Below are 56,493 nucleotides of genomic sequence, written 5' to 3' on the forward strand. Positions count from 1 at the left end.
CCTTGTTGGCCACCAGCAGGCACGGCTTGCCGATGCGGCGCAGTTCGTTGGCGATGTCGTGGTCCTGCGCGGAGAGTCCTTCCCGCGCGTCAACCACGAAGATCACGACGTCGGCCTCGGCAACGGCCTGGCGCGTCTGCTTGGCCATCTCCTTGTAGATGCCGCTTCCCGCATCGGGCTCGAAGCCGCCGGTGTCGATGACGATGAACTCGCGCTTGCCCAGCCGGCCGTTGCCGTAGTGGCGGTCCCGCGTGAGCCCGGCGAAGTCGGCGACGATGGCGTCGCGCGTCTGGGTCAGCCGGTTGAAGAGGGTCGACTTGCCGACATTCGGCCGCCCGACCAGGGCCACGACCGGCTTCATGGCCGGCCTTTCGAGGACGCGGTTTTCATGGTCGGGCCTTGGAAAGAGAGAAAGGAAAAGGAAGGAAAGTTACTCTGGGCGATAGCCAAACACGCCACCCTTGGCTGTCACCACGACCACCGTATTGCCGGCCAACACCGGAGCGACAGTGATGGCCGAACCATCCGGCGTGACGCGGTTGAGCAGCGCACCGTCTTCGCGCGACACGAAATGCAGGGTTCCGGTGTTCTCGCCGATGATGAGCGAGCGCCCCACGGCCAGCGGCGAGGTCAACACCCGGTTCTTGAGGCGGGACATCTGCCAGGCGCGCTCGCCATCGGCACGCCGCCACGCCACAACGCTGCCGTCGGACTCCGTGCCGTAGACGAAGCTCTCGTTGCCGCTGACGCCGTCGGCGCCTGAGGCAGGCTTGCTCCAGACCAGCGAACCGCGCAAGGTATCGACGCAGCCGACACTGGCGTAGTAGGCACGCGCGCAGACCGTGTCGCCGAAGCGGCTTACGCTACCGGTCAGATCGACCAGGCGCTCAACGTCATTGGTGCCGCGCGGGGCAGCAATCGGTGATTCCCAGCGCGAAGTGCCGTTGGCGGGATTGATGCCCACCAACCGGCCGCCGACGCCAGCCACCAGCGTGTCGCCGACGGCAATGAGCACGCCCGACTTGCGCAGCACGAGGTTTTCGCCCGCGCGCTGCTGGATCCACAGGCGGCGGCCACTCTGGCCATCCCAGGCACTGATGCTGCGGTCGGCGGTCTGCACGAACACGCGGCGCCCCGCCACCAGCGGTGCGGTGAAGGCCTGGGCCGAGAGCCTCTGCTTCCACAGCACCTTGCCGTTTTCGAGGGCGACCAGCTCGTTGCCGGTGGTGACGACCGCCGCCACCGATCCGTCGCTGCCCACGCCGGCCGCCAGCGGGGCGCCGGCATTCGCACGCCAGACTTCGCGGCCTGCGCGCGCATCGATGGCGACCACCGTGCCGTCGCTGGCGGCCACGGTGATCGTGTCGCCGCTGATGTCGGTGGTCAGTGGGAACTGCACTTCAGGGATGCGCACCGTCCAAGCCTGGCGCACTCCCATCAGGGCCGGGTTGGCGGGGAGTTCATCGGGCTTCGGCTTGGCAGAGCCGGAGCAGGCGGCAAGAAACGCTACCAAAACGAGAGCTGATCCCGCACGCAGGGCGGACGATTCAGGCATGAGGCGCTTGAAATTCATGATGCGGTCAGGGAGTCTTGGGGGCTGCGGGAGTGACGGTGATCACGGGAGCCAGGCTCTTGGGGTCGACACCGACCGCGTTGAGCTTGATCTCCACCAGGCGGCGGTAGTCGGAAGTGGGGCCGAGGCCGGTCCAGGCCTTGCGGTATTCGGCCTGCGCCTCGGCGCGCTTGCCCTGGGCCAGGTAGATGTCGCCCTTGCGGTCGGCCACCAGCGGTTCGAATTCCTTGGGCACGCTGCCGTCGAGCTGCTTGAGGGCGTCGTCGTACGACTTGCCGTCGAGCAGTTCAGCCGCCAGCCTCAGGCGGGCAACGGCCTTGTAGCCAGGGTCGATGGCGTTCTGGGCCACCCATTCGAGCTCGGCGCGCGAACCCGCGGCGTTGCCCTTCTCGTACAGCGTCTTGGCGGCCAGCAGGCCCGCCTGCTGCGCGTAGGTCGTGCCCGAGAAGCGCTTCTTCATGTCGTCAAGCACGAGCGCGATGCGCGCCGGGTCGCCCGCCTGCGCCGTCTTCTCGATCTCGTCGTAAAGAGACGAAGCCTGCGCGGCCTTGTTGCGGCCATACCATTGCCAGCCGTTCCAGGCCACGAAGGCGCCGGCAACGAGCAGCACGACCGAGGTGATCAGGGTGCCGTAGGTATTCCAGAAATGCTTGAGCTGGTCGAGCTGTTCCTGTTCTTCGAGGTCGAGATGGGTTGCCATGCGTGTCAGGTATTGGAAGCCGGCGATTGTAGGGTGGCGGCCCAGGTGGCCACTTCCGAAAGAGACCGGGCAGTCTGCGCTCCGCCTGCGTCGCGCAGCGACTTGACGGTGACCTCGCCGCGCGACAGCTCGTCTTCGCCGAAGATCAGCGCGTAGCGCGCGCCGCTCGCATCGGCCTTCTTGAACTGCGCCTTCATGTTGCCACCGCCGGCGTGCTGCAGCACGCTGACGCCTGCGGCCCGCAGTTGCTCGAGCACGCCCATGACCTGCGGCAGCATCGTGGCCGAAGGCACGATGGCATAGGCCGCGGGCGCCGCGGCCGGCACAGGCAGGCCCAGTTCCTGGATCAGCAGCAGCAACCGCTCGATCCCGAGGCCGAAGCCGACGGCGGGCGCCGGCTTGCCACCCATCTGCCCGATGAGGCCGTCGTAGCGCCCGCCTCCGCAGACGGTGCCTTGCGAGCCGAGCTGGTCCGTGACCCACTCGAAAACGGTGAGGTTGTAGTAGTCCATGCCGCGCACCAGGCGCGGATTCACGCGGTAGGCCAGGCCCGCGGCGTCGAGCACGGCACGCACCGCATCGAAGTGTGCGCGCGATTCCTCGCCGAGAAAATCCATCAACTGAGGCGCAGCCTCGACGACGGACTGCATCGCCGGGTTCTTCGTGTCGAGGATGCGCAGCGGGTTACTGTGCAGGCGCCGCTTCGCGTCGGCGTCGAGCGCGTCGGCATGCGCCTCGAAGTGGCGGATCAGTGCCTCGCGGTGCGCCTGCCGTTCTGCCGGCTGGCCCAGGCTGTTGATCTCCAGGCGCACATGCTCGCCCTCGATCAGCCCGAGCTCGCGCCAGAGCGCCCGCACCATGAGGATGAGTTCGGCATCCACGTCCGGCCCCGGGAAGCCGAGCGCCTCGACGTCGAGCTGGTGGAACTGCCGGTAGCGCCCCTTCTGCGGCCGCTCGTGGCGGAACATCGCTCCCATGGTCCACAGGCGCAGCGGGCCGTTGTAGAGCGCGTTGTGCTCGACCATCGCGCGCACGATGCCGGCCGTGGCCTCGGGACGCAGCGTGAGCTTGTCGCCGTTCATCGAGTCAGTGAAGGAGTACATCTCCTTCTCGACGATGTCGGTGACCTCGCCGAGGCCGCGCACGAAAAGCGCGGTCGGCTCGACGACGGGCGTCACGATGTAGTGATAGCCGTAGCGGGCCAGCAGCTGCCGCACCTTCTGCTCGAACCACGACCACAGCGCCGAATCGGGCAGGCGGTCGGTGCGCGGCACGCTCGCCGGCAATATGTCGTTCATGCCTTTGACGGCACTTATCTTGTCAGCCATAGGAGGAAGGGGTCAGGCGGCGTCGGCAGCCAGGTGCTGTCCGAAGCGCTTTTCAATGTAGTTTTCGACGAGCTGATGGAACTCGTTGGCGATATTGTCGCCGCGCAGCGTGAGGGCCTTTTCGCCGTCGATGAAGACGGGCGCCGCGGGCGCCTCGCCGGTGCCGGGCAGGCTGATGCCGATGTCGGCATGCTTGCTCTCGCCGGGGCCGTTGACGATGCAGCCCATGACGGCCACCTTCAGCGTCTCCACACCCGGATATTTCTTGCGCCAGACGGGCATCTGCATGCGCAGGTAGTCGTCGATCTGCTTGGCCAGCTCCTGGAAGGTGGTGCTGGTGGTGCGGCCGCAGCCCGGGCAGGCGGTGACGCTCGGCACGAATACGCGAAGGCCCAGCGCCTGCAGGATCTCGGAGGCGATCACCACTTCCTGCGTGCGCGACTCGCCCGGCTGCGGCGTGAGCGACACGCGGATCGTGTCGCCGATGCCCTCCTGCAGCAAGATCGACAGCGCAGCAGCCGAAGCCACGGTGCCCTTCGTACCCATGCCGGCCTCGGTGAGGCCCAGGTGCAGCGGATAGTCGCAGCGGCGAGCCAGTTCGCGGTAGACCGAGATCAGGTCCTGCACGCCGCTCACCTTGCAAGACAGGATGATCTGGTTGCCGGCCATACCCATCGACTCGGCCAGCCTGGCGGACTCGATGGCCGAGGTGATGAGCGCCTCGTACATCACCTGCTTGGCATCCCAGGGCTCGGCGCGCTGGCTGTTGACGTCCATCAGGCTGGCAAGCAGCTCCTGGTCGAGGCTGCCCCAGTTGACGCCGATGCGCACGGGCTTGTTCCAGCGCATGGCGGCGTCGATCATCTGGCCGAACTGCTTGTCCTTCTTGTCGCCCTTGCCCACGTTGCCGGGGTTGATGCGGTACTTGCTCAGCGCCTCGGCGCAGGCCGGATATTCGGTCAGAAGGCGATGGCCGTTGTAGTGGAAGTCGCCCACCAGCGGCACGTCGATACCCATGCGGTCGAGCTGTTCGCGGATGTAGGGCACCTGCGCGGCCGCCTCGGGCGTGTTGACCGTGATGCGGACCATCTCGGAGCCGGCCTGGGCCAGCTCCTTCACCTGGATCGCCGTGCCGATGGCATCAACGGTGTCGGTGTTGGTCATGGACTGCACGCGCACCGGAGCATCGCCGCCCACGGTGACCACCCGAGGCCCCCAGACCACGCTGGCCTGGCGCGAACGACGGGCCTTGGGAGCCGCGGCCTCGATCGGAACGGGAAGGCAATTGCCAGAGGAGGTCACGACTTCACCTCGAAACGCGCCACCCCGCCACCCTTGGTGAAGGGCTTCAGGTCAAAAGGCTGCCCATGGACCTGTACATCGACGCTCGAAGCACGGCCGACCACGACCGACAACGGCAGCGTGCCCGACAGGCCCACAGTTTCGCCGGCCTGCAGGCTGCGGCGCAGCAGTTGCTTGCCACCGGCTTCGGTCACGGTGATCCAGCATTCCTCGCGAGCGACGAAGACCAGCTGCTGGCTGCTTGAAGCTGSTGCCGCAGCCGCAGCCGCAGCCGCAGCTGCGGCGGGTGCCGCGGCAGCCGGTGCAGCGGCGGTTACCGCAGGCGCACCTGGAGCAGGTGCCGCGGCGGGAGCCTCGCCAACCACCGGGCCGCCGGTAGCCACGGCTTGCGTAGGCACGGTCTCGGCAACGGCACCGCTGGCGACCGAAGCCGGGCCGCTGGCCGGCGCCGATTCCGCGCCGGCGTCGCCGCGCACCGCAAGGCGGGACACGGAAGCACTGAGCTGGTCGAACACCGACTGCGGTAGCCAGAACAGCGCACCCGCGCCGATCAGCAGCAGCAGTACGACGATCAGGAGCGGCCTTGAAGGCAGCCCGCTCGAGCGGGCGTTGCCGTTCCAGCGCGGCGTGCCCGAGTTGATATTCGAGCGGAGGGTGCGGTCGGTCTCGGCCAGCGACACCTTCTGGGTGCTGGGCAGCTTCGCGAGCACGGGAGCCGGGTCGATGCGCAGGGCACGGCAGACGCTGCTGGCCAGCGCGCGCGCGAAGACCGGGTCGGGCAGCGAAGCGATGTCGTCCGCCTCGAGCGCCATGAGCTTCTGCGGCGGCACCTTCAGCGCGGCGGCCACCATCTCGATGTGCAGGCCATGGGCTTCACGCGCCTCGCGCAGCAACTCACCGGCCGTCTTGTTCGCGATATCGCCAGCTTCCAGTGGCAATGCTGCTGAAGTGCCGAACTCCGAAACCCGATCAGTCATTGAAATTCCCGCGCTCGTACGCTGTTGCCTCCCGCGACTGGGGGAAGCGTCGTTGCAGTTGGCCTCCCAACTGCGCGACTGCCTCGCGGTTGTTCAGCTTTCGTTCGATCTTGATGCCGAGCCAGAGCGTCTCGGCACTGGCTGCGGCACTGTTGTTGACACGGCGGATGTAGAACTGCGCGCGCGACCACTCCTCGCGCTGTGCCAGCACCGACGCAAGGTTGAAGCCGACGATCGGATTGCCGGCGTCGATTTCGTAGGCCTGCATGAGGGTGCGTTCGGCCTTGTCGCGCTGGCCTGCCTTGAGTTCGCACACGCCCTGCGTCATGAGCGTCTTGGCACGGTCGGCATAGGTCGGCACGGCCAGGGCTTCGTTGAACTGCGCGGCGGCGTCGCCATAGCGGTTCTGCTGGCACAGCAGCCAGCCGTAGTTGTGGCGCGTGTTCGGATCGCGCGGATTGATCGCGATGGCGCGGCGGAAGCTGTCTTCGGCCAGGCCGGCATCGTCCAGACGCATGTAGACGAGGCCACGCAGGTTGTAGGCATCCGCGTTGTTCGGGTCGGCGGCCAGCGCCTGCTTGATCTCGTCGAGCGCCACGGTGGTCTGGCCGTGCTCGAAGTAGCCGGCGGCCAGTTCCATGCGCAGCCGCGCGCGGCGCTGGCGGCTGGACTCGTCGGACTCGGTGATGATCTCGGTCCCCTTGGTCGCATTGCTGTTGTCGGCCAGGCTGGTGGTGGTGGTGCGCGTGCTCACGCAGCCTCCGAGCAGCAATGACATGGCGACGCCCGCGAAACCCACTGCCAGCATCCGCCGCGCGTTCGCGATCGTCATCGAAATGGCCATGCTCATCGGTTCAATGCTCCTGGGAGATGGTCTTGCGGACCGGATGCAAAACAACAACCGGGCGCTGCCCGGCTGCGCGGCGCTGGGCCATGCGCTCGGCCGCGCGGGTGCGGTCCTTCACGTCACCGGCGAGCTGCCCGCAGGCGGCATCGATGTCATCGCCGCGCGTCTTGCGCACGGTGGTCACGAGGCCGGCTTCGCTCAGCGTCCTGGCGAACGCCAGCACGCGCGGCTGAGGCGAGCGCAGCAGGCCCGAGGCCGGAAACGGGTTGAACGGGATCAGGTTGAACTTGCACGAGATGCCGTGCTTGCGAACCAGCTCGACGAGCTGCCGCGCATGCTCGGGCTGGTCGTTCACACCGTCGAGCATGCAGTACTCGAAGGTGATGAAGTCGCGCGGCGCATGCGCCAGGTAGCGCTTGCAGGCCTCGATGAGTTCGTCGATCGGGTACTTGCGATTGAGCGGCACGAGGTCGTCGCGCAGCGGATCGTTGGGCGCATGCAGCGAAACCGCGAGGGCCACGGCGCAATCGGCGCCCAGGCGGTCGATCATAGGCACCACGCCGGAGGTCGACACCGTCACGCGGCGGCGCGACAGCCCGTAGGCGTTGTCGTCGAGCATGGTGCGCAGCGCGGGCACCAGCGCCGAGTAGTTCTGCAGGGGCTCGCCCATGCCCATCATCACCACGTTGGAGATGATGCGTTCGTCGCGCTTGAGGTGCTTGCGAAGGAAGTGTTCGGCAAACCAGAGCTGGGCGACGATCTCGCCCGTGCCCAGGTTGCGGCTGAAGCCCTGATGCCCCGTCGAGCAAAAGCGGCAACCGACCGCGCAGCCGGCCTGGGACGACACGCAAAGAGTGCCGCGGTCGTCCTCGGGAATGAATACGGCTTCGACGGCATTGCCGTCACCGACGTCGAACAGCCACTTGATCGTGCCGTCCCTGGATTCGTGCTGCGTGATGACCGGCAGGGCCTCCACGCGAGCGGTGGTCGCGAGTTTCTCGCGCAGCGACTTCGCCAGATCGGTCATCTGGGTGAAGTCGCTGGCGCCACGCTGGTGGATCCAGCGGAACAGCTGCGTGGCGCGGAATTTCTTCTCGCCGAGTTTTTCGCAGAACGCAGCCAACCCCTCGAGATCGAAATCGAGCAGGTTGGCCGTGGTCATGGAATCGGGGCGAGATCCGGTTTCAGCGTGCGTAGACGTTGAGGCCGGCGAAGAAGAAGGCGACTTCGTTCGCGGCGGTTTCGGGAGCGTCCGAACCGTGAACGGCGTTGGCGTCGATGCTGTCGGCGAAGTCGGCGCGGATGGTGCCGGCGGCTGCCTTCTTGGGGTCCGTGGCGCCCATCAGGTCACGGTTCTTGGCGATGGCGTTCTCGCCTTCGAGCACTTGCACGAACACGGGGCCCGAGATCATGAACTCGACGAGGTCCTTGAAGAAGGGACGCTCCTTGTGCACGGCGTAGAACTGCTCGGCTTCGTTGCGCGACAGGTGCACCAGCTTGGCGGCGACGATCTTCAGGCCGGCGGCCTCGAAGCGGGAAACGATCTTGCCGATGACGTTCTTGGCAACTGCGTCGGGCTTGATGATGGAAAGGGTACGTTCGATAGCCATTGAAATGCTTCCTGGAGCTTTGATTTTGAAGTGTTTTGTCACAACTGCAACGAGTTTGTTGCGTCACATGTCGACAAAGCCTCTGATTTTAACCGGCGCGGCCTTGCGGATTGGTGAAAACCCCGCGAAAGGCCGCGCTGCGACGGCAGACTTTCAGCGCCCGCGGCGACGTCCGCCGCCCTGGCCGCCGAAGCCGCCACCACCGCCTCCGCCACCACCACGGCGTTGGCCTCCGCGCTGCTCCTTGCGTTGGCGCGAGAAGCTGTCGGCGCCGATGTAGCCCAGGGAGGTCTTCATCGGATCGGGCTGACTGGCTCCGCCCGGCTGGCGGTCGTCACCCTGGCGATTGCCACCGCCTTGGCGGTTGCCATTGCCACGACGCCCCTGGCCCTGGGGCTGACCACCATTGCCGCCACCACGGTTGGGACGCCCTCCCCGCTCGCCACGCGGCGGACGGCCGTCGCCCAACGGGTTGGGGATCGGCGCATCTCGGCCGCCGTCGTCGCGCGCCTCGCGCATGTCGCGCGGCTGCTGCCCCCCGCCGCCATTGCGGTTGCCCCGGCGCTTCTTGTTGCGGCCGCCACGACCATTGCCACCGCCTTCCTGCCCCGGGCCACGCTGCTGCGGGCCCGGCCGTGCAACCGCGCCACCGGAAGCCTGGAACAGGGCACGGATGTCGCGCTCGTCGAGCTCCATCCAGGCGCCGCGCTTCAGGCCGCGCGGCAGCACCATCGCGCCGTAGCGGATGCGGATCAGCCGGCTGACCGCATGCCCCACCGACTCGAACAGTCGGCGCACCTCGCGATTGCGGCCTTCGGAGATGGTCACCCGATACCAGCAGTTGGAGCCTTCGCCGCCACCATCCTCGATGGCACCGAATTGCGCCATGCCGTCGTCGAGACGCACGCCGTCCAGCAGCTTCTGCTTCTCTTCGCCGGCAAGCGCGCCCAGCACCCGCACCGCATACTCGCGCTCCAGACCGAAGCGCGGGTGCATGAGCTGGTTGGCCAGATCGCCGGAGCTGCTGAACAGCAGCAACCCCTCGGTGTTCAGGTCGAGGCGCCCCACAGACTGCCACTTGCCCTGCTGCAGGCGCGGCAGCTTGCGGAACACGGTGGGACGGTTCTGCGGATCGTCGTGCGTGACCACCTCGCCCACGGGCTTGTGGTACGCGATGACGCGCGGCGGCGGCGGCGCGATGCGGTAGCGGATCGGCTTGCCGTTGATCTTGACCTGGTCGCCGTACTGGATGCGTTGGCCGATATGGGCCGGCTCGTTGTTGACGGAAATGCGGCCCTGGAGAATCAGCTGCTCCATCTCGAGCCGCGAGCCGAGGCCGGCCTGCGCCAGCACCTTGTGCAGTTTGGGCGAATCGGCTTCCGGCAGCAGCACGCGCTTGAGCGGCGGGACTTCGGGGCTTTCCTCGTCGGCGTCGAACTGGCCGGAGATGACGTCCGCGAAGCGGATCGGCTCGGGCGGCGGCGCGTTGCGCTGTTCGCGCTCGGCGGCGCGGCGGGCGCGGTCGAGGTCGTCCTCCTCTTCGTCGGGCTCGTCCTCGTCCTCGTCCTCGTCCTGACTTTCGTCGTTGCGGTCTTCGAAGCGCTCGGCCTGTCCGGGCTGGGGCGCCTCGACGGGCGCGGGGTCATGGGCCACCTCCGCGGCAGCGACAGGAGCCTGCGCGCTGGCGGCGGCCTGCGGCTCGACCATCTCCTGAGGCGCGTCTTCAGCGGGCGCAGCCACCGCCTCGGCGTCCGGGACTGCCTGCTCGACCACCTTCTTCTTGCGAGGCGCGCGCGGTTTCTTCGGCGCCTCGGGCTCCGGCGGCGCTACCGCTTCGATGGCATCAACCACGGCCTTGCTGGCAGCGGTCGCCCTCTTCTTCTTCTTGACTTCGGGCTCGACCGGCAGCATTGCTGCGTCTTCGGTGTCGGTTGTGCTCATGAGGTTTTTCCGGGAGAGGGAGCGTGAAGATCGGCCTCGTCCTCGGACGGGGCATCGGATTTCGACGCGGGTTCTTGTTCTGGTTCGGCGGGAACGGATTCGGCGCCCGCTTCGTTCTCGGCGAACTGCGCCTGGGCGGCTTCGATCGCTTCGGCCGCTTCAGCGGGCTCGGCGACTTCGGGCTCGATGTCGGCGACGGCGGATTCCTGGGCCTGCACTTCCGGCTCTTCAGCCGGTTCTGCCTCAGCCGCTTCGCCTTGCTGCGAAGCAGCAATCTCGGCATCGGTCCCCGATGCGTCGGCTGCGGAGAACTCCAGCTCCGCCATTCCGGACGCGTCGGCATCGCCCTCGACGAGCGCTTCGGTCTCTGGAGCCGCGTCGATGGGCAGCCCTTGCTGCTCGCCCGAGGCCTGCTCGAGCGCATCGACCAGGGCCGCCTGCTGCGCAGGCGTCTCGATCAGCGGCAACTGGTCGAGCGAGGCCAGGCCCAGGTCGTCGAGGAACTGGCGGGTGGTCGCATAGAGCGCAGGGCGGCCGACCGTTTCGCGGTGGCCGATGACCTCGACCCAGCCGCGATCTTCCAACTGCTTGAGGATCAGCGAGTTGATCGTCACGCCGCGGATGTCTTCCATGTCACCGCGCGTCGCCGGCTGGCGGTAGGCGATGATGGCCAGCGTCTCGAGCGCGGCGCGCGTGTAGCGCGGGGGCTTCTCGGGGTGCAGGCGATCGAGGTGGTCGCGCATTTCCGGCCGGCTCTGGAAGCGCCAGCCGCTGCCGACGCTCACCAGTTCCAGGCCGCGTTGCGCCCAGTCTTCCTGCAGTTCGAGCAGCAGCGCCTTGATGGTGTCCGCACCCAACTCGTCGTCGAACAGCACGCGCATATCGCGCACCGGCAACGGCTGGCTCGAACAGATCAAGGCGGTTTCGAGAATGCGCTTGGCATCCGCCGTATTCATGGTTCGCGTTATCCGGGAAAAGGCGCCTGGGGGCGCTTGTTCAGAAGGATGGAAGGAGTAGGCGCTGCAGGCACGCGGCAAATGCAACGCAAGGCCGGTCTCGGGGGCCGGCGCGGCTCTCGGGCCGTCAGGCGCGATTGTAATCCAGCCCCCAGGCCTGCAAAGCCTGCGCGAGGTCTGCCGGCAACGGCGAGTGGAACTCCAGTGGCGCCTGCGTGACGGGATGCACGAAGGCCAGCCTGAATGCATGCAGCGCCTGGCGGGACAGCCCCACGGCCGGCGCGCCGCCGTAGAGCGCGTCGCCCACCAACGGGTGGCCGATGGACGCCATGTGCACGCGAATCTGGTGGGTGCGCCCGGTTTCGAGGGTGCATCGCACGACGCAGCCTTCGGCGTTGCTGTCGAGCCGCTCGATCAGCGTGCGCGCCGTCTTGCCTGCGCTGCGCTCGAGATCGACCACCGCCATGCGCAGCCGGTTGCGCGGGTCCCGGCCGATGGGAGCATCGACATGGCGCGCCGACGCGCCCTCCCACTGCCTGTGGCCGATGGCCAGATACTGCCGCTTGACGTCGCGCGCGGCGATCAGCGCCACCATCGCGTCCATGGCGGCACGGGTACGCGCCACCACCATCAGGCCGCTGGTGTCGCGGTCGAGCCGGTGCACGATGCCGGCGCGCGGCAGCAGCACGGCCTTGGGATCCAGCGCCAGCAGGCCATTCAAGAGCGTGCCGCTCCAGTGCCCCGGCGCCGGGTGCACGACCAGCCCCGCGGGCTTGTCGACGATGCGCAAATGCTCATCCTCGTACACGGTGACGATGTCGATCGCCTCCGGCCGGAAGGCCTGGCTCTGGGGCGTGGGGCGCAGCTCGATGCGGCCGGCCTGCCCCGCCTTGACGGGGGCCGAGGCCTTGGTGACAGTGCGGCCCTGCAGCTCGACGACGCCAGCTTCGATCAGCTGCTGCAGGTAGCTGCGGGAAAACTCGGGCACCAGCGCGGCGAGCGCGCGATCGAGCCGCTGGCCATGCTGCGCAGGGTCGATGACGAAAGGACGCTGCTCGCTGGCCTCGGCCGGGTCCGCCCCCTCTTCGTGCTCGGCCACCTCGGGGCTGTCGGGGATATTGCCCAGAGGGTCGGTCGATATAATTGAGGGCAACTGTTTCACGAAAGCCGTATGTGATGATTCGCGCCAAATTATCGGTCCCCGCCTGGATCGCGCTCAGCGCGGCGGCTCTGCTGGCAGCAGGCTGCTCGTCGACCTCTACCGCCGACAAGACCGCCACCTGGAGTCCCAACCGAATCTACTCCGAAGCCAAGGACGAGGCCGGATCGGGTGCCTACGACAAGGCCATTCCGCTCTACGAGAAGCTCGAAGGCCGCGCAGCCGGTACCCCGCTGGCACAGCAGGCACAGCTGGAAAAGGCCTACGCCCAGTACAAGTCGGGCGAAAAGGCGGCCGCCATCGCCACCGTCGACCGCTTCATGAAGCTGCACCCCGCGAGCCCGGCCATGGATTACGCGCTCTACCTCAAGGGCGTGATCAACTTCAACGACGACCTCGGCATGTTCGCCTTCCTGACGCGCCAGGACCTGTCGGAGCGCGACCAGAAGGCCGCCAAGGAGTCTTTCGAGGCGTTCAAGGACCTGGCCACGCGATTCCCCGATTCGCGCTATGCCCCCGACGCGCGCCAGCGCATGAACTACATCGTGAACTCGCTCGCGCAGTATGAAGTTCACGTGGCGCGCTACTACTACTCGCGCGGCGCCTACCTGGCGGCCATCAACCGAGCCCAGGTCGCGCTCGCCGATTACCGCGAAGTGCCGGCCCTGGAAGAAGCCCTGTACATCATGGTCAAGTCCTACGACGCCCTGGGCATGAAGGACCTGCGCGATGATGCACAACGCGTGCTGACCACCAACTACCCGCAGAGCACCTACCTAGCGAACGGCTTCAAGAGCAAGGAAGATCCCTGGTGGAAGGTCTGGTAAGCCAGGCAACCGCATCCGACCGGTAGAGCCGCAAGCGCTCTGCCGGAGCTTCCAGCTCAGTTCCTGAGCGCCTCCAGCGCGGCTTCGAAGTCAGCTTCGTTTTCGAGCCGCCGCATCGGCGGCAGGGCCGCCAGCAAACGGCGGCCGTAGCCCATCGCCACCAGCCGCGTATCGCAGATCGCCAGCACGCCGCTGTCGGTTTCCCGCCTGATCAACCGCCCCGCTCCCTGCTTGAGCGCCACCGCCGCCTCGGGCAGCGAATAGTCGGCGAACGAGCTCCGCCCCTGCGACTCCAGCCGCTGCGAGCGCGCCTCGACCAGCGGATCGTTGGGCGGCGGAAACGGCAGCTTGTCGATCACCACCAGCTGCAGCACGTCTCCCGGCGCATCGAAACCCTCCCAGAACGAGGCCGATGCCACCAGCACGCATCCTGCTCGCCCGGCGCTCGAGCCTTCGCGGAATCGGTCCATCAGCACGCGCTTGGGCAGTTCGCCCTGCACGAGCACTTCGGGCCGATGCTGCCCATCGAGCAGCTCGAACCGTTGCCTCATCTCGTCGCCGATGGTGCGCAGTGCGCGCAGCGTGGTCGTCAGCACCAGCGTGCGGCCACCGAGCTCCGCCGCCCCGCGCGCCGCCAATTGCGCGACGCGCTGGCTGTGCGACGGATCGTTGGGCTTGGGAAAGGCGCGCGGTACGTAGATCGCGGCCTGCGAGGCGTAGTCGAAGGGGCTCTGCACGCGCAGCACTTCGGCGTCCTGCAGGCCGCAGGGCTCCGTGAACCAGCGCAGCGTAGGCTCGTCGCCCAGCGTGGCCGAGGTGAAGACCCAGGCGCGGCGGCCCTCTTCCCGCGCCGCGCCCGAACGCCCTGGCTGCTCGCCGTAGGCATCGAGGTCGTCCTCCTCATCGGCCCCAGCTTCATCCGGCTCGTCGGCGATCTTGAGCACCCGCTTGCGCATCGCATCCGCAATGTCCAGCGGCGATTCGATGAGCCGCAGCTGCGTGCCCACATCCACCCAGCGCACGGAATCGAGCTCGCACGGCAGGGCGAAGCGTGCGGTGCGTTTTGCAAGCTGACGGGCCCGCTCGTGCAGCCGCACGAAGTCGGGAGAGATTTCGCTGACCGTGTCCAACCCGTCCGCAGCCGCCCGGAATGCATCCAGCAACTCGTCGAGCGCGCCCTGCCATGCGGCAGGGTCGATGCCCTCGGGCGATGCGCCCAGCCAGCGCAGCTTGGCGCCCGGCCATTGCTTGCCGACCACCAGCCGCAGCTCGCGCGCGGCGCGCTCGGTCGCGGACACCAACTGCTGCCAGTCGACCAGGCCGCGCGCATGCTGCAGGCCGGCGGCCAGCATGTCATGCGCGAAGTCGAGCGCCTGTCCGGTTCCGAGTTGCGCGCCCAGGAACTGCACGCCGGTCTCGTTGAGCTGATGGGCCTCGTCGAACACCACCACGCTCACCGTCGGCAGCAGCTCCGCCATGCCGGTCTCGCGCACCGCGAGGTCGGCAAAGAAAAGATGGTGGTTGATGACGACGATGTCGGCCGCCAGCGCCTCGCGCCGCGCCAGGTTGACGTGGCAGGGCTTGAACTGCGGGCACTGCGCGCCCAGGCAGTTCTCGCGCGTGGAGGTGATCAGCGGGATGAGCGGCGAACGCTCGTCGAGCCCCGGCAGCTCGGCCAGGTCACCGGTGCGCGTGGCCTTCGACCATTGTTCGATCTTGGCGAGCGTGCGCAGGCTGCCGCGCTCTGGCAGGGAAGCATCGTGGCGCGCCATGTCGAGCCGGTGCAGGCACAGATAGCTGGCGCGTCCCTTGAGCAGTGCCGTGCGCACGGGCAGGCCGAAAGCTTCGACGAGGCGCGGCAGGTCGCGGCCGAAGAGTTGGTCCTGAAGTGTCTTGGTGGCGGTGGAGAGCAGAACGCGCTCCCCGCTCAGCAGCGCCGGTACGAGATACGAGAAGGTCTTGCCCACGCCGGTGCCAGCCTCGACCACCAGCACACCGCCCTGGTCGATGGTGCGGGCCACGGCCATGGCCATCTCGGTCTGGCCCGGGCGCTCGCGGAACTGCTCCGCGGCATGCGACAGCGCCCCATCGCGCGCGAAGGCGTCGCGCACCTTGTCTTCGAGCGAACCCGTCACGCCGGCTCTTTCGGATCGAGGATGTTTTCCAGTCGGGCGATCTGGTCGCGCAACCCAAGGCGGCGCTTCTTCAGGCGCCGCAGCAGCAGTTCATCCTGCGGCGAGCCTTCGGCCAGCCGGTCTATGGTGGCGTCGAGGTCAGCGTGCTCGATGCGCAGTTCGATCAGCTGACGGGAAAGAGAGTGGAGATTGGAGTCCAACGGTGGAGGAGCGCACGCGTGGTTTTCGTGTCGCATGTTCATTCGATAATACGTCCTGACACGAATCTCCGAGAAGACAGGAACCGGCGCCTCAGGCGCATATTGCTTCATGACCCAAGGCTTTCGACTCGCAGCGGCCACCGGACTTCACAAGGGAGACCGCCCGTACCAGCAAGACCAGGTCCTGCTGATGAGCCATCCGCGCGTGACCGGCTGCGTGCTGGGCGTGGTGGCGGACGGCATGGGCGGGCGCAGCGGCGGGCGCAAGGCTTCCGACCAGGTGCTCATGACGGCGCGCCAGCTTTTCACACGCTACCAGCCTGGCAAGGAAGACTCCGAAGCCCTGCTCAAGCAGATCCTGGAAGACGCGCACACGGTCATCAAGCTCACCGCCGCTTCCGCCGAACAGGAGCCGCACAGCACGATCGCGGCTTTCCTCATGAACCCGAAGGGCGACTGCGCCTGGATCCATGCCGGCGACTCGCGCATCTATCACTTCCACGACGGCGAGTTGCTCAAGCGAACGCGCGACCATTCGTACGTGCAGGTGCTGATCGACCGCGGCCAGATCACCGAAGCCGAGGCCAACATCCATCCGCAGGGCAACATCCTGCTGGGCTGCCTGGGCATGACGACCACGCCGCCACCCATCGACCCCTACTACATCCCGAAATTGGCGCCGGGCGACCTGCTGATGGCCTGCAGCGACGGACTCTGGCACTACTTCAGCCCCGAGGAGCTGGCGAGCGTGCTCTATGCACAACCCCCGCGCGATGCGGTGGAGATCCTGGTGGGCGAAGCGCGCCGCCGGGCCAGGGGCACGGGCGACAACATCTCGATCGCCGTTCTGAAGCTCGACCCGCTCCCGGCCGCTGCCGCAGCCTGAGCGACAGCCACCCTTCTTTTTCTCAGGGCTTGGCCGGTTCTGCGGGCGGCGGAGGCAAGGGCGCCCCGCGCGGCTTGTCACGGTTGGCGTTCTGGCGCTCAAGGTTGGCCTTGTGCTCTGCAGCGCGCCTTTGCTTCTCCTGGAAACGCCTGACGGCTTCGGGCGCCTCGGCGCGGCGCTGGGCAGCCTTGGCCTGCTCGTCAGCATGCGCCTGCTGCTTGGACTGGAACTGGCGCTCGCGCTCGGCTGCCTCGGCCGCCGTGGAAGCCCGACTGGCCGCGTGATCGGCGGCACGCTGCTCGCGGTCCTTCTGGTCCTGGATCGACTGCTGCTGCTTCTCGGGCGTGTCCACCGGGCGCTGCGCGGCGGCCTTCTGGTCCAGCTTCTGCAACTCGGCCGCACCGCTGCGCTGGCGCTGGATGTCGTTGATGGCGGTTTCCTGCCGCTTGATGTTGTCGGTTTCCTTGCGGCGGCGGCTGCGGCTTTCCTGCAGGCAGCCTTCCACCGCGAACTTCTTGTAGCAGGCGGCCCGCTCTTCGACAAAACGTTTCTCGATGACCTCCCGCTCCGAGGAAAGCCGGCGCTTCTCGGCCTCGAGGTCGGTGTTGCCCGCCGCGGCGTTGGACTGCGCCCACAGCGGAAGGCTGGCCAGCGCCATGGACAGGGCAAGAACGATTTTTTTCATGTGAGTCGGGTATCGACGACGCGGCGTTCCAGGGCAAGGAACTCGCTCGATTGCATTTCGGTGAGCCGGGAGACCGTGCGCGGAAATTCGTGCGACAGCGGACCTTCGGTGTACAACGCCTCGGGCGGAACCTCAGCCGACATGATGAGCTTGCATCGCCGGTCGTACAAGACGTCGACCAGCCATGTGAAACGGCGTGCCTCGGAGGCCATGCGCACCGGCATGTGCGGTACGTCGGACAGCAGCACGGTGTGGAACTGGCTTGCGATCTCGAGGTAGTCGTTCTGGGAGCGAGGACCGCCGCACAGCGTCTTGAAATCGAACCAGACCACGCCGCCGGCCTTGCGCCGCGCGCGGATCTCGCGCTGCTCGATGTGCAGGACCGGGTTTTCGTCGGCCACCTCGGCCAGCTTGTCGAAAGCCTTGCGCATCTCCTTCTCGGCCGCCGCGTCGTTGGGCGTGAGATACATGCGCAGCTGCTCCAGCGTGCGGCGGCGGTAGTCGGTGCCGTTGTCCACGCTCAGGACTTCGAGCTTCTCGTTCAGCAGCTCGATCGCGGGCAGGATGCGGTCGCGGTGGAGTCCGCCCGGATACAGGTCATCGGGCTTGAAATTCGAGGTAGTGACGAAGCCCACGCCGTTCTCGAAGAGCGACACCAGCAGCCGATGAAGAATCATCGCGTCGGTGATGTCGGCCACGTGGAACTCGTCGAAGCAGATCAGCTTGTAGCGCTTCGAGATCCGCAGTCCCAGTTCGTCGAGCGGGTTGACCGTGCCTTGCAGCTCGCGCAGTTCGCGGTGCACCTCGCGCATGAACTCATGGAAGTGCAGGCGCGTCTTGCGCCGCAGCGGCACGGCGTTGAAGAACAGGTCCATCAGGAAGCTCTTGCCCCGCCCGACGCCACCATACATGTAGACGCCGCGCGGAAGCTCCGGCCGGTTGATGAACTTCTTCAGCGCATTCGAGCGCTGGGCCTTGTACTCGGCCCATTCGTTGGCGCAGCGATCCAGCGCCTCCACGGCGCGCAGTTGCGCGGGATCGCTTTTGAACCCGCGCGCCGCGAGTTCCGCCTCGTAGGCCTGTTTGACGCTGGTCAAGAGATCGGCGAGATCAGAAGTTCAGCGTGCGCTTGTCCACGGCGAGCGCCGCTTCCTTCGTGGCTTCCGACAGCGACGGGTGCGCGTGGCAGATGCGTGCGATGTCCTCGGCGCTGGCCTTGAACTCCATCGCCACCACGGCTTCGGAGATCAACTCGCTGGCCTGCGGGCCCACGATGTGCACGCCCAGGATCTCGTCCGTCGTCGCGTCGGCCAGGAACTTGACCATGCCGGTCGTGTCGCCCAGCGCGCGTGCGCGGCCGTTCGCGAGGAACGGGAAGGTGCCGGCCTTGTAGGCGCGGCCCGAGGCCTTGAGCTGCTGCTCGGTCTGGCCGACCCACGCGATCTCGGGGCTGGTGTAGATCACCCACGGGATCGTGTTGAAGTTGACGTGACCGTGCTGACCCGCAATGCGCTCCGCCACGGCAACGCCCTCTTCCTCGGCCTTGTGCGCCAGCATCGGGCCGCGCACCACGTCGCCGATGGCCCAGACGTTGGGCAGGCTGGTCTTGCACTCGTCGTCCACGGCAATGGCGCCGCGCTCGTCGAGCTTCAGGCCCACGGCTTCGGCGTTCAGGCCGATGGTGTTGGGCACGCGGCCGATCGACACGATCAGCTTGTCGACTTCCAGCGTCTGGGCTTCGCCCTTGGCATTGGTCCAGGCAACGCTCACGCCCTTCTTCGACGACTTGATCTCGCCGACCTTCACACCGAGTTCGATCTTGAGCTTCTGCTTGTCGAAGGCCTTCTTGGCTTCCTTGGCGATCTGCTCGTCCACCGCGCCGAGGAAGGTCGGCAGTGCTTCGAGCACCGTGACTTCAGCGCCGAGGCGACGCCACACCGAGCCCATTTCGAGGCCGATGACGCCCGAGCCGATCAGGCCCAGCTTCTTCGGCACCGCGCCAATGCGCAGCGCACCGTCGTTCGAGAGGATGTTCTCCTCGTCGAACGGCGTACCCGGCAGCGCGCGGGCGTTGGAGCCCGTGGCCACGATGATGTGCTTGCCGACGATCGACTCTTCAGCGGCGCCAGCCACCTTGATCTCGTAGCCGCCTGCGTCCGCCTTCACGAACGAACCGCGGCCGTGGAAGAACGAAATCTTGTTCTTCTTGAACAGGTACAGGATGCCGTCGTTGTTCTGCTTCACGACCTGGTCCTTGCGGGCCAGCATCTTGTCGATGTCGAGGCCCAGGCCTTCGACCTTGATGCCGTGGTCGGCGAAGTGGTGGCCGGCCTGCTCGAAGTGCTCCGACGACTGCAGCAGCGCCTTCGAGGGAATGCAGCCCACGTTGGTGCAGGTGCCGCCCGGTGCCGGGCCGCCCTTGCCGTTCTTCCACTCGTCGATGCAGGCGACGTTGAAGCCGAGTTGCGCGGCACGAATAGCTGCGATGTAGCCGCCGGGGCCGCCGCCGATGACGACGACGTCGAATTGTTTGCTCATTGGGTTTCCGTTTCAGTTGTCCATCGCGCTGCGTGAATCAGGGCTCCTTCGCGAACACCGCGGAACCGGCTTTGCCGGGCCGCAGGTGTTGCCCCCGTGTGGGGGTTGGCGAAGCGACACGAAGTGCGCGAAGACTGGGGGTGGATCAGATGTCGAACAGCAGGCGCGACGGGTCTTCCAGCGCCTCCTTCATGGCGACCAGGCCCAGCACGGCTTCACGGCCGTCGATGATGCGGTGGTCATAGCTCATGGCAAGGTAGTTCATCGGGCGGATGACGATCTGGCCGTTTTCCACCACGGCGCGGTCCTTGGTGGCGTGCACGCCCAGGATCGCCGACTGGGGCGGGTTGATGATCGGGGTCGAGAGCATCGAGCCGAAGGTGCCGCCGTTCGAGATGGAGAACGTGCCGCCGGTCATGTCTTCGATGCCCAGCTTGCCGTCTTGCGCCTTCTTGCCGAACTCGGCGATCTTCTTCTCGATGTCGGCGAAGCTCATCTGGTCGGCATTGCGCAGGATCGGCACCACCAGGCCGCGCGGCGAACCCACGGCGATGCCGATGTCGAAGTAGCCGTGGTACAGGATGTCGTTGCCGTCGACCGAGGCGTTGATCACCGGGTACTTCTTGAGCGCGTGCACAGCGGCCTTCACGAAGAAGGACATGAAGCCGAGCTTCACGCCGTGTTCCTTGGTGAAGCTGTCCTGGAAGCGCTTGCGCAGTTCCATGACGGGCGCCATGTTGACTTCGTTGAAGGTCGTCAGGATGGCGTTGGTCGACTGCGACTGGATCAGGCGCTCGGCGATGCGGGCGCGCAGGCGGCTCATCGGCACGCGCTGCTCGGGGCGCTCGCCCAGGTCGGGAGCGCTGGTCGGTGCGGCGACCTGCGGCAGCGCGGGCTTGCCGGCCGGCACCGCCACGGTGGCTGCAACGGCTGGCGCGGGCCTGGCGCCCGAGGCAACGGCGGCGAGCACGTCGCCCTTGGTCACTCGGCCGTCCTTGCCGGAGCCGGCCACGTCGCCGGTCTTCAGGTTGTTGTCGGCCAGCAGCTTGGCTGCGGCGGGCATTGCCACGTCGGCCTTCGAGCCGCCGGTCGCGGCGGCAGCTGCTGCCGGTGCGGCTGCGGGCGCCGGGGCTGCCGCAGCGGGTGCCGCGGCAGGAGCGGCCGCGCCGGCCTTGCCTTCGGTGTCGATCTTGGCGATCAGTTGGTCGGCCACCACGGTGGCGCCATCGGGCTGCACGATTTCGGCCAGCACGCCAGCCGAGGGCGCGGGCACTTCGAGCACGACCTTGTCGGTCTCGATCTCGATCAGGATTTCATCGACGGCGACGGCTTCGCCGGCCTTCTTCTTCCACGTGAGCATGGTGGCTTCGGCCACGGATTCGGAAAGCTGGGGGACTTTGACTTCAACGATAGACATTTGGAGTGGGCTCCGATTTGTTCTTCAGGGTATTCGTGTGAAAGAGGACTGGTTTTACTTGGTCAGCACGAAGCCCTTGAGCTTGCCGAATGCGCCATCGACGAGCGCCTTCTGCTGTTCCTGGTGCAGGTGCGAGTAGCCCACCGCCGGCGATGCCGAGGCGGCACGGCCGGAGTAGCCGAGCTTCTGGCCTTCCTGCATGTTTTCGTGGATGTAGTGCTGCACGAAGAACCAGGCGCCCTGGTTCTGCGGCTCGTCCTGGCACCAGACCACGTCGACGAGATTGGGGTACTTCTTGATCTCGGCGGCGAATGCCTTGTGCGGGAACGGATAGAGCTGTTCGACGCGGATGATCGCCACGTCTTCGTCGCCGCGCTCCTCGCGCTTCTTGGCCAGGTCGTAGTAGACCTTGCCCGAGCAGGCGATCAGCCGCTTGACCTTCTCGGCCTTCAGCGACTTGCTTTCCGGAATCACGGTCTGGAAGCTGCCCTTGGTGAACTCGGCCAGCGGCGACGTGGCATCCTTGTTGCGCAGCAGCGACTTGGGCGTGAGGATGATCAGCGGCTTGCGCAGGTTGCGCACCATCTGGCGGCGCAGCACGTGGAAGATCTGGCTGGCCGTGGTCGGCTGCACCACCTGCATGTTGGTGTCCGCGCTCAGCTGCATGAAGCGCTCCAGGCGAGCCGAGCTGTGCTCGGGGCCCTGGCCTTCGTAGCCGTGCGGCAGCATCATGGTCAGGCCGTTGACGCGGCCCCACTTCACTTCGCCCGAGGCGATGAACTGGTCGATCACCACTTGCGCGCCGTTCACGAAGTCGCCGAACTGGGCTTCCCAGATGACGAGCGTGTTCGGGTCGTTCGAGGCGTAGCCGTATTCGAACGCGAGCACGGCTTCTTCCGACAGGATCGAGTCGATCACGACGAAGGGAGCCTGGTTCTCGGCGACGTTCTGCAGCGGGGTGTAGGTGCCTTCGTCGAACTTCTCGCGGTTCTGGTCGTGCAGCACGGCGTGGCGGTGCGTGAACGTGCCGCGGCCCGAGTCTTCACCCGACAGGCGCACCGGATAGCCGCTGGCGACCAGCGAGGCGAAAGCCATGTGCTCGCCCATGCCCCAGTCGACGTTGACGTCGCCACGGCCCATCGCCGCGCGGTCGTCCAGCACCTTCTTCACGAGCGGATGCACCGTGAAACCCTGCGGCACGGTAGTGATCTTCTCGGCCAGGCGCTTCCATTCGGTGGACGGGATGGCGGTGTCACCGGCGTCGGTCCACTTCTTGTTGAGGTAGGGGCTCCAGTCGACGGCGTACTTGCTCTTGAAGTTGGTGAGCACGGGGTCGACCGTGTTCTTGCCTTCGTCGAAGGCGGCGCGCTGCGCCTTGACCATGTCGTCGCCCAGCGTGTCGCCCAGGCCTTGAGCGGCCAGCTTGTCGGCGTACAGCTTGCGCGTGCCGGGGTGCTGGGCGATCTTCTTGTACATCAGCGGCTGGGTGAGCGAGGGGGTGTCCTGCTCGTTGTGGCCCAGCTTGCGGAAGCAGATGATGTCGACGACCACGTCCTTCTGGAACTCCATGCGGAATTCGAGCGCGATCTGGGTGGCGAGCACCACGGCTTCGGGATCGTCGCCGTTCACGTGCAGCACCGGCGCCTCGATCATCTTGACGATGTCCGAGCAGTACAGCGTCGAGCGGCTGTCGCGCGGGTCGCTGGTGGTGAAGCCGATCTGGTTGTTGATGACGATGTGCACCGTGCCGCCGGTGGAGTAACCACGGGTCTCGGCCAGCGCCAGCGTTTCCATCACGACGCCCTGGCCCGCGAAGGCGGCGTCGCCGTGCACGATCACGGGCAGCACCTGCTTGCCCAGCGGGTCGCCGCGGCGGTCCATGCGCGCGCGCACCGAGCCTTCGACCACGGGATTCACGATTTCAAGGTGCGAGGGGTTGAACGCGAGGCTCAGGTGCACCGGGCCGCCGGGGGTGGTCACGTCCGAGCTGAAGCCCTGGTGGTACTTGACGTCGCCGCTGGGCAGGTCTTCGGGAGCGGTGTGGTCGAACTCGGCGAACAGGTCGGCCGGCATCTTGCCGAGCGAGTTGACCAGCACGTTCAGGCGGCCGCGGTGGGCCATGCCGATCACGATTTCCTGCACGCCCTTGGCGCCGGCCTGGTTGATCAGCTCGTCCATCGCGACGATGAAGCTCTCGCCGCCTTCGAGCGAGAAACGCTTCTGGCCGACGTACTTGGTGTGCAGGAAGCGCTCCAGGCCTTCGGCCGCGGTCAGGCGGCTCAGCACATGCTTCTTCTGCTCGGCGCTCAGCTTGGGATTGGTACGGGCGCTCTCGAGCTTCTGCTGCCACCAGCGCTTGTGGTTCTGGTCGGTGGTGTACATGTACTCGGCACCCATCGTGCCGCAGTACGTTTCGCGCAAGGCATTGAGCAGGTCGCGCAGCGACATGGTCTCCTTGCCGAAGAAGGTGTTGCTGGTGTTGAACACCGTCTCGAGGTCAGCGTCGCTGAAGCCGTAGAACGAGGGCTCGAGTTCGGGAATGGCGGGACGCTCGGCGCGCTTGAGCGGATCGAGGTCGGCCCAGCGGGCGCCGACGTTGCGGTAGGCGGCGATCAGTTGCTGGACTGCCGTGCGCTTGCGGCCGAGTTCGGAGTCGGCGCCGCTGGCCTGCACGACCTTGGTCGTGCCCTGCTTCGCACGTTCGGCGAAGGCGTTGATGACCGGCAGGTGGGGGACGTCGCGGGTGTTGCTGCCGTCGGCGGCCGGCACGTTCTGCAGCGCGTCGAAGTACGAGCGCCAGTTGTCGGGCACGCTGCCGGGGTTGGAGAGATAGTTCTCGTACATCTCCTCGACATACGGCGCGTTGCCGCCAAAGAGGTACGTGTTGCCTTGATAGGCGGTATACGCCGAGGGCGTGGATGAATCGCTCATGATCCGCTGACCTTCGCTTCCCTGCGGGAAGCACTAGTTGGTTTGAGAAACCTTCCGCGACACGGCTGAACCGGTTGGCGGATGCGACTGTGGCTGGGGAAGGGCCTGAGTACCTTGGCATTGTGCCACGTCAACCATATGACGGTTCAAAGAGGCTTCGCAACCCCCTTCCCGCTCATTCAGACGGAAGAGAGTAACTGTTTGATCTGCTGCAGCGTGGCGGGGTCATCGATGGTGGTCAGGTCGCCGGGGTCGCGCTGCTCGCAGACGGCCTGGATGGCGCGGCGCAGCAGCTTGCCGCTGCGCGTTTTCGGCAGGCCGGAGACGAAGCGCACGCGGGCCGGCCGGGCCAGGGCGCCGAGTTGGTCGGCCACCAACTTCATGATCTCGCCTTCCAGCTCGAGGGCCGCGTCGGCATCTGTCACAGCCTTGCCGTCCTTGGGCACCACGAAGGCCATCGCGACCTGTCCCTTCAGGGCATCGGCCACGCCGACCACCGCCACTTCGGCCACGTTGGAATGACCCGAGATGCTTTCCTCGATCTCGCGCGTGCCCAGGCGATGGCCCGCGACGTTGATCACGTCGTCGGTGCGCCCGAGGATGTAGAAATAGCCGTCCTCGTCGCGAATGCCCCAGTCGAAGGTCGAATAGACCATCTTGCCGGGAACGCTTTTCCAGTAGGTGTTGACGAAGCGCGCATCGTCCTTCCACACGGTCTGCATGAAACCGGGCGGGGTCGGCCCCTCGACCACGACCACGCCCTTCTCGTTCGCGCCGGTCAGCTCTTCGCCGGTGGACTCGTGCACGATCCTGATGCGGTAGCCGTACATCGGCACGCCCGGGCTGCCGAACTTGCTGGGCCTGGGCTCGACGCCGTTGGCGATGGTGATCATCGGCCAGCCCGATTCGGTCTGCCAGTAGTTGTCGATGATCGGCACGCCCAGGCCCTCGCTGATCCAGCGCGCGGTCGGCTCGTCCAGCGGCTCGCCGGCCAGGAACAGCGCGCGAAGGGTCGAGAGGTCGTATTTCTTCAGCAGCGCCGGGTCCTGCTTCTTGAGCACGCGCACGGCCGTGGGCGCGCTGAACATCACCGTCACCTTGTATTTCTCGACGAGGCGCCACCAGATGCCGCCGTCGGGCTGGCGGTCGATGCCCTGCGTGGGCAGGCCCTCGTACATGATGGTCGCCATGCCGGCGATCAGCGGTCCGTAGACGATGTAGCTGTGGCCCACCACCCAGCCGATGTCGCTGGTCGAGAAGTAGGTTTCGCCGGGCCGGCCGTCGAAGATGTGCTTCATGCTCGCCGCCAGCGCGACCGCGTAGCCGCCCACGTCGCGCTGCACGCCCTTGGGCTTGCCGGTGGTGCCGCTGGTGTAGATGGTGTAGCTGATGTCGGTGGAGGCCAGCCAGGTGCAGGGCACCTTGGTGTCGAGGTGCTTGCGGCGCAGTTCGGCGGCAAGGTGGTCGCGCCCGGGCGTCAGGTCCATCGGCGCCAGGCCCCGGTCGGTCAGCAGCACGCCCGAGGGCTTGTGCTTCGACAGCCGGATCGCTTCGTCGAGCAGCGGCTTGTACGCGATGACCTTGTTGCCACGCGAGCCCGCGTCGGCGCTCACGATCACCTTGGGCTCGGCGTCCTCGATGCGCGTGGCCAGCGAACCGCTGGCGAAACCGCCGAACACCACGCAGTGGATGGCGCCGATGCGCGCGCAGGCCAGCATCGCGAAGGCGGCCTCAGGAATCATCGGCATGTAAATGAGCACGCGGTCGCCCTTGCCCACGCCCAGCTCGACGAGGCTGGCGGCGGTGCGCTGCACCTCGGTGTGCAGTTCGGCGAAGCTGTAGCTCTTCTCGATGCCGGTCTCGGTGGACACGAAGATCAGCGCCGGCTGTTCGCCCCGCTGCGCCAGATGCCGGTCGACGGCGTTGTGGCAGAGGTTGGTGGTGCCGCCCACGAACCAGCGCGCGAACGGCGGCTGGCTCGCGTCGAGGATCTGTTGCGCGGGCGTCTGCCAGTCGATCAGCTTCGCCTGCTCGGCCCAGAAGGCCTCGGGCGCGTCGACGGATTGGCGATAGAACTCTTCGTAGCGGCTCATCTCGGTTTGTCTCCTGTTATTCGTCCAGTCCTGGCAGGCGCCAAAACTGAATTCATAATTATGGAGACCGATCTTGCAGCAAGCTGACAGCCGGGACAACCCGGCCGTCTCACCCCAGCCGCCCCCTGCTCTTCCGATCAGCGGATGAGCGAGAGCACCTCGGAAAACGCAGGATGCTCCGCCGTGCGCAGCCACTCGAAGCCGACCATCTCGGTCGTCACCAGCTCGGCGCCGGCACCGGCCAGCCGGTCGAAGGCCGCATCGCGGTTGCGCTCGGTGCGCGAGCCGCAGGCGTCGGTCACGACCCAGACCTCGAACTCGTCTTCCAGCAGGTCGAGCGCCGTCTGCAGCAGGCAGACGTGCGCTTCGCAGCCGGCGATCACGATGCTGTTGCGCTCCTCGACGGGCGCCGCGGGCTTCTGCAGGTGCTTGGGCAGGCTGCGCGCATTGCCCTGCGGCGCCTTGGCCGGCACTCGCAGCCATTCGCCCAGGCCCTCTTCCACGCCGCTGAAATGCATCTTCGACATGGTGCGCTGGCACTGCGCGCGGATGTCGGGCAGGTTCTGGCCCAGCTTGGAAGGGTTGTGCTCGGTGCCCCACACCGGCACCTGGAGCAGCTTCGCCATCTTGCCGAGCCGCACCGCGTTCTGCGCAACCGCTTCTCCCTCGAAGATCGCCGGCATCAGGCGCGCCTGATAGTCGACCAGGACGAGTTGGGATTGCGAGGCGTCGAGCAGCATGAACGGGTTCTTTCTTTTCAGGAATCGGTTGAATCGGGCTGAACCGTACCACCGAAAAGACCGGGTTGGCGCACGCCGCCGGCAACACGCGCCACGAGCTGTGCCACATAGGCCTTGAACAGCGCGTCGGCCGACTGCCTGAACATGCGGATGCGCCCCGTATGCTGCATCAGCAACAGGCCCACGCCGTGCGCGAAGAGCGCGGTGTTCTCGCGCAGGGCGGCGTCGGCATCGAGCCCCATTTCCTGCAGCGCCTCTTCGCAGGGGCGCAGGGCCTGGTAGAGATGGTCGTTCAGCTCATGGTCGAGCTCGCTGGTCAGGCCGCGCGGGCGCATGCCCTGCACCAGATAGAAGCCCAGGTCGAGCTCGCGCGGATTCGCGGCGTAGAAGTCGAACCAGGCCTGGGCCCTCGCGGCGAGCGCCTGGCCGGGGCCGTCCTGTGACACCGGGGCGTCGGCCACGGCGGCCTGCAGCCGCTGGATCGATTCGTCGAGCAAGGCTGCGTAGATGGCCTCCTTGCTCTCGAAATACGAATAGATGGCGCCCGGCGTGTAGCCGGCCTTCCTGGCGATTTCCCGGACGCTCGCCCCTTCGATGCCGGCTTCGAGAAAGACCGCGCGGGCGGCATCGAGCACGAGCGTGCGGCGGGCATCGCTGAGCGCCTGGCGGCGCTGGATCTTGGCTTCCATGGGCGGGACTATAGCCCTCGATTGATCGCCATCTCAATTTTCTGATCGTTGATTGAAAAATTGAACAGTGTTTAAATTCAGGCAAAACCCACCCAATCAGGAGACAGACACGATGAACGCCCCGCTCTCCGGCACCGCCCTCATGTCCGGCACCGACTACCGCGAATCGCTGCGCCGCTACAAGCCCACCGTGTTCGTCGACGGCCGCCGCGTCGACAGCGTGGCCGACGAAGCCGCCTTCCAGCCAGGCATCAATGCCATCGCCCTCACCTACGACTACGCGCTCAAGACAGAACACGCGCCGCTGATGACCGCCGTGCAGCACACCAGCGGCAAGCGGGTCAACAGGCTCTCCCACATCAACACCAGCGCGGGCGACCTGCTCAACAAGCTCGAAGCCGTGCGGCTGGTCTGCCAGGAGACCGGCTGCGCCCAGCGCTACCTGACGCACGATGCGCTCAACGCCATCGCCCAGGTGTCGGCCCGCATCGACGACGCCCGCGGCAGCACCGAGCACACCTCCCGCTTCCACGAGTACCTGCATCGCGTACAGGACCAGGACCTGACGCTCGGCGTGGCCATGACCGACGCCAAGGGCGACCGCAGCCGCCGCCCACACGAGCAGGCGAACGTCGACAGCTACCTGCACGTGGTGGAGCGCAACGCGCGCGGCATCGTCATCTCGGGCACCAAGGCCATCGTGACCGGCGCACCGTACGTGCACGAGCTGCTGGTCATGCCTTGCCGCAACATGGGCAAGGAGGATGCCGATTTCGCCGTCTGCTGCGCCGTGCCGCTGGACGCGCCCGGCCTCACCATCGTCGCGCGACCGGCGGGCCGGCCCGGCGAGAAGCTGGAGCACGGCGATGCCCTCTTCAGCCGCAAGTACGGCCAGAGCACCGGCGTGTGCATGTTCGACCGGGTCTTCGTGCCATGGGAGCGCGTGTTCTATGCGGGCGAGTGGGAGCACTCCGGCCACCTGACCTACAGCTACGCCACGCACCACCGCCACAGCTGCATTGGCGCCCGCGCCGGCTTCGGCGACCTGCTGATCGGCGCGGGCGCGCTGATGTGCGAGGCCAACGGATTCGACCCGGGCAGGGAAAGCCACCTGCGCGAGCAGATGGTGGAGCTCATCACCATCACCGAGAGCTTCTTCGCCTGCGGCGTGGCGGCCAGCGTCTACGGCAAGGCCGACGAGCATTGCGAGGTTTTCATGCCCGACCCGGTGTTCAGCAACATCGGCAAGCTGCTGCTGGCCACGAAGATCTACGACATGCACCGCATCGCGCACTACGTGAGCGGCGGCCTGATCGTCACCCTGCCCGGCCCCGACGAAGACCACAACCCCGAGACCGCCGCCCGACTGTCCGACGTGCTGCGCGCCAACCCGTCCATTCCCTACGAGCAGCGCATCGAGACGGCCCGTTTCATCGAGGACCTGACGGCCGGCTACCAGGGCGGTTGGTACAGCGTGATCAGCCTGCACGGCGGCGGCTCGCCCGCTGCGATGAAGCAGGAGATCTGGCGCAACTACCCGGTCGGCTCCAAGGTCGAGCTGGTGGAGCGCATCCTCGAACGCGGCATCGCGGCCGACGGCTCGCCCGCCGCCGCGCCGCACGACCCGGCCCGCGCCATCACCCGCAATCGCCAGCCCGGCAAGTGCTGCGACACCGGATGCACCACGCCGGGCCAGGCCGCGATGGTCGACCTGCCCGTCTCGCGGCGCGCCTAGACTCCGGCGGATGAAGAAGCTCTTCTCGAAACGGTTTTGCCTCGCCGCCCTGGGCATCGGCGCCGCCCTCCTCGCCACGGCCTGCGGCGGCGTGCGCAAGGCCACGGTGCCGATGGCGACCTCGCTCGAAAAGAGCAGTTGCGCGCGCGGCAATGTCGACACGCTGCTGGTCATGCTGCCGGGCGCCTATTCGACACCCGACGAATTCGAGCGCGAGGGCTTCGTGCGCGCGGTCAGCGAGAACCGCATCGCGGCGGACGTGATGCTGGTCGACTCCCACCTCGGCTACTTCAACGACAAGAGCATCCTCGACCGCCTCGGTGCCGACGTGGTGGCGCCCGCGCGCAGCCAGGGCTACCGCCACATCTGGTTCGTCGGCATTTCCCTCGGCGGCTTCGGCGGAATGCTCTATGCGCAGACGCACCCCGGCGACCTCGCGGGGCTGGTGACTCTCGCGCCCTACCTCGGCGAACGCACGCTCTCCACCGACATCGCCAATGCCGGTGGTCTCGTCAAGTGGAAGGGGCCGCTGGTCGACCCGGCCGCCGCGGCTCCGCGAACACCCGACGAAACGCAGCTCTGGCAATGGCTGCGCGGCTACGCGGGCTTCACGAACACCGCGGGCGCACGGCCACCGCTCTACCTGGGCTACGGACTGGACGACCGTTTCGCATTCAGCCACCGCCTGCTCGCGGGCGTGCTGCCGCCGGAGCGCGTCTTCACGACCGAAGGCGGCCACGACTGGCCAGAGTGGACCCGGCTCTGGCGCCGGATGTTGCCGACATTGCCGCTGCCGGGCTGCCCCGGCTGAAAGCCGGCACCGGGCCGGCTCAGTTCGGCCGCAGGCGCAGCAGCTTGCCGTCGGCTTCGTCGGTCAGCACGTAGAGCAATCCGTCCGGCCCCTGCTTCACGTCGCGGATCCGGGCGCGGCCCTCGGCCAACAGCTTGTGCTCGGCGACCACCTTGCCGCCCTTGAGCTCGATGCGATCCAGATAGCCGAACTTGAGCGAGCCCACGAACAGGCTGCCCTTCCAGGCCGCGCCGTAGCGGTCGCTGGTCAGGAAGGCCATGCCCGACGGCGCGATCGACGGCACCCAGTAGTGCAGCGGCTGTTCCATGCTCTCCTTGGCCGTGATGCCGTCGCCGATCTTTCCGCCGCCGTAGTTCTCGCCGTAGGTGATCACCGGCCAGCCGTAGTTGCGGCCGGCCTGCGGAATGTTGATTTCGTCGCCGCCCTGCGGGCCATGCTCGGTCATCCAGAGGCGGCCGTCGGGCGCAAGCGTGGCGCCCTGCCCGTTGCGGTGGCCGTAGCTCCATATCTCGGGCAGCGCGCCGGCCTTGCCGACGAAGGGGTTGTCCCTGGGCACCGTGCCGTCCTTGCCGATGCGCACGATCTTGCCCAGATGGTTGTCGAGCTTCTGTGCGTCTTCCTTGCGGCTGAAGCGGTCGCCCAGCGTGAGGAACAGCATGCCGTCGCGGGCCTCGACGATGCGGCAGCCGAAGTGATTGCGGCTCGCCACCTTGGGCTGCTGGCTGAAAATGATCTTCAGCTCCTCGAGCTTCGTGCCGTCGGCCGACAGGTTGGCGCGCGCCAGCGCGGTGCTGTTGGCCGAGCCGCCGGCATCGGGTTCGGAGAAGCAGAAATACAGCGTGCGGTTCTTCTCGAAGCCGGAGTCGGCCAGCACGTCGAGCAGGCCGCCCTGACCGCCCGCTGCGATGAGCGGCAAACCCGCGATGGGCGCGCCGATCTTCCCGTCGGAGCCGACCAGCCGGAGGCGGCCGGGCCGCTCCGTCACCACGAAACGGCCACCCGGAAGGAAGGTGACGCCCCACGGGTTTTCGAGCCCCGTCGCCACGGTTTCCGGCTTCGTCTGCGCGGCGGCGAGGCCGTAGAAACCGATTACTGTGACAAATGTCCAGCGGCCAAGGGATGTCAAAAGAGGCAGGCGCGGCAAATTCATGTTTTTTCTCTGACGTTGGAGTCATCTTGGCGAGAAATAGCGACCGAATCCAGCATGAACCTCGATCCACCCGAGGTCTGAAGGCCTTTCGACCGTCAACCGTTTATGGACCATAAACGTTCGCCGTTACATTTTTTCTTTGGCCGAATCGAAATTTCTCATGTAAATCAATGACTTACAGAGGGATCCGCTAATTCTGTTTAAATTGACATAACCGCGCGTCATCAATATCCTACGCGCCATGCGTTTTTTCGTCCTACCCGCATCCCTCCTCTTTGCCGTTGCAGTACATGCAGCCCCCCAACAGGAAAAAACCGATGACGAGCTGGCACGAATGCTTGCCGACAAAGGCCTGATCGGACAACTCAAGCAGGTTCGCCAAACCGTCACCGAACGCACTTCCGACCTGGTCGTCACCGCCATCGGATTTCTGGGCGTCCCCTACCGCCGTGGCGGCAACACCGCCGAATCGGGTTTCGACTGCAGCGGCTTCGTCCGCGCCATGTACAACCAGACAGTCGGCCACATGCTCCCGCGCCGCGCCGAAGAGCAGGCCGCCGCCACCGAGAAGATCGACGCCAGCCAGCTCAAGCCCGGCGACCTCGTGTTCTTCAACACCATGCGCCGCGCCTTCAGCCATGTCGGCATCTACGTCGGCGAAGGCAAGTTCATCCACTCGCCCCGCTCCGGCGCCCAGGTTCGCGTCGAAGACATGAACGGCAGCTACTGGCAACGCCGCTTCGACGGCGCCCGCCGCGTGCTCGGCGGCCCGACGGATGAAGTGAAGGCCGCGGCTGTCGCCAACACCGGCAACTGAGCCTCCCCCCCGAATTCAGAACGAAAAAAATCCCGCCTCGGCGGGATTTTTCATGGGCGCTCGATCAGCAGCGCCCTTCCGTTCTGTCTTGTCAGCCTTTCTTCGCTGGCGGCAGATCGGTACACGTGCCGTGCGCCACTTCCGCCGCCATGCCGATGCTTTCGCCCAGCGTCGGGTGCGGATGGATGGTCTTGCCGATGTCGATCTCGTCCGCGCCCATCTCGATGGCCAGCGCGATCTCGCCCAGCATATCGCCTGCATGCGTGCCGACGATGCCGCCGCCCAGGATGCGATGCGTCTCGGCGTCGAACAGCAGCTTGGTGAAGCCTTCGTCACGGCCGTTGGCAATGGCGCGGCCCGAAGCAGTCCACGGGAAATGGCCCTTCTTGATCTTGATGCCTTCGGCCTTCGCCTGGTCTTCCGTCAGGCCGACCCAAGCCACTTCGGGGTCGGTGTAGGCCACGCTCGGAATCACGCGGGCGTTGAAGGCAGCGCTCGAAAGCTCCTTGTCGCCCTTGAGTTCGCCGGCGATGACTTCGGCCGCCACGTGCGCCTCGTGCACCGCCTTGTGCGCCAGCATGGGCTGGCCCACGATGTCGCCGATGGCGAAGATGTGCGGCACGTTGGTGCGCATCTGGATGTCGACCGGAATGAAGCCGCGGTCGCTGACCGTCACGCCGGCCTTCTCCGCGCTGATCTTCTTGCCGTTGGGGCTGCGGCCCACGGCCTGCAGCACCAGGTCGTACACCTGCGGCTCCTTCGGGGCGTTCTCGCCCTCGAAGGTGACCTTGATGCCCTCCTTCGTGGCCTCGGCGCCGACCGTCTTGGTCTTGAGCATGATGTTGTCGAAGCGCGGCGCGTTCATCTTCTGCCAGACCTTCACCAGGTCGCGGTCGGCGCCCTGCATCAGGCCGTCGAGCATTTCGACCACGTCGAGGCGCGCGCCCAGGGTCGAGTACACCGTGCCCATTTCGAGCCCGATGATGCCGCCGCCCAGGATCAGCATGCGCTTGGGATCGGTGCCCATCTCCAGCGCGCCGGTCGAGTCGACCACGCGCGGGTCCTTCGGCATGAAAGGCAGGCTCACGGCCTGCGAGCCGGCCGCGATGATCGCGCTGCGGAACTTGACGGTCTGCTTGCCGCCCGTGGTGTCCCAGCTGGTGCCGGAGGTTTCCTCGACCTCGATGTGGTACGGGTCGATGAAGTTGCCGACGCCGCGCAGCACCGTCACCTTGCGCATCTTGGCCATGGCCGTGAGGCCGCCGGTGAGCTTGCCCACCACCTTGTTCTTGTGGCCGAGCAGCTTGGCGCGGTCGACCGTGGGCGCGGCGAAGCTCACGCCGAGGTCGGCGAAGTGCTTGACCTCGTCCATGACGGAAGCCACGTGCAGCAGCGCCTTCGACGGGATGCAGCCGACATTCAGGCACACGCCGCCGAGGGTGGCGTAGCGCTCGATCAGCACGACCTTCAGGCCGAGGTCGGCGGCGCGGAAGGCGGCCGAGTAGCCGCCGGGGCCGGCGCCGAGAACGATCACGTCGCACTCGACGTCGACCTTGCCGCCATAGCTGGACACGGCCACGGCCGGCGCAGCGGGGGCCGGCGCGGGAGCGGCGGCCTTCGGTGCGGGTGCTGCAGCAGCCGGGGCAGGCGCAGCCGCAGCGGGCGCGGGTGCCGCGGCACCGTCGACTTCCAGCGTCAGCACCACCGCGCCTTCGCTGACCTTGTCGCCCACCTTCACCGCGAGCGCCTTCACCACGCCGGCGGCGGACGAGGGGATCTCCATCGACGCCTTGTCCGATTCGACCGTGATCAGCGACTGCTCGGCCTTGACCGTGTCTCCGACGTTGACCAGCACCTCGATCACTGCCACTTCGTCGAAGTCGCCGATGTCGGGCACCTTGATTTGTTGTTCGCTCATTTGGACACTTTCAGTTTGAGTGTGAGAACGTCGACCGGTGGGGCCGAATTGCGATCGAATTCGCAGGCGGCGGCGATGCCCGCCTCCGCCACATCGCGCGAGGTGCGCGACTTGATGTCATAGGCCGCGTGCATGGCGCCGAGTGCGAAGCTGCGTCCCGAGCCGATGGCCCAGAACTCCTTGAACTCGAACACCTCGCGGTAGCTGTAGATGCCATAGATGCCACTCTGGTTGGCCATCAGCATCGTGAACTGGCTCGACTCGTAGGGCTCGTGGTCGTCTTCCTTGGTCTGCATGAAGAACGAGTCCTTCAGCACCGGATGCAGCATCGTGAAGGTGCGGAAGATCTCGTGCTTGCTGCCGAACATCAGCTGCTCGCGCGGTTGCGCGGCCAGCGCATGCTGCAGCACCAGGAAGTGCGCGGCGGCGCCGGCCATCGCGAACAGGCTCTGCCCCGCCGCGTCCTCGACGGTGAAGATCTTCTGGTTCGCCTCGGCGCGGTGCGAAAGCCGCGTGTCGCCGAAGGTCACCAGAGAATCCGCTGCCATCGTGACCTGGCCGCCCTTGCGGACGGCCACAACCGTGGTCATAGCAGGATACGGCGATAGTCCGCGAGCACCTGGCCCAGGTAGGCGTTGAAACGCGCAGCCAGGGCGCCGTCGATCACGCGGTGGTCATAGGACAGCGACATCGGCAGCGTCAGGCGCGGCACGAACTGCTTGCCGTCCCACACCGGCTTCATCGCGCTCTTCGACAGGCCGAGGATGGCCACTTCCGGAGCGTTGATGATGGGCGTGAAGTGCGTGCCGCCGATGCCGCCGAGCGAGCTGATCGAGAAGCAGCCGCCCTGCATGTCGGCCGAGCCGAGCTTGCCGTCGCGCGCCTTCTTGGCGAGCTCGCCCATCTCGGCGCTGATCTGCAGGATGCCCTTCTTGTCGGCATCCTTCAGCACCGGCACCACGAGGCCGTTGGGCGTGTCCGCCGCGAAGCCGATGTTGTAGTACTGCTTGTAGACGAGCTGGTCGCCATCCAGGCTGGTGTTGAACTCGGGGAATTTCTTCAGCGCCGCGACCACCGCCTTGATGACGAAGGCCAGCATCGTGACCTTCACGCCCGACTTCTCGTTCTCCTTGTTGGTGGAGACGCGGAAGGCTTCGAGCTCGGTGATGTCGGCCTCGTCGTTGTTGGTGACGTGCGGGATCATCACCCAGTTGCGGTGCAGGTTCGCGCCGCTGAGCTTCTTGATGCGCGACAGGTCCTTGCGCTCGACCGTGCCGAACTTGGTGAAGTCGACCTTGGGCCACGGGATGAGACCCAGCGCCGCGCCGTCGGCGCCGCCACCGGCCGGCGCCTTGGCCGCCGAGGCCTTGGTGCTGGCCTGGCCGCTCATCACGGCCTTGGTGAAGCTCTGGATGTCTTCCTGCGTGATGCGGCCCTTGGGACCGGAGCCCTTGACCTCTTCGAGCGGCACGCCGAGTTCGCGGGCGAACTTGCGCACCGAGGGCGACGCGTGCGGCAGGTTGCCGCTCGGGGCGACCGTCGGGTTGTGGGCCGGAGCTGCTGCAGCTGGCGCGAGCGCAGGCGCCGGGGCTACCGCTGCGGGAGCGCTTGCCGTGGCGGCTGCAGGAGCCGCCACGGCTGCTGCCTGCGCGGGCGCCGGAGCGGCTGCACCGGCCGCACCTTCGAGCACGGCGATCAGGTCACCGATGTTGACCGTGTCGCCGACCTTGACCTTGAGCTCCTTGAGCACGCCGGCGGCCGAGGACGGAATCTCCATCGATGCCTTGTCCGATTCGACCGTGATCAGCGACTGTTCGGCCTTGATCGTGTCGCCCACCTTCACCAGCACTTCGATGACGGCGACGTCCTTGAAGTCGCCGATGTCCGGCACCTTGACCTCGACCGGGCCCGAAGCCGCCGGGGCTGCCGCGGGAGCAGCCGGTGCGGGGGCCGCAGCGGCCGGCGCAGGCGCGGCGGCAGCCGGAGCCGCGGCGGGCGCCGGTGCTGCTGCGGCACCCGCTCCCTCGGCTTCGAGCACGAGCACCACCGAGCCTTCCTTGACCTTGCTGCCGACTTCGACCTTCAGTTCCTTGACCACACCGGCGGTCGACGACGGGATTTCCATCGACGCCTTGTCCGATTCGACCGTGATGAGCGACTGCTCGGCCTTCACCGTGTCGCCCACCTTCACGAGCACCTCGATCACCGCGACTTCATCGAAATCGCCGATGTCCGGCACCTTCACTTCCACTGCTGCCATATCGTTGTCTCCCGCCGTAAGGCGCCGTTCGTTCGTTGGTTGTTGATCAGGGGTTCAGGCGTAGAGCGGGTTGACCTTGTCGACATTGATGCCGTACTTCTTGATCGCTTCCACCACCTTGGCCACAGGCACGGTGCCATCTTCGCTCAGCACCTTGAGCGCGGCCACCACGATGTAGTGGCGGTTGACCTCGAAGTGCTCGCGCAGCTTGTTGCGGAAGTCGCTGCGGCCGAAGCCGTCGGTGCCCAGCACCTTGTAGTTGCGGCCCTTCGGAATGAAGGGGCGGATCTGCTCGGCGTAGGCCTTCATGTAGTCGGTCGATGCGACCACCGGGCCGGTCGATGCTGCGAGCTGCTCGGCCACGAAGGGCACGCGCGGGGTCTGGTCGGGGTGCAGCAGGTTCCAGCGGTCGGCGTCCTGGCCGTCGCGGGTCAGCTCGTTGAAGCTCGGGCAGCTCCACACGGAAGCCGACACGCCCCAGTCCTTTTCGAGCAGCTCTTGCGCAGCAAAGCTTTCGCGCAGGATCGTGCCGCTGCCCAGCAGTTGCACCGTGGGTGCCTTGGCCTTCAGCGCGGGGCCCTGCTTCGACAGGTACATGCCCTTGATGATCTGCTCTTCGGTGCCGGGCTGGAGGCCGGGCATTGCGTAGTTCTCGTTGAGCAGCGTCAGGTAGTAGTAGACGTTGTCCTGCTTCTCGACCATGCGCTTCAGGCCATGGTGCAGGATCACGCCGACTTCATGAGCGAAGGTCGGGTCGTAGCTCACGCAGTTCGGGATGGTGTTGGCCAGGATGTGGCTGTGGCCGTCTTCGTGCTGCAGGCCTTCGCCGTTCAGCGTGGTGCGCCCCGAGGTGCCGCCCAGCAGGAAGCCGCGCGCCTGCATGTCGCCGGCAGCCCATGCCAGGTCGCCGATGCGCTGGAAGCCGAACATCGAGTAGTACACGTAGAACGGCACCATGATGCGGTTGTTCGTGCTGTACGAGGTGGCGGCGGCGATCCAGCTCGACATGCCGCCGGCTTCGTTGATGCCTTCCTGCAGGATCTGGCCGGCCTTGTCTTCCTTGTAGTACATGACCTGGTCTTTATCGACCGGGGTGTACTGCTGACCGTGCGGGTTGTAGATGCCGATCTGGCGGAACAGGCCTTCCATGCCGAAGGTGCGGGCCTCGTCCACCAGGATGGGCACGACGCGCGGGCCCAGCGCCTTGTCGCGCAGCAGCTGCGTGAGGAAGCGCACGTAGGCTTGCGTGGTCGAGATCTCGCGGCCCTCGGCCGTGGGCTCCATCACTGCCTTGAAGGTATCGAGCGACGGCACCGTGAAGCTCTCGTCGGCCTTGACGCGGCGGTGCGGCAGGTAGCCGCCGAGGGCCTTGCGGCGCTCGTGCAGGTAGCGCATTTCCGGCGTGTCGTCGGCCGGCTTGTAGAACGGCAGCTCGGCGATCTGGCTGTCGGGAATCGGGATGTTGAAGCGGTCGCGGAAGGCCTTGATGTCCTCGTCGCCGAGCTTCTTGGTCTGGTGGACCGTGTTCTTGCCTTCGCCGATCTTGCCCATGCCGAAGCCCTTGACGGTCTTCACGAGCAGCACGGTCGGCTGGCCCTTGTGGTTCTGGGCGGCGTGGAAGGCGGCGTACACCTTCTGCGAATCGTGGCCGCCGCGCTGGAGGTTCCAGATCTCGTCGTCGGTCATGTGCTCGACCATCTTCAGCGTGCGCGGATCGCGGCCGAAGAAGTTCTTGCGGACGTAGGCGCCGTCGTTGGCCTTGAACGACTGGTAGTCGCCGTCGTTGCACTCCATCATGATCTTGCGCAGCGCGCCGTCATGGTCCTTCTCGAGCAGGGCGTCCCAGCCCTTGCCCCAGACCAGCTTGACGACGTTCCAGTTGGCGCCGCGGAACTCGCCCTCGAGCTCCTGGATGATCTTGCCGTTGCCTCGCACCGGGCCATCCAGGCGCTGCAGGTTGCAATTGATGACGAAGATCAGGTTGTCGAGGTTCTCGCGCGCCGCCAGGCCGATGGCGCCCAGCGATTCGACTTCGTCCATTTCACCGTCGCCGCAGAAGACCCAGACCTTGCGGTTCTCGGTGTTGGCGATGCCGCGTGCGTGCAGGTACTTGAGGAAGCGCGCCTGGTAGATCGCCATCAGCGGGCCCAGGCCCATCGACACGGTCGGGAACTGCCAGAACTCCGGCATCAGCTTGGGGTGGGGGTAGCTTGAGAGGCCCTTGCCGTCGACTTCCTGGCGGAAGTTCAGCAGTTGCTCTTCGGAGAGGCGGCCTTCGAGGTAGGCGCGGGCGTAGATGCCGGGAGAGACGTGGCCCTGGATGTAGAGCAGGTCGCCGCCGTGGTTCTCGCTCTCGGCGTGCCAGAAGTGGTTGAAGCCGGCGCCGAACATGCTGGCCAGCGAGGCGAAGGAGCCGATGTGGCCGCCCAGGTCGCCGCCTTCGGCCGGGTGGTGCCGGTTGGCCTTGACCACCATGGCCATCGCGTTCCAGCGCATGTAGGCGCGCAGGCGCTGTTCGATCTCGAGGTTGCCGGGGCTGCGGGCTTCCTGCGAGGGCTCGATGGTGTTGACGTAGCCGGTGTTGGCCGAGAACGGCATGTCGACCGTGTTCTGGCGGGCATGTTCGAGCAGCTGCTCGAGAAGGAAGTGAGCCCGCTCAGGCCCCTCGCTCTGGATGACGGAAGACAGTGCATCCATCCATTCACGGGTCTCCTGGGCGTCCGCGTCGTTAGCGGCCGAGCCGAACAGGTTCTCGGGATTTGCCGACATGCTTGTGTCTCCTTTTAGGGCTGTGGCTGTAATTTAAGTGCGCTGTGCTGCGAACGCGGCGGAGTTTCGCATAGAAACATCGCAATTTCAAATAGTGCTTTTTGATTTTTCAATATGAAATTATCGAGGCAATCCAGCCCCGGGCAGCGACCCGCACAAGGCATGGCAACACGAGGGGGCAAGCCTAGAATCCGCCCATGCCTCTCTCCTCTCCGCTGGCGGTTGCCCGCAGTGCCGTGAACGCCTCGCCGCTGTCCTGGTGGCGCAGGTGGTGGCGACGCCAGACACCGGTGCTGCAGGACGCGGTCGCCATGCTCGCGCCGATGGCGGCCGTGCTGCTGTTCCTTGCCGCCATCGTTTCCGCCTTCTGGTATCTGCGCACCGAGGAAGTCGAACGCGAGCAGGAGTCGGTGCGCCGCGACGTCGAGTACGCACAGCAGCGCATGCGCCTGCGGCTGCTGGAACGGCAGGAGCAGCTGATGCGCATCGCGCGCGACGCCTCCAACCGCGAGATCGACCCCATCGAATTCACCAGTCGCGCCGAGTCGCTGGTGAGCCAGTTCCCCGAACTGCAGACCATCACCTGGATCGACGACCGCCGCCGCTTCAAGGCCGGCTACGCTGCCCCCAGCGTGCACCCGGCGCAGCAGCACCTGATCGGCGACGTGCTGCGCCCCGGCGACATCGAGAGCAACTATGCGCTGGCCCGCGAACTGCGCCAGCCGGTGTTCTCTCAGCCCGTGGCGGGCGGCGACCCACCGGCCATGCTGCAGCTGCACATCCCCCTCTTCGACCAGGGCCTGTTCGCGGGCGTGGTGCTGGGCGAGTTCTCGGTCGACGGCCTGCTGCGCTACGGCATGCCCTCCGAGGTGCAGGCGCGCTATGCGGTGTCGCTGCTCGATGCCAAGGGGCAGGTGATCGCCGGCAACACTGCCAACCTGAAGGAAAACGGTACGCGGCTGCTGCCCTGGACCGAGCGGACCAACGAATATGAAGTGCCGGTGTCGCCGGTGGGCAATGCGCTGGTGCTGCGGGCGCAGGCGTACCGCACCTCGCAGGGCGTGGTCGGCAACGGCCTTTTCTGGCTGGTCTGCGCGCTCAGCGTGCTTACCAGCTGGATGCTGATCGGCACCTGGCGCCACACGCGGCGGCGGCTGCAGGCGCAGCAGCGGCTGGTGGCCGAGACCAACTTCCGCCGCGCGATGGAAAACTCCATGCTCACCGGCATGCGCGTGCTCGACCTGCAGGGCCGCATCACCTACGTCAACGCCGCCTTCTGCGCGATGACCGGCTGGAGCGAGGAAGAGCTGGTCGGCCAGTCTCCGCCCTTCCCCTACTGGCTCGAATCCGACCGCGAGGTGATGAACGAGCGGCTCGAAGAAGAGCTGCACGGCCGCGCCCTGCCCGGCGGCTTCCAGGTCCGGGTGAAGCGCAAGAACGGCAGCGTGTTCAACGCCCGCCTCTACGTGTCGCCGCTGATCGACGCGCGCGGCCACCAGACCGGCTGGATGACGTCGATGACCGACATCACCGAGCCCACGCGCATCCGCGAGCAGCTGTCGGCCTCCTACGAGCGCTTCACCACGGTGCTGGAAGCACTCGACGCGGCCGTGTCGGTGGCCCCCATCGGCAGCGAGGAACTGCTGTTCGCCAACAAGCTGTACCGGCTCTGGTTCGGCTCCGACACCGTGGGCCACCTCGGCATGGTCGCGCAGGCGGGCGTGCCGGCGTCGAACGCGCACGACGAGGGCCTGGACGACGTCGACCCCTACGCAGGCCTGCCGATCGACACGCTCACCGCCGCTCAGACCGCCAACAACGAGATCTTCGTGCCCCACCTCGGCAAATGGCTCGAAGTGCGCTCGCGCTACCTGACCTGGGTGGACGGCCGCCTCGCACAGCTGGTGATCGCCACCGACATCACGCCACGCCGCGACGCCGAAGAGCAGGCCGCCGCGCAGGCCGACAAGGCCCAGGCCGCCAGCCGCCTCATCACCATGGGCGAAATGGCGTCGAGCGTGGCGCACGAGCTCAACCAGCCGCTGACCGCCATCACCAACTACTGCAACGGGATGATGTCGCGCATCAAGGGGCAGACGATCGACACCGAGGCGCTGCTCGCCGCCCTCGAGAAAACCTCGAAGCAGGCCCAGCGTGCGGGCCAGATCATCCAGCGCATCCGCTCCTTCGTGAAGCGCAGCGAACCCAACCGCACGCCGGCCGACGTGGCCACCATGGTGAGCGAAGCGGTCGAGCTTGCCGGCATCGAGCTGCGCCGGCGCAACGTGCGCCTGAACCACTACGTGGCGGCGCGGCTGCCGGTGGTGCGGGTCGACCCGATCCTCATCGAGCAGGTGATGGTCAACCTGCTGAAGAACGCCGCGGAATCCATCGACCTGGCCGACCGCCCCCTGGCGCGCCGCAGCGTCGAGCTGCGCGTGCTGCCCAAGGTGATCGAGGGCCACAACGCCATCGAGTTCTCGGTGCAGGACACGGGCAAGGGCCTGGCCCCGGAGGTGATGGACCGGCTCTACGAGGCCTTCTTCTCCACCAAGCCCGAGGGCATGGGCATCGGGCTCAATTTGTGCCGCACCATCGTCGAGTCGCACCGCGGCCGGATGCAGGCAGAGAACATCTACAATGGCCCGGATGTGATCGGATGCCGTTTTTCCTTCTGGATTCCGGTGTTGGACGCTATCAGTTCCGTAGCTAGCGACGAGGCAAAGGTACCTGCATGAGTTTGATTCCGAAGAAGGGCACGGTCTATGTCGTCGACGACGACGAAGCCGTACGCGATTCGCTGCAATGGCTGCTCGAGGGCAAGGACTACAGAGTCCGCTGTTTCGATTCCGCCGAATCCTTTCTCTCCCGATACGACCCGCGCGAAGTCGCCTGTCTGATCGTCGACATCCGCATGGCGGGCATGACCGGCCTCGAACTGCAGGACCGGCTCATCGAACGGCGCTCCCCGCTGCCGATCGTGGTCATCACCGGCCACGGCGACGTGCCGATGGCGGTCGACAGCATGAAGAAGGGCGCCATGGATTTCATCCAGAAGCCCTTCAACGACGAGGAACTCGTCACGCTGGTCGAGCGCATGCTCGAACACGCACGCGGCGCCTTCACGCAGCACCAGCAATCGGCCAGCCGCGACGCGCTGCTGTCCAAGCTCACGGGCCGCGAGGCACAGGTGCTCGAACGCATCGTCGCCGGCCGCCTGAACAAGCAGATCGCCGACGACCTGGGCATCAGCATCAAGACGGTCGAGGCGCACCGCGCCAACATCATGGAAAAGCTCAACGCCAATACCGTGGCCGATCTGCTCAAGATCGCGCTGGGGCAGGCGGCGCCAGCGGCCAAGGCCTAGAAACAGCTATCCGCCCGATAGCGACGTATGACCCCCACGCCTGCGCAAGCGGGCGTTTTTACTTGGAAAATCGAAACCGATGACCGCCCAACTGATCGACGGCAACGCCCTCGCCAAAACCATTCGCGCCGAAGTTGCCGGTCGCACCGCCGCACTCAAGGCCAAAGGCGTGAACCCGGCCCTTTCCATCATCCTCGTGGGCGAAGACCCGGCCAGCCAGGTCTACACGAAGCACAAGGTCAACGACAGCGCCCAGACCGGCCTGGATGCCACGCTCGAGACCTACCCTGCAGACATGAGCGAGGCCGACCTGCTGGCCCGCATCCGCACGCTCAACGACGACCCGAAGGTGCACGGCATCCTGGTGCAGCTGCCGCTGCCCAGGCACATGGACAGCCAGAAGGTCATCGAGGCCATCTCGCCCGCCAAGGACGTCGACGGCTTCCACGTCGCCAGCGCCGGCGCGCTGATGACCGGCGCCCCCGGCTTCTGGCCCTGCACGCCGCACGGCTGCATGAAGATGCTCGAATCCATCGGCTACGACCTGCGCGGCAAGCATGCCGTGGTCATCGGCCGCAGCAACATCGTCGGCAAGCCGATGGCCATGATGCTGCTCGCCAAGAGCGCCACCGTGACGATCTGCCACAGCGCCACCAAGGACCTGGGCGCCATCACGCGCCAGGCCGACGTCATCGTCGCTGCGGTGGGCAAGCTCGACCTGCTGACAGCCGACATGGTCAAGCCCGGCGCGGTCGTCATCGACGTGGGCATGAACCGCAAGCCCGACGGCAAGCTCGCCGGCGACGTCGACTTCGACGGCGTGAAGGAAGTGGCCGGCTGGATCACGCCCGTGCCCGGCGGCGTCGGCCCGATGACGCGCGCCATGCTGCTGGTCAACACCCTTGAAGCGGCCGAGCGCGCCGCAACATGAGAACCACCCCGTTGCGTGCTCACTTCGTGTAGCCGCCTCCCCCTCAAGGGGCGCCACCGGCGGCCCGGCGAGGCCGGTTCCGCGGTGGCTCTCGCAATGGTCTCGTCAGCTCGAACAGGATTTTCCAATGACCAACCCGCTTCTCGATTTCACCGATCTCCCGCTGTTCGACCGAGTCAAGCCCGAACATGTCGCACCTGCCGTCGACGCTTTGCTGGCCGACGCCGAGTCCGCGCTGCAGGCCGTGACCGCGCCCGACTTTCCTGCTGACTGGAACGCGATCTCCAAGGTGCTGGACGTGGCGTCCGAGCGTTTCAGCCGTGCCTGGGGCGCCGTAGGCCATCTCAACGCCGTGGCCGACACGCCCGAGCTGCGCGCCGCCTACAACGAGGCCATGCCGCGCGTCACCGCCTTCTGGACCCGCCTGGGCTCCGACGAGCGGCTGTACGCCAAGTACAAGGCCATCGACGTCGCCACGCTCAACGCCGAGCAGCGCCAGGCGCACAGCAATGCCGTGCGCAACTTCATGCTGGGCGGCGCCGAGTTGCAGGGCGAAGCCAAGAAGCGCTTCGCCGACATCCAGGAGCGCCTGGCCGAGCTGAGCCAGAAATTCAGCGAGAACGCACTCGACGCGACCGACGCCTTCGCCTTCTTCGCCACCTTAGGCGAACTCGAAGGCGTGCCCGAGGACGTGGTGAGCGCCGCGCGCGCGGCCGCCGAAGCCGACGGCAAGGAAGGCTACAAGCTCACGCTGAAGATGCCGTGCTACCTGCCGGTGATGCAGTTCGCAAAGAGCAGCGCGCTGCGCGAGAAGCTCTACCGCGCCTACGTCACGCGGGCCAGCGAGTTCGGCGATGCGGCCTTCGACAACACCTCCCTCATCACCGAAATCCTCGCGCTTCGCGAGGAAGAAGCCGGGCTGCTGGGCTACCGGAACTACGGCGAGCTGTCGGTCGTGCCGAAGATGGCCGAGTCGCCCGAGCAGGTGGTGAAGTTCCTGCGCGACCTCGCGGCCAAGGCCAGGCCCTACGGCGAGCGCGACCTTGCCGACCTGCGCGTCTTCGCCGCCGAACAGCTGAGCATCAACGATCCGCAGCCCTGGGACTGGAGCTACATCGGCGAGAAGCTCAAGGAAGCGCGCTACGCCTTCAGCGAGCAGGAGGTGAAGCAGTACTTCCCGGCGCCGAAGGTCATGGCCGGGCTGTTCAAGATCGTCGAGACGCTCTTCGAAGTGTCGATCCGCCGCGATTCGGCGCCCACCTGGCATCCGAGCGTCGAGTTCTACCGCATCGAGCGGGCCGGCCAGAAGGTCGGCCAGTTCTACCTCGACCCCTCCGCCCGCGCCGCCAAGCGCGGCGGCGCCTGGATGGACGACGTGCGCGCCCGCTGGCTGCGCCCCGACACGGGCTTGCTGCAGACGCCCGTCGCGCAACTGGTATGCAACTTCGCCAGCGGCGTGGACGGCAAGCCGCCGCTGCTCACGCACGACGACGTGACCACCCTCTTCCACGAGTTCGGCCACGGCCTGCACCACATGCTCACGCAGGTGAACGAGCGCGACGTCTCGGGCATCAGCGGCGTCGAGTGGGACGCGGTCGAGCTTCCCAGCCAGTTCATGGAGAACTTCTGCTGGGAGTGGGACGTGCTCAAGCACATGACGGCCCACGTCGACACCGGCGAGCCGCTGCCGCGCGCCCTCTTCGACAAGATGACCGCCGCGAAGAACTTCCAGAGCGGCATGCAGACGCTGCGCCAGATCGAGTTCTCGCTGTTCGACATGCTGCTGCACACCGAATACCACGCCGCGACCGCCAAGCCCGGCGACGTGATGGCGCTGCTGGGGCGCGTACGCGACGAGGTGGCCGTGATGCCTTCTCCGCCCTTCAGCCGCACGCCGAATACTTTCAGCCACATCTTCGCGGGCGGCTATGCGGCCGGCTACTACAGCTACAAGTGGGCCGAGGTGCTGAGCGCCGACGCCTACGCGGCCTTCGAGGAAACCATCGGTGCCGACGGCGAGCCGAACATCGAGACCGGCCGCAAGTACCGCCAGGCCATCCTGGAGGCCGGCGGCAGCCGCAGCGCAATGGATTCGTTCAAGGCCTTCCGCGGCCGCGAGCCCCAGCTTGATGCGCTGCTGCGACACCAGGGCATGGCCGAGCCCCGGCCCGCTTGATGCATCGCTGAAGCTTGCGATACTCGGGCGATGCATACGATTTACAAAATCTCACCATTGCATCGTCTGACCGGCCTTGCCCTCGTGCTCGTTGCCGCAGGCGCGATGGCGCAACCCATCTACCGCCAGGTGGACAAGAACGGCAAGGTCACTTTCTCCGACCGCGCCCCGAGCGCGAGCACTGAGCCAACGTCGGCGGGCCAGCAAGGCGCAGCGGCCCCTTCCAGCGCCAACACCGCCGGCCTGCCGTATGAATTGCGCCAGGTGGCGCAGCGCTATCCCGTCACCCTCTACAGCGGGGACGAATGCGGCCCCTGCGGGGCGGCGCGCACGCTGCTCACGACGCGCGGCATTCCGTTCGAGGAACGTACTGTCAAGAGCAACGCAGACATCGAAGCCCTGCAGCGCCTGAGCAGCCAGAATGCGCTGCCGCTGCTGACCATCGGTTCGCAGCAGCTCAAGGGCTTCTCGGACGTGGAATGGTCGCAGTACCTCGACGCGGCCGGCTACCCCAAGAGCAACAGTCTGCCAGCGGGATATCGCAACGGCCCGGTGCGGCCGCTGGTCGCGCAGCAGGCGGCGCCCGCGCCCCGAGCCGCTGCGGCGCCGGCACCGGCCGCTCAACCCGCGCCGCCGCCCGCTTCGAGCGAGCCGACGCCGAGCAACCCCGCCGGCATCAAGTTCTGAGCCTGGCGCTCAGGCGCCGAACTCCATCGTCTTCACACCGGTCGTGGTGCCCAGCAGGCACACGTCGGCCTTCTGGTGCGCGAAGACGCCGACCGTCACCACGCCGGGCCATTGGCTCACCGTCGACTCGAAAGCCAGCGGGTCGGTGATGCGCAGCCCCGTCACGTCGACGATGTGCTGGCCGTTGTCGGTGACCAGCGGCAGGCCGTCCTTCTCGCGAACCTGGGCGATGCCGCCCATGGCTTCGAACTGGCGCATCACGCGGCGCGCGGCCATCGGGATCACTTCCACCGGCAGCGGGAACGCGCCCAGCACGTCCACCAACTTGGACTCGTCGGCGATGCAGACGAACTTGCGCGACTGCGCCGCGACGATCTTCTCGCGCGTGAGTGCGGCGCCGCCGCCCTTGACCATGAAGCCTCGATGATCGATCTCGTCGKCGCCGTCGATGTAGACCGACAGTTCCTCCACCTCGTTGCTGTCGAACACCGGGATGCCCAGCGCGCGCAGGCGCTCGGTGGAAGCGACGGAGCTCGAGACGGCGCCCTTGATCTCGTCCTTGATCGTGGCCAGCGCGTCGATGAACTTGTTCACCGTCGATCCGGTGCCGACGCCGACGATTTCGCCCTTGACCACGTAGGCCAGCGCGGCGCGGCCGACCTGGGCCTTGAGTTCGTCCTGGGAAAGCGGTTTGGAGGGGGTTGGGGAGGCGGGTGCGGTCATCACGGACAATCCTTGGCTCATTGAAGCCCCGAATTATCCGATGCCCCTGCTGATGCCCTCCTCGCTCTACGGCCTGGCCCGCCCCTTCCTGTTCGGCTTCGACCCCGAGCACGCCCATGAAATCACGCTGGAAGGGCTGGCGCGCACCCAGAACACGCCCCTGGCCTGCGCCTACTCGGCGCCACGCATCGACGACCCGGTCCAACTCGCCGGCCTGACCTTTCCCAACCGCGTGGGCCTGGCGGCCGGCCTGGACAAGAACGCCCGCTGCATCGACGCTTTTTCCGCCATGGGCTTCGGCTTCGTCGAGGTCGGCACTGTGACGCCGAAGGCCCAGCCGGGCAACCCGAAGCCGCGCATGTTCCGCCTGCCCCAGCGCGACGCGCTGATCAACCGGCTCGGCTTCAACAACGAGGGGCTGGACGCCTTCCTGGCCAACGTGCAGAAGGCGCGCTTCCGCAAGAACGGCAGCGGCGCGAAGTCGCCGATGCTGCTGGGCCTCAACATCGGCAAGAACGCCGCCACGCCCATCGAGCGCGCGGTGGACGACTACCTGGCCTGCCTCGACGGCGTGTACCCGCATGCCGACTACGTGACGATCAACATCTCCAGCCCCAACACCGCCAACCTGCGCTCACTGCAGAGCGACGAAGCGCTCGACGCACTGCTCGGCGCGGTTGCCGAGCGGCGCGAAACCCTGACCACGCGCCACGGCGGCAAGCGCTCGCCACTCTTCGTGAAGATCGCGCCCGACCTCGACGAAGCCCAGGTCGCGGTGATCGCCGCCACACTCAAGCGCCACGGCATGGACGGTGTGATCGCCACCAACACCACGCTGGCGCGCGACGCGGTCAAGGGGCTGCCTCATGCGGAGGAAGCGGGGGGCCTTTCGGGCGCGCCGGTGCGCGAGGCCAGCAACCGCGTGGTCGCGCAGCTGCGCGCGGCGCTGGGCACGGGCTTTCCGATCATCGGCGTGGGCGGGATCCTCAGCGGCGCCGATGCCAGAGCGAAGATTGCAGCGGGTGCGGACGTGGTGCAGATCTACACCGGCCTCATCTATCGCGGCCCGGCCCTCGTCCGCGAAGCAGCCCAGACGCTGCTGCGCGATCGCGGCAGCAAGGCCTGAGCGCCTTTTCCCTTCAGTCTCTCAGCGCATGCGCCAGAGCACTGGCGCAATGACTGCCGCCCAGCGCAGCAGGCGCTTCGGCCGGATCACCACCACGGCAGCCGCCGCGACTACGCCCGCGGCCACCGGATGCGCACGCGCGATGCGCAGCGCCGCGGCAGCAGCCGACTCGTTGGGCGGCGGGGCATCCGCCTCGGGCGCGGGCTGAGTCTCGCGGCCACCCTGCATCGTCGCGATGCGCTGGCGCTGGATTTCCATGCGCGCCAGCAGTTCTTCGCGCGTGACCGGACGGCGGACGCGGTGCGGTGCTTCCTCGTCTTCACCCGGACCCTTGCCAAGGCCAAAACGCTCCTGGGCCCAGGCCCAATCGCGCTCGAACTCCTGACGCGCGGGGACGAAGCTGTTGGACGCGTTGCGCAAGGTCAGCAGCAGTCCAATGATTGCCGCCAGCCAGAGCACGATCCATACGCCAGCCACCGACCATGCGGCGGTGACGCGGTGCGGCGTGTCCCAGAAATTGACCACCACCGCCACGGACAGCAGGGCCACCGTGACCGTGGTCAGCCCCAGCACGGCCAACCCGAGAAGGAGCATCAGCTTGAGCCGCTGCTTCTCGTCCTCCCAGGCCATGCGCAGCAGTTGCACCCGGTCCTCCGCCGCCAGGGCGCCTTCGGCCGCGGCGATGCGCAGCCGACGGATGCGGGCATTCAGCCCGAACAGGGAGAGCAGCCTCATTGGCTGGCCTCTGTCATGCCCGGGTGAACGATGATGCTGCTGCCGTGCCCTACGAGATCAGCGGCGGCCAAGCAGCAGGCCCACCAGCACACCGACGGCCAATGCGGCACCGGCGATCTGCCATGGTTCGTCGTGGGCGTAGGCGTTGGCGGAGCTGGCCGCTTCGCGGGCCTTCTTGGCGGCGAGCTTGCTCTTCTCGGCCGCGAGTTCGCGTGCGATGGCCAGCTTGGTGTCGATGCGCTGGCGCAGCGCCTTGATGTGGGGAACCGAATCCAGGTCCTTGCTTGCCAGCACGCCACGCACGTCGCTTGCAATGTCTTCGGCTGCTGCTTCAAGATTTTGGGATGCACTCATTGGAAACTTTCCTCCGTGATGACACCGGCACCGCGCCGGCGGCTTCGCGCCAGCAAGTGGCGTGCTGTCATGTTACAGGCTCAAAAGACCCTCAGGCGCTACAGATGTGCAGACTTTGACGCGAGATGCCACTTCCTGCCATCCAAACCAGCCTCAACCACCCGCCAGCAGGGCAGCCACATGGCGCCCGATGGCCAGACTGCTGGTGAGGCCCGGCGATTCGATGCCGAAGAGATTCACCAGCCCCGGCACGCCGTGCGATGCGGGCCCGTCGATCATGAAGTCGGCCGCCGGCTCACCGGGTCCCGAGATCTTGGGCCGCATGCCCGCATAGCCAGGGATCAGCGTCCCATCGGGCAGCGCCGGCCAGTATTTGCGCACCTCGGCGTAGAAACCCTCGCCGCGCGAGGGGTCCACCACCAGGTCGTCTGGCGAGGAAACCCACTGCACGTCGGGTCCGAACTTGGCCTGGCCGCCCAGGTCGATCGTGAGATGCACGCCCAGCCCGCCAGGCTCGGGCACCGGGTAGACAAGTCGGCTGAACGGCGCACGTCCCGACAAGGTGAAGTAGTTGCCCTTGGCGAAGTATTCCTTCGGCACCGAGGATGGCGGCAGGCCCTCGAAGTGCCGGGCCAGCGCGGGAGCCCCGAGGCCCGCGGCATTGACCACGCTGCGGCAGCGCAGCGCGGTGCCGTCTTCCGCCGTCAGCACGATCGCGCCCCCGGCACACTCGGCGCGCGTGACCGGAGATTTCAGCGCCAGCATGCCGCCAGCGTTCTCCAGATCGCCAAGCAGGCTGAGCATGAGTGCGTGGCTGTCGACGATGCCGGTGCTCGGCGAATGCAGCGCCGCCACGCACTGCAGTTGCGGCTCCATGGCAATGGCCTGCTTCCCCGTGAGCAGAACGAGATCGTCCACGCCGTTGGCGGCCGCTTTCTTCCGGATGGCCTCGAGCTGGCCGGCCTGTTCGGGCGACGTCGCCACGATGAGCTTGCCGCAGCGCTGGTGCGGCACGCCTCGTTCGGCCGCGTAGGCATACAGCATCTGCTTGCCTTCGACGCAGAGCTTCGCCTTGAGCGAACCCTGCGGGTAGTAGATGCCGGCATGAATGACCTCGCTGTTGCGCGAACTCGTTCCCGTGCCGATGGCACCTTCGGATTCGAGTACCAGCACCTCCCGGCCCGCAAGCGCCAAGGCGCGCGCGACAGCCAGCCCCACAACACCGCCGCCGATGACGGCGCAATCTATTTCGTCCATCGCACGAGCTTAGCGCGGCTCGCGACGGGAACGTCGCGCCAGCGGCTCAGAGCACTGACGGGGGCGGTTCGGGATCGGTCGGCTCGTCGGGCAGCTTCCCGGGCCCTTCGTCGGGCTCGACGGGCAGGTCCGGTGCAACGGGCGGTGGAATGTCGGGATGAGTGCCCATGGCAGCGCTCCTTTCACTCAGGTTCTAGGTCGCTGGAGCGAAAAAATCGACAGCACTCGGCTGCACTTGCCGTCGGTGCGGGCCGACAACTGCGGCGACCTGTTCGGCACCACGAAGTAGACAAAGACGAGAAGAGAAAACGAAGACGGGCTGAAGGCAAGCCCGGCGCACAAAACAAAAAAGCGACCTGGAGATCCAGGTCGCTTTTTGATTTGGTGGGCGGTGGAGGCTTCGAACCTCCGACCCCAGCAGTGTGAATGCTGTGCTCTACCCCTGAGCTAACCGCCCTGAGCACTGCTGTTTATCTGCAGCGCCTTGAAAACGTATCGCATTCTGCGAAGCCTCAGATTATGCCATAGCTTTTCAGCCGCTTTCAAGAAACTCAGACGTTTTCTCGAAACAGCGTCCGGCCGCCACTCGATTTATCGAGTTGGGCCAGCACGGCCTCGTGCGCGGTCAGCTCGTGCTCGGCCGCCATGATCACCGGCAGCTCGAACTGGCTGAGGTCGACGGCCACCACGGTCGTGCCCTGCACTGGCTCGGCAGCGGCCACATCGATGAGCAGCGCGTCCTGCCCACGGGTGAGGTTGATGTAGACGTCGGCGAGTAACTGCGCGTCGAGCTTGGCGCCGTGGAAGGTGCGGTTCGAGCGGTCGACGCCGAAGCGGTCGCACAGCGCGTCGAGCGAATTGCGCTTGCCCGGGTACACCTGCTTGGCCATGGCCAGCGTGTCGGTCACTTCGCTCACGAAGGTGCGCAGCGGCGGCAGGCCGGCGCGCTCGAATTCCTTGTTGAGGAAGCCGACGTCGAAGGCCGCGTTGTGAATGATCAGCTCGGCGTCGCGCAGGTATTCGACGATGTCGTTGGCCAACGTGCCGAACTTGGGCTTGTCGCGCAGGAAGTCGGTCGTCAGGCCGTGGACCTTGAGCGCGTCCTCGTGGCTCTCGCGCTCGGGGTTGAAGTAGATGTGCAGGTCGTTGCCGGTGAGCTTGCGGTTGAACAGCTCCACGCAGCCGAGCTCGATGACCCGGTCGCCATTCTCGGCCGAGAGACCTGTGGTTTCGGTGTCGAGGACGATCTGGCGGCTCATCGAAGTACCTCCGTGCTTCGCACTGCTGTACAAGCTTGCTTGGGGCGGCCCGGCGCTGCGCTCATCAGTGGTTTTCCTTGGCGTGGTTGATCGAGTACTTGGGAATCTCGATCGTCACATTCTCCTGCGCCAGGATCGCCTGGCAGCTCAGGCGCGATTGCGGCTCCAGGCCCCAGGCGCGGTCGAGCAGGTCTTCCTCGCCCTCTTCCGCCTCGTTCAGCGAATTGAAGCCCTCGCGCACGATCACGTGGCAGGTGGTGCAGGCGCAGCTCATCTCGCAGGCATGCTCGATGTCGATGTGGTTGTCGAGCAGCGCCTCGCAGATCGAGGTGCCGGCGGGCGCGGTGATTTCTGCGCCTTCGGGGCAGTACTCGGGATGCGGGTAGATCTTGATCGTGGGCATGCTGTTGTTCTAGAGGGATTCGACCTTGCGCCCGGCAAGTGCGCGCGCGATGCCCGCGTTCATGCGCTGTGCGGCGAAGGCCTCGGTGTCGTCGGCCAGCTTCTTGGTGGCGGCTTCGATCGCCGCCGCTTCGCTGCTGCTCCTGGCAGCTTCGCGCAGCTGCGCCATCGATGCGTCGATGGCGGCGCGCTCTTCGTCGTTCAGCAGGTCGCCGTCGGCATCGAGCGCGCTCTGCGTGGCCAGCAGCATGCGATCGGCATCGACGCGCGCCTCGACCAGCGCACGGGCCTGCATGTCCTGCTGCGCGGTGGAGAAGCTCTCCTGCAACATGGTCGCGATCTGGTCGTCCGACAGGCCGTACGAGGGTTTGACCGCCACGCTCGCCTCGACGCCGCTGCCCTGTTCCTTTGCGCTCACGCTCAGCAGGCCGTCTGCGTCGACGGTGAAGGTCACGCGGATGCGCGCCGCGCCGGCCGCCATCGGCGGAATGCCGCGCAGCGTGAAGCGCGCGAGGCTGCGGCAGTCGGAGACGAGGTCGCGCTCGCCCTGCACCACGTGCAGCGCCAGCGCGGTCTGGCCGTCCTGGTAGGTCGTGAAGTCCTGCGCCATGGCGGTCGGGATGGTCTGGTTGCGCGGCACGATGCGCTCGACGAGGCCGCCCATGGTCTCGATGCCGAGCGACAGCGGGATCACGTCGAGCAGCAGCAGCTCGCCCGCGCCGTTGTTGCCGGCGAGCTGATTCGCCTGGATGGCGGCGCCCAGCGCCACGACTTCATCGGGATTCAGGTTGACCAGCGGCTCGCGGCCGAAGAAATCGGCCACCGCGCGGCGGACTTGCGGCATGCGGGTGGAGCCGCCCACGAGAACGATGCCCTGCAGCTCGTCGGCCTTGAGCTTCGCGTCGCGCAGTGCCTTGCGCACGGCGGCGATGGTCCGCTCGGTGAGCGGCTGGGTCACGGCGTGGAACTGCTCGCGCGTCAGGTCGAACGAAACTGTCTTGCCTGCAACCTCGGCCTTGAACACGACCGCCGCCGAATCGGTCAGGGCTTCCTTCGCGGCACGGGCGGCCACGAGCAACGCGGCCTTGTCGGCATCGCTGCCGGCCCGCAGGTCTGTCTGCGCGAGCACGAAGTCGGCCAGCGCGTGGTCGTAGTCGTCGCCGCCGAGGGCCGAATCGCCGCCGGTCGCGATGACTTCGAACACGCCCTGCGTGAGCCGCAGGATGGAGATGTCGAAAGTGCCGCCGCCCAGGTCGTAGACCGCATAGACGCCTTCGCTCGCGTTGTCGAGGCCGTAGGCGATGGCGGCAGCCGTGGGTTCGCTGATCAGTCGCAGCACGTTGAGGCCGGCGAGCTGCGCGGCGTCCTTGGTCGCCTGGCGCTGGCCTTCGTCGAAGTACGCGGGCACGGTGATGACGGCGCCGTAAAGCTCGTCGTCGAAGGTGTCCTCGGCGCGGAAGCGCAGTGTGGCGAGGATCTCGGCGCTGATCTCGACCGGCGACTTCTCGCCCGCCAGCGTCTGTACCTTGACCATGCCGCCGTCGCCGCTGCCGATGCGGTACGACATCGACTCGCGGTTCGCGATGTCGGCCAGGCCGCGGCCCATGAGGCGCTTCACCGAGGTGATAGTGTTGGCCGGGTCCTGCGCGCGAGCGGCCAGCGCGTCGAAGCCGATCTGGCGGCGGTCGCCCTCGAGGTAGCGCACGGCCGAAGGCAGCAGCAGGCGGCCCTGGTCGTCGGGCAGGCATTCGGCCACGCCGTTGCGCACCGAGGCCACCAGCGAATGCGTGGTGCCGAGGTCGATGCCCACGGCAATGCGGCGCTGATGCGGGTCGGGCGCCTGGCCGGGTTCTGAAATCTGGAGGAGAGCCATGCCGTTATTGTCCCAACTGATCGAACTTTGCTTCGACGTCCTGCGCGAAGCGCTCAATGAACATGAGGGCTCTCACTTGTTTGGCTGCCGCCGGGTAGTCGCCCTTCTCGTCGATCAGCCAGTCGAGCGATGAGAGCGCGCGCGTGCGGCCGGCTTCGACCTCGGTGTTGAGCTTCTCGAGCGAAGCGAAGTCGGCGACGTCGTCGAGCGTCTCGCGCCATTCCATCTGCTGCATGAGGAAGTCGGGCGGCATCGCCGTGTTGTTCTCGGCGTCGAGCGGCGCACCGTTCAGCTCGCAGATGTAGCTGGCGCGGCGGATCGGGTCCTTCAGGCGCTGGTAAGCCTCGTTGATGCGCACCGACCACTGCATGGCCACGCGCTGCGCCGCGGCGCCCTGCGCGGCGAAGCGGTCCGGGTGGGCCTCTCGCTGCAGTTCCTTCCAGCGTGCGTCGAGCACTGTGCGGTCCTGCGCGAAAGTCGCCGGGACGGCGAACAGTTGAAAGTCGGTGTCGTTCAGATTCATGGCAAGAAAAAACCGCCAGCACATGACATGTTGGCGGCTGTGGTCGCAGTCAGCGACGGCGCATCAGTTCAGATGCGGAAGCTTTCGCCGCAACCGCAGCGGTCGCGCTCGTTGGGGTTGATGAACTTGAAGCCCTCGTTCAGGCCTTCGCGCACGAAGTCGAGCTGCGTGCCGTCGATGTAGGCCAGGCTCTTCGGATCGACCAGCACCTTCACGCCGTGGTCTTCGAACACCACGTCCTCGGGCGTCAGTTCGTCCACGTACTCCAGCTTGTAGGCCAGGCCGGAGCAGCCCGTGGTCTTCACGCCCAGCCGCACGCCCAGCCCCTTGCCCCTCTTGCCGAGGTAGCGGGTGACGTGTCGGGCAGCGGCTTCGGTCAGCGTGACGGCCATGTCAGTGGACAGCTTCGGCGGCAGCGGATTCGGTCTTGACGCCGTGCTTGGCCTTGTAGTCGTTCACGGCTGCCTTGATGGCGTCTTCGGCCAGGATGGAGCAGTGGATCTTCACCGGCGGCAGCGCCAGTTCTTCGGCGATCTGCGCGTTCTTGAGCGCAGCCGCTTCGTCGAGCGTCTTGCCCTTGACCCATTCGGTCACGAGCGACGACGAGGCGATGGCCGAGCCACAGCCGTAGGTCTTGAAGCGCGCATCTTCGATCACGCCGGTTTCGGGGTTGACCTTGATCTGCAGCTTCATCACGTCGCCGCAGGCCGGTGCGCCGACCATGCCGGTGCCGACGGAGTCGTCGCCCTTTTCGAAGGAGCCGACGTTGCGCGGGTTTTCGTAGTGGTCGATGACCTTGGAAGAATATGCCATGGTGTACCTCTCAAACTTTGTTCAATCGTGGTGCCTGGTGCGGACCTGACCTGCGTCAGTGGGCCGACCACTGGATCGTGCTGATGTCGACGCCGTCCTGGAACATCTCCCACAGGGGGCTCAGCTCGCGCAGCTTGGCAACGTTGTGCTTGATGGTCGAAATGGCGTAGTCGATCTCTTCTTCGGTCGTGAAACGGCCGATGGTCATGCGAAGGCTGCTGTGGGCCAGCTCGTCGCTGCGGCCCAGGGCGCGCAGCACGTAGCTGGGTTCCAGGCTGGCCGAGGTGCAGGCCGAACCCGACGACACCGCCAGGCCCTTGATGCCCATGATCAGCGACTCGCCTTCGACATAGTTGAAGCTCATGTTCAGGTTGTGCGGCACGCGATGCTCGAGGTCGCCGTTGATGAACACCTGTTCGACGTCCTTCAGGCCATCGAGCAGACGCTTCTGCAGCCGGCGCGCGTGTTCGATGTCCTTGTGCATCTCGAGCTTGGCGATGCGGTAGGCCTCGCCCATGCCGACGATCTGGTGCGTGGGCAGCGTACCCGAGCGCATGCCGCGCTCGTGGCCGCCGCCGTGCATCTGCGCCTCGAGGCGCACGCGCGGCTTGCGGCGAACGTACAGGGCGCCGATGCCCTTGGGACCGTAGGTCTTGTGCGAAGCCAGGCTCATCAGGTCGATGGGCAGCTTCGTGATGTCGATGTCGATCTTGCCGGTGGCCTGGGCAGCGTCGACATGGAAGACGATGCCCTTCTCGCGGCAGATGTTGCCGATGGAGACCACGTCCTGGATCACGCCGATTTCGTTGTTCACGAAGAGCACGCTGACGAGGATGGTGTCAGGGCGGATAGCGGCCTTGAACTTTTCCAGGTCGACGAGGCCGTTTTCCTCGACGTCGAGGTAGGTGACCTCGAAGCCCTGCCGCTCCAGTTCCCGCATGGTGTCGAGCACGGCCTTGTGCTCGGTCTTCAGGGTGATGAGGTGCTTGCCCTTGCCCTTGTAGAAATTGGCCGCGCCTTTGATCGCGAGGTTGATCGACTCGGTTGCTCCCGAGGTCCAGACGATCTCGCGCGGGTCGGCGTTGATCAGCGCCGCCACCTGTCCGCGCGCTTTCTCGACCGCCTCCTCAGCTTCCCAGCCCCATGCATGGCTGCGCGACGCCGGGTTGCCGAAGTGTTCGCGCAACCAGGGAATCATGGCGTCGACCACGCGCGGGTCGACCGGCGTGGTCGCGCCGTAGTCGAGATAGATCGGGAAATGAGGAGTTACGTC

Annotated in this window: 49 protein-coding genes and 1 tRNA gene (1 of these 50 only partly in view); 11 read left to right on the forward strand and 39 right to left on the reverse strand. The window is 66.5% G+C overall.

The features are described from left to right. The 12 genes from QMO14_RS18480 to QMO14_RS18535 form a co-directional block, all read right to left on the reverse strand. On the reverse strand, positions 1–361 hold a 361-nt coding region (locus tag QMO14_RS18480; RefSeq protein ID WP_301508896.1), incomplete at its 3' end, for a GTPase. A gap of 69 nt (positions 362–430) precedes the next feature. Further along, entirely contained in the window at positions 431–1,573 is a 1,143-nt protein-coding gene (gene bamB, locus QMO14_RS18485; RefSeq protein ID WP_301508897.1) for an outer membrane protein assembly factor BamB, read from the reverse strand. Positions 1,574–1,580: 7 nt separating this feature from the next. After that, positions 1,581–2,273 (reverse strand): tetratricopeptide repeat protein, encoded by a 693-nt coding sequence (locus QMO14_RS18490; RefSeq protein ID WP_301508898.1) that lies wholly within the window; start codon positions 2,271–2,273, stop codon positions 1,581–1,583. A 5-nt stretch (positions 2,274–2,278) separates the two neighbouring features. Next, positions 2,279–3,601: a histidine--tRNA ligase gene (gene hisS, locus QMO14_RS18495; protein ID WP_301508899.1), complete on the reverse strand. Its 1,323-nt coding sequence runs from the start codon at positions 3,599–3,601 to the stop codon at positions 2,279–2,281. Positions 3,602–3,613: 12 nt separating this feature from the next. Then, positions 3,614–4,903: a flavodoxin-dependent (E)-4-hydroxy-3-methylbut-2-enyl-diphosphate synthase gene (ispG, locus tag QMO14_RS18500; RefSeq protein ID WP_301508900.1), complete on the reverse strand. Its 1,290-nt coding sequence runs from the start codon at positions 4,901–4,903 to the stop codon at positions 3,614–3,616. Further along, positions 4,900–5,880, reverse strand: coding sequence for a helix-turn-helix domain-containing protein (locus QMO14_RS18505; protein ID WP_301508901.1), 981 nt, complete (start codon positions 5,878–5,880; stop codon positions 4,900–4,902). The genes ispG and QMO14_RS18505 overlap by 4 nt, the downstream gene beginning before the upstream one ends. After that, positions 5,873–6,730, reverse strand: a complete 858-nt coding sequence (gene pilW, locus QMO14_RS18510; protein ID WP_301508902.1) for a type IV pilus biogenesis/stability protein PilW — start codon at positions 6,728–6,730, stop codon at positions 5,873–5,875. The genes QMO14_RS18505 and pilW overlap by 8 nt, the downstream gene beginning before the upstream one ends. A gap of 4 nt (positions 6,731–6,734) precedes the next feature. After that, positions 6,735–7,889, reverse strand: coding sequence for a 23S rRNA (adenine(2503)-C(2))-methyltransferase RlmN (gene rlmN / locus QMO14_RS18515; RefSeq protein WP_301508903.1), 1,155 nt, complete (start codon positions 7,887–7,889; stop codon positions 6,735–6,737). Positions 7,890–7,911: 22 nt separating this feature from the next. Further along, positions 7,912–8,337 (reverse strand): nucleoside-diphosphate kinase, encoded by a 426-nt coding sequence (gene ndk, locus QMO14_RS18520; RefSeq protein WP_019653122.1) that lies wholly within the window; start codon positions 8,335–8,337, stop codon positions 7,912–7,914. A gap of 153 nt (positions 8,338–8,490) precedes the next feature. Further along, on the reverse strand, positions 8,491–10,278 hold the full coding sequence (locus QMO14_RS18525; protein ID WP_301508904.1) for a pseudouridine synthase: 1,788 nt from the start codon (positions 10,276–10,278) through the stop codon (positions 8,491–8,493). Continuing rightward, positions 10,275–11,234, reverse strand: a complete 960-nt coding sequence (gene scpB / locus QMO14_RS18530; protein ID WP_301508905.1) for an SMC-Scp complex subunit ScpB — start codon at positions 11,232–11,234, stop codon at positions 10,275–10,277. The genes QMO14_RS18525 and scpB overlap by 4 nt, the downstream gene beginning before the upstream one ends. Positions 11,235–11,361: 127 nt before the next feature. Further along, positions 11,362–12,333 carry an RluA family pseudouridine synthase gene (locus QMO14_RS18535; RefSeq protein ID WP_301508958.1) on the reverse strand — a complete coding sequence of 324 codons (972 nt, stop codon included), beginning with the start codon at positions 12,331–12,333 and terminating at the stop codon, positions 11,362–11,364. A 77-nt stretch (positions 12,334–12,410) separates the two neighbouring features. Here QMO14_RS18535 and QMO14_RS18540 point away from each other — a divergent pair, with 77 nt between their 5' ends. Then, positions 12,411–13,220: an outer membrane protein assembly factor BamD gene (locus tag QMO14_RS18540; RefSeq protein ID WP_301508906.1), complete on the forward strand. Its 810-nt coding sequence runs from the start codon at positions 12,411–12,413 to the stop codon at positions 13,218–13,220. A 56-nt stretch (positions 13,221–13,276) separates the two neighbouring features. Here QMO14_RS18540 and QMO14_RS18545 read toward each other — a convergent pair whose 3' ends face one another. Next, a complete protein-coding gene (locus QMO14_RS18545) occupies positions 13,277–15,355 on the reverse strand; it encodes an ATP-dependent DNA helicase (protein ID WP_301508907.1) in 2,079 nt (692 codons plus the stop codon). Beyond that, positions 15,352–15,555 carry a YdcH family protein gene (locus QMO14_RS18550; RefSeq protein ID WP_301508959.1) on the reverse strand — a complete coding sequence of 68 codons (204 nt, stop codon included), beginning with the start codon at positions 15,553–15,555 and terminating at the stop codon, positions 15,352–15,354. Before QMO14_RS18550 ends, QMO14_RS18545 begins: the two co-directional genes overlap by 4 nt. Before the next feature lie 109 nt (positions 15,556–15,664). On the opposite strand from QMO14_RS18550, the gene QMO14_RS18555 reads away from it, so the two are divergent. Then, on the forward strand, positions 15,665–16,441 hold the full coding sequence (locus QMO14_RS18555; protein ID WP_301508908.1) for a PP2C family serine/threonine-protein phosphatase: 777 nt from the start codon (positions 15,665–15,667) through the stop codon (positions 16,439–16,441). Between the two features lie 22 nt (positions 16,442–16,463). On the opposite strand, the gene QMO14_RS18560 is transcribed toward QMO14_RS18555, so the two are convergent. The 8 genes from QMO14_RS18560 to QMO14_RS18595 all read right to left on the reverse strand — a co-directional run bounded on the left by QMO14_RS18560 (position 16,464) and on the right by QMO14_RS18595 (position 27,534). Next, complete coding sequence (locus QMO14_RS18560; RefSeq protein ID WP_301508909.1) at positions 16,464–17,126, reverse strand: hypothetical protein; 663 nt, start codon at positions 17,124–17,126, stop codon at positions 16,464–16,466. Beyond that, positions 17,123–18,223: a cell division protein ZapE gene (zapE, locus tag QMO14_RS18565; RefSeq protein ID WP_301508910.1), complete on the reverse strand. Its 1,101-nt coding sequence runs from the start codon at positions 18,221–18,223 to the stop codon at positions 17,123–17,125. The genes QMO14_RS18560 and zapE overlap by 4 nt, the downstream gene beginning before the upstream one ends. Positions 18,224–18,236: 13 nt before the next feature. Next, positions 18,237–19,664, reverse strand: coding sequence for a dihydrolipoyl dehydrogenase (lpdA, locus tag QMO14_RS18570; RefSeq protein WP_301508911.1), 1,428 nt, complete (start codon positions 19,662–19,664; stop codon positions 18,237–18,239). A 145-nt stretch (positions 19,665–19,809) separates the two neighbouring features. Continuing rightward, the gene (odhB, locus tag QMO14_RS18575) at positions 19,810–21,081 is read right to left on the reverse strand and encodes a 2-oxoglutarate dehydrogenase complex dihydrolipoyllysine-residue succinyltransferase (protein ID WP_301508912.1); all 1,272 of its coding nucleotides are present in this window, start codon (positions 21,079–21,081) and stop codon (positions 19,810–19,812) included. Between the two features lie 54 nt (positions 21,082–21,135). Beyond that, on the reverse strand, positions 21,136–24,012 hold the full coding sequence (locus QMO14_RS18580) for a 2-oxoglutarate dehydrogenase E1 component (protein WP_301508913.1): 2,877 nt from the start codon (positions 24,010–24,012) through the stop codon (positions 21,136–21,138). Positions 24,013–24,191: 179 nt separating this feature from the next. After that, the gene (locus QMO14_RS18585) at positions 24,192–26,300 is read right to left on the reverse strand and encodes a propionate--CoA ligase (RefSeq protein ID WP_301508914.1); all 2,109 of its coding nucleotides are present in this window, start codon (positions 26,298–26,300) and stop codon (positions 24,192–24,194) included. Then, entirely contained in the window at positions 26,243–26,845 is a 603-nt protein-coding gene (locus QMO14_RS18590; RefSeq protein ID WP_301508915.1) for an isochorismatase family protein, read from the reverse strand. The genes QMO14_RS18585 and QMO14_RS18590 overlap by 58 nt, the downstream gene beginning before the upstream one ends. Positions 26,846–26,862: 17 nt before the next feature. Beyond that, positions 26,863–27,534, reverse strand: a complete 672-nt coding sequence (locus tag QMO14_RS18595) for a TetR/AcrR family transcriptional regulator (RefSeq protein ID WP_301508916.1) — start codon at positions 27,532–27,534, stop codon at positions 26,863–26,865. A 112-nt stretch (positions 27,535–27,646) separates the two neighbouring features. On the opposite strand from QMO14_RS18595, the gene QMO14_RS18600 reads away from it, so the two are divergent. Together QMO14_RS18600 and QMO14_RS18605 are read left to right on the forward strand one after the other, a co-directional pair. Then, positions 27,647–29,269: a 4-hydroxyphenylacetate 3-hydroxylase family protein gene (locus tag QMO14_RS18600; protein WP_301508917.1), complete on the forward strand. Its 1,623-nt coding sequence runs from the start codon at positions 27,647–27,649 to the stop codon at positions 29,267–29,269. Between the two features lie 10 nt (positions 29,270–29,279). Further along, on the forward strand, positions 29,280–30,080 hold the full coding sequence (locus QMO14_RS18605) for an alpha/beta fold hydrolase (RefSeq protein WP_301508918.1): 801 nt from the start codon (positions 29,280–29,282) through the stop codon (positions 30,078–30,080). A 19-nt stretch (positions 30,081–30,099) separates the two neighbouring features. Here the strand turns inward: QMO14_RS18605 and QMO14_RS18610 are convergent, their stop codons facing one another. Further along, positions 30,100–31,230 carry a PQQ-dependent sugar dehydrogenase gene (locus QMO14_RS18610; protein ID WP_301508919.1) on the reverse strand — a complete coding sequence of 377 codons (1,131 nt, stop codon included), beginning with the start codon at positions 31,228–31,230 and terminating at the stop codon, positions 30,100–30,102. A 241-nt stretch (positions 31,231–31,471) separates the two neighbouring features. Between QMO14_RS18610 and QMO14_RS18615 the strand changes: the two genes are divergently transcribed. Then, a complete protein-coding gene (locus tag QMO14_RS18615) occupies positions 31,472–32,047 on the forward strand; it encodes a C40 family peptidase (RefSeq protein WP_301508920.1) in 576 nt (191 codons plus the stop codon). Between the two features lie 91 nt (positions 32,048–32,138). On the opposite strand, the gene lpdA (QMO14_RS18620) is transcribed toward QMO14_RS18615, so the two are convergent. From lpdA (QMO14_RS18620) to aceE, 4 genes are read right to left on the reverse strand one after another with little or no spacing between them, the layout of a single operon-like run. Further along, complete coding sequence (gene lpdA, locus QMO14_RS18620; RefSeq protein ID WP_301508922.1) at positions 32,139–33,965, reverse strand: dihydrolipoyl dehydrogenase; 1,827 nt, start codon at positions 33,963–33,965, stop codon at positions 32,139–32,141. After that, positions 33,962–34,555: an MFS transporter gene (locus QMO14_RS18625; RefSeq protein WP_301508923.1), complete on the reverse strand. Its 594-nt coding sequence runs from the start codon at positions 34,553–34,555 to the stop codon at positions 33,962–33,964. Before QMO14_RS18625 ends, lpdA (QMO14_RS18620) begins: the two co-directional genes overlap by 4 nt. After that, positions 34,552–36,225, reverse strand: coding sequence for a dihydrolipoyllysine-residue acetyltransferase (gene aceF / locus QMO14_RS18630; RefSeq protein WP_301508925.1), 1,674 nt, complete (start codon positions 36,223–36,225; stop codon positions 34,552–34,554). Before aceF ends, QMO14_RS18625 begins: the two co-directional genes overlap by 4 nt. A gap of 54 nt (positions 36,226–36,279) precedes the next feature. Then, the gene (gene aceE / locus QMO14_RS18635) at positions 36,280–38,994 is read right to left on the reverse strand and encodes a pyruvate dehydrogenase (acetyl-transferring), homodimeric type (RefSeq protein WP_301508926.1); all 2,715 of its coding nucleotides are present in this window, start codon (positions 38,992–38,994) and stop codon (positions 36,280–36,282) included. Positions 38,995–39,191: 197 nt separating this feature from the next. Between aceE and QMO14_RS18640 the strand changes: the two genes are divergently transcribed. The 5 genes from QMO14_RS18640 to QMO14_RS18660 all read left to right on the forward strand — a co-directional run bounded on the left by QMO14_RS18640 (position 39,192) and on the right by QMO14_RS18660 (position 46,155). Continuing rightward, positions 39,192–41,732, forward strand: a complete 2,541-nt coding sequence (locus QMO14_RS18640; RefSeq protein WP_301508927.1) for a PAS domain S-box protein — start codon at positions 39,192–39,194, stop codon at positions 41,730–41,732. Further along, the gene (locus QMO14_RS18645) at positions 41,729–42,361 is read left to right on the forward strand and encodes a response regulator transcription factor (RefSeq protein WP_012747279.1); all 633 of its coding nucleotides are present in this window, start codon (positions 41,729–41,731) and stop codon (positions 42,359–42,361) included. Before QMO14_RS18640 ends, QMO14_RS18645 begins: the two co-directional genes overlap by 4 nt. A gap of 79 nt (positions 42,362–42,440) precedes the next feature. Continuing rightward, positions 42,441–43,292, forward strand: coding sequence for a bifunctional methylenetetrahydrofolate dehydrogenase/methenyltetrahydrofolate cyclohydrolase FolD (gene folD / locus QMO14_RS18650; protein WP_301508930.1), 852 nt, complete (start codon positions 42,441–42,443; stop codon positions 43,290–43,292). A gap of 127 nt (positions 43,293–43,419) precedes the next feature. Next, a complete protein-coding gene (locus tag QMO14_RS18655) occupies positions 43,420–45,468 on the forward strand; it encodes a M3 family metallopeptidase (RefSeq protein ID WP_301508931.1) in 2,049 nt (682 codons plus the stop codon). A gap of 30 nt (positions 45,469–45,498) precedes the next feature. Further along, a complete protein-coding gene (locus QMO14_RS18660; RefSeq protein ID WP_301508933.1) occupies positions 45,499–46,155 on the forward strand; it encodes a glutaredoxin family protein in 657 nt (218 codons plus the stop codon). A gap of 9 nt (positions 46,156–46,164) precedes the next feature. Here QMO14_RS18660 and rpiA read toward each other — a convergent pair whose 3' ends face one another. After that, a complete protein-coding gene (gene rpiA / locus QMO14_RS18665) occupies positions 46,165–46,878 on the reverse strand; it encodes a ribose-5-phosphate isomerase RpiA (protein ID WP_301508934.1) in 714 nt (237 codons plus the stop codon). Between the two features lie 40 nt (positions 46,879–46,918). Here rpiA and QMO14_RS18670 point away from each other — a divergent pair, with 40 nt between their 5' ends. Beyond that, positions 46,919–48,004, forward strand: a complete 1,086-nt coding sequence (locus QMO14_RS18670) for a quinone-dependent dihydroorotate dehydrogenase (RefSeq protein WP_301508935.1) — start codon at positions 46,919–46,921, stop codon at positions 48,002–48,004. Between the two features lie 21 nt (positions 48,005–48,025). On the opposite strand, the gene QMO14_RS18675 is transcribed toward QMO14_RS18670, so the two are convergent. From QMO14_RS18675 to QMO14_RS18725, 11 genes are all read right to left on the reverse strand, one after another. Beyond that, on the reverse strand, positions 48,026–48,739 hold the full coding sequence (locus tag QMO14_RS18675) for a phage holin family protein (protein ID WP_301508936.1): 714 nt from the start codon (positions 48,737–48,739) through the stop codon (positions 48,026–48,028). 57 nt (positions 48,740–48,796) lie between these two features. After that, complete coding sequence (locus tag QMO14_RS18680; protein WP_125949733.1) at positions 48,797–49,093, reverse strand: DUF883 family protein; 297 nt, start codon at positions 49,091–49,093, stop codon at positions 48,797–48,799. 153 nt (positions 49,094–49,246) lie between these two features. Further along, positions 49,247–50,350: an NAD(P)/FAD-dependent oxidoreductase gene (locus tag QMO14_RS18685; RefSeq protein ID WP_301508937.1), complete on the reverse strand. Its 1,104-nt coding sequence runs from the start codon at positions 50,348–50,350 to the stop codon at positions 49,247–49,249. A 382-nt stretch (positions 50,351–50,732) separates the two neighbouring features. Then, positions 50,733–50,807 (reverse strand) — tRNA-Val (locus tag QMO14_RS18690). A 94-nt stretch (positions 50,808–50,901) separates the two neighbouring features. Next, positions 50,902–51,609, reverse strand: coding sequence for a DNA polymerase III subunit epsilon (gene dnaQ, locus QMO14_RS18695; protein ID WP_301508938.1), 708 nt, complete (start codon positions 51,607–51,609; stop codon positions 50,902–50,904). Positions 51,610–51,673: 64 nt separating this feature from the next. Next, on the reverse strand, positions 51,674–52,012 hold the full coding sequence (gene fdx, locus QMO14_RS18700) for an ISC system 2Fe-2S type ferredoxin (protein ID WP_019653159.1): 339 nt from the start codon (positions 52,010–52,012) through the stop codon (positions 51,674–51,676). A 9-nt stretch (positions 52,013–52,021) separates the two neighbouring features. Next, positions 52,022–53,884, reverse strand: a complete 1,863-nt coding sequence (hscA, locus tag QMO14_RS18705; RefSeq protein ID WP_301508939.1) for a Fe-S protein assembly chaperone HscA — start codon at positions 53,882–53,884, stop codon at positions 52,022–52,024. Between the two features lie 4 nt (positions 53,885–53,888). Beyond that, positions 53,889–54,407, reverse strand: a complete 519-nt coding sequence (gene hscB / locus QMO14_RS18710; RefSeq protein ID WP_301508940.1) for a Fe-S protein assembly co-chaperone HscB — start codon at positions 54,405–54,407, stop codon at positions 53,889–53,891. Positions 54,408–54,475: 68 nt separating this feature from the next. After that, the gene (gene iscA / locus QMO14_RS18715; RefSeq protein ID WP_301508943.1) at positions 54,476–54,799 is read right to left on the reverse strand and encodes an iron-sulfur cluster assembly protein IscA; all 324 of its coding nucleotides are present in this window, start codon (positions 54,797–54,799) and stop codon (positions 54,476–54,478) included. Between the two features lies 1 nt (position 54,800). Next, positions 54,801–55,220 carry a Fe-S cluster assembly scaffold IscU gene (iscU, locus tag QMO14_RS18720; protein WP_093201679.1) on the reverse strand — a complete coding sequence of 140 codons (420 nt, stop codon included), beginning with the start codon at positions 55,218–55,220 and terminating at the stop codon, positions 54,801–54,803. Between the two features lie 55 nt (positions 55,221–55,275). Then, positions 55,276–56,493, reverse strand: partial view of an IscS subfamily cysteine desulfurase gene (locus tag QMO14_RS18725; RefSeq protein ID WP_301508944.1) — the 3' portion only. 3 nt of this gene lie beyond the right edge of the window; the window shows 1,218 of its 1,221 coding nt (coding positions 4–1,221); the start codon falls outside the window, past its right edge — the gene reads right to left on this strand; the stop codon is at positions 55,276–55,278.

This window comes from Variovorax sp. CAN15, assembly GCF_030462475.1.
Taxonomy (GTDB): domain Bacteria; phylum Pseudomonadota; class Gammaproteobacteria; order Burkholderiales; family Burkholderiaceae_C; genus Variovorax.

What these genes read in the sequence shown, in the direction of transcription:
- hscB (WP_301508940.1), bottom strand. Translation starts at nt 54,407, where the DNA reads ATGAATCTGAACGACACCGACTTTCAACTGTTCGCCGTCCCGGCGACT.
- iscU (WP_093201679.1), bottom strand. Translation starts at nt 55,220, where the DNA reads ATGGCATATTCTTCCAAGGTCATCGACCACTACGAAAACCCGCGCAAC.
- pilW (WP_301508902.1), bottom strand. Translation starts at nt 6,730, where the DNA reads ATGAGCATGGCCATTTCGATGACGATCGCGAACGCGCGGCGGATGCTG.
- aceE (WP_301508926.1), bottom strand. Translation starts at nt 38,994, where the DNA reads ATGTCGGCAAATCCCGAGAACCTGTTCGGCTCGGCCGCTAACGACGCG.
- QMO14_RS18610 (WP_301508919.1), bottom strand. Translation starts at nt 31,230, where the DNA reads ATGAATTTGCCGCGCCTGCCTCTTTTGACATCCCTTGGCCGCTGGACA.
- QMO14_RS18540 (WP_301508906.1), top strand. Translation starts at nt 12,411, where the DNA reads ATGATTCGCGCCAAATTATCGGTCCCCGCCTGGATCGCGCTCAGCGCG.
- QMO14_RS18670 (WP_301508935.1), top strand. Translation starts at nt 46,919, where the DNA reads ATGCCCCTGCTGATGCCCTCCTCGCTCTACGGCCTGGCCCGCCCCTTC.
- fdx (WP_019653159.1), bottom strand. Translation starts at nt 52,012, where the DNA reads ATGCCCACGATCAAGATCTACCCGCATCCCGAGTACTGCCCCGAAGGC.
- QMO14_RS18555 (WP_301508908.1), top strand. Translation starts at nt 15,665, where the DNA reads ATGACCCAAGGCTTTCGACTCGCAGCGGCCACCGGACTTCACAAGGGA.
- hisS (WP_301508899.1), bottom strand. Translation starts at nt 3,601, where the DNA reads ATGGCTGACAAGATAAGTGCCGTCAAAGGCATGAACGACATATTGCCG.
- QMO14_RS18655 (WP_301508931.1), top strand. Translation starts at nt 43,420, where the DNA reads ATGACCAACCCGCTTCTCGATTTCACCGATCTCCCGCTGTTCGACCGA.
- hscA (WP_301508939.1), bottom strand. Translation starts at nt 53,884, where the DNA reads ATGGCTCTCCTCCAGATTTCAGAACCCGGCCAGGCGCCCGACCCGCAT.
- odhB (WP_301508912.1), bottom strand. Translation starts at nt 21,081, where the DNA reads ATGTCTATCGTTGAAGTCAAAGTCCCCCAGCTTTCCGAATCCGTGGCC.
- QMO14_RS18680 (WP_125949733.1), bottom strand. Translation starts at nt 49,093, where the DNA reads ATGAGTGCATCCCAAAATCTTGAAGCAGCAGCCGAAGACATTGCAAGC.
- QMO14_RS18625 (WP_301508923.1), bottom strand. Translation starts at nt 34,555, where the DNA reads ATGACCACGGTTGTGGCCGTCCGCAAGGGCGGCCAGGTCACGATGGCA.
- QMO14_RS18600 (WP_301508917.1), top strand. Translation starts at nt 27,647, where the DNA reads ATGAACGCCCCGCTCTCCGGCACCGCCCTCATGTCCGGCACCGACTAC.
- QMO14_RS18660 (WP_301508933.1), top strand. Translation starts at nt 45,499, where the DNA reads ATGCATACGATTTACAAAATCTCACCATTGCATCGTCTGACCGGCCTT.
- QMO14_RS18490 (WP_301508898.1), bottom strand. Translation starts at nt 2,273, where the DNA reads ATGGCAACCCATCTCGACCTCGAAGAACAGGAACAGCTCGACCAGCTC.
- QMO14_RS18590 (WP_301508915.1), bottom strand. Translation starts at nt 26,845, where the DNA reads ATGCTGCTCGACGCCTCGCAATCCCAACTCGTCCTGGTCGACTATCAG.
- QMO14_RS18685 (WP_301508937.1), bottom strand. Translation starts at nt 50,350, where the DNA reads ATGGACGAAATAGATTGCGCCGTCATCGGCGGCGGTGTTGTGGGGCTG.
- lpdA (WP_301508922.1), bottom strand. Translation starts at nt 33,965, where the DNA reads ATGAGCGAACAACAAATCAAGGTGCCCGACATCGGCGACTTCGACGAA.
- bamB (WP_301508897.1), bottom strand. Translation starts at nt 1,573, where the DNA reads ATGAATTTCAAGCGCCTCATGCCTGAATCGTCCGCCCTGCGTGCGGGA.
- QMO14_RS18525 (WP_301508904.1), bottom strand. Translation starts at nt 10,278, where the DNA reads ATGAGCACAACCGACACCGAAGACGCAGCAATGCTGCCGGTCGAGCCC.
- QMO14_RS18595 (WP_301508916.1), bottom strand. Translation starts at nt 27,534, where the DNA reads ATGGAAGCCAAGATCCAGCGCCGCCAGGCGCTCAGCGATGCCCGCCGC.
- ndk (WP_019653122.1), bottom strand. Translation starts at nt 8,337, where the DNA reads ATGGCTATCGAACGTACCCTTTCCATCATCAAGCCCGACGCAGTTGCC.
- QMO14_RS18605 (WP_301508918.1), top strand. Translation starts at nt 29,280, where the DNA reads ATGAAGAAGCTCTTCTCGAAACGGTTTTGCCTCGCCGCCCTGGGCATC.
- scpB (WP_301508905.1), bottom strand. Translation starts at nt 11,234, where the DNA reads ATGAATACGGCGGATGCCAAGCGCATTCTCGAAACCGCCTTGATCTGT.
- rlmN (WP_301508903.1), bottom strand. Translation starts at nt 7,889, where the DNA reads ATGACCACGGCCAACCTGCTCGATTTCGATCTCGAGGGGTTGGCTGCG.
- QMO14_RS18580 (WP_301508913.1), bottom strand. Translation starts at nt 24,012, where the DNA reads ATGAGCGATTCATCCACGCCCTCGGCGTATACCGCCTATCAAGGCAAC.
- iscA (WP_301508943.1), bottom strand. Translation starts at nt 54,799, where the DNA reads ATGGCCGTCACGCTGACCGAAGCCGCTGCCCGACACGTCACCCGCTAC.
- QMO14_RS18645 (WP_012747279.1), top strand. Translation starts at nt 41,729, where the DNA reads ATGAGTTTGATTCCGAAGAAGGGCACGGTCTATGTCGTCGACGACGAC.
- QMO14_RS18560 (WP_301508909.1), bottom strand. Translation starts at nt 17,126, where the DNA reads ATGAAAAAAATCGTTCTTGCCCTGTCCATGGCGCTGGCCAGCCTTCCG.
- aceF (WP_301508925.1), bottom strand. Translation starts at nt 36,225, where the DNA reads ATGGCAGCAGTGGAAGTGAAGGTGCCGGACATCGGCGATTTCGATGAA.
- QMO14_RS18675 (WP_301508936.1), bottom strand. Translation starts at nt 48,739, where the DNA reads ATGAGGCTGCTCTCCCTGTTCGGGCTGAATGCCCGCATCCGTCGGCTG.
- QMO14_RS18640 (WP_301508927.1), top strand. Translation starts at nt 39,192, where the DNA reads ATGCCTCTCTCCTCTCCGCTGGCGGTTGCCCGCAGTGCCGTGAACGCC.
- folD (WP_301508930.1), top strand. Translation starts at nt 42,441, where the DNA reads ATGACCGCCCAACTGATCGACGGCAACGCCCTCGCCAAAACCATTCGC.
- dnaQ (WP_301508938.1), bottom strand. Translation starts at nt 51,609, where the DNA reads ATGAGCCGCCAGATCGTCCTCGACACCGAAACCACAGGTCTCTCGGCC.
- lpdA (WP_301508911.1), bottom strand. Translation starts at nt 19,664, where the DNA reads ATGAGCAAACAATTCGACGTCGTCGTCATCGGCGGCGGCCCCGGCGGC.
- QMO14_RS18615 (WP_301508920.1), top strand. Translation starts at nt 31,472, where the DNA reads ATGCGTTTTTTCGTCCTACCCGCATCCCTCCTCTTTGCCGTTGCAGTA.